Annotated in this window: 33 protein-coding genes; 22 read left to right on the forward strand and 11 right to left on the reverse strand. The window is 25.6% G+C overall.

Going from position 1 to position 42,715, the window contains the following annotated elements; all coding sequences use genetic code 11:
* The 21 genes from ACRCYC_RS01765 to ACRCYC_RS01865 form a co-directional block, all read left to right on the forward strand.
* Positions 1 to 4,510 (forward strand): hypothetical protein (locus tag ACRCYC_RS01765; protein ID WP_438532726.1); only part of this gene is annotated, 4,510 nt, incomplete at its 5' end.
* Positions 4,511 to 5,068, forward strand: coding sequence for a hypothetical protein (locus ACRCYC_RS01770; protein WP_438532727.1), 558 nt, complete (start codon positions 4,511 to 4,513; stop codon positions 5,066 to 5,068).
* Positions 5,061 to 5,408 carry a hypothetical protein gene (locus tag ACRCYC_RS01775; protein WP_330112623.1) on the forward strand — a complete coding sequence of 116 codons (348 nt, stop codon included), beginning with the start codon at positions 5,061 to 5,063 and terminating at the stop codon, positions 5,406 to 5,408. The genes ACRCYC_RS01770 and ACRCYC_RS01775 overlap by 8 nt, the downstream gene beginning before the upstream one ends.
* Positions 5,409 to 5,656: 248 nt before the next feature.
* Entirely contained in the window at positions 5,657 to 6,826 is a 1,170-nt protein-coding gene (locus tag ACRCYC_RS01780; protein ID WP_330112622.1) for a hypothetical protein, read from the forward strand.
* A complete protein-coding gene (locus ACRCYC_RS01785; RefSeq protein ID WP_438532728.1) occupies positions 6,826 to 8,454 on the forward strand; it encodes a hypothetical protein in 1,629 nt (542 codons plus the stop codon). Before ACRCYC_RS01780 ends, ACRCYC_RS01785 begins: the two co-directional genes overlap by 1 nt.
* Before the next feature lie 3 nt (positions 8,455 to 8,457).
* Entirely contained in the window at positions 8,458 to 16,860 is an 8,403-nt protein-coding gene (locus ACRCYC_RS01790) for a hypothetical protein (RefSeq protein WP_438532729.1), read from the forward strand.
* Positions 16,861 to 16,907: 47 nt separating this feature from the next.
* On the forward strand, positions 16,908 to 18,719 hold the full coding sequence (locus ACRCYC_RS01795) for a hypothetical protein (protein WP_438532730.1): 1,812 nt from the start codon (positions 16,908 to 16,910) through the stop codon (positions 18,717 to 18,719).
* On the forward strand, positions 18,707 to 19,423 hold the full coding sequence (locus ACRCYC_RS01800) for a hypothetical protein (RefSeq protein ID WP_438532731.1): 717 nt from the start codon (positions 18,707 to 18,709) through the stop codon (positions 19,421 to 19,423). The genes ACRCYC_RS01795 and ACRCYC_RS01800 overlap by 13 nt, the downstream gene beginning before the upstream one ends.
* Positions 19,424 to 19,494: 71 nt before the next feature.
* Positions 19,495 to 20,892 (forward strand): hypothetical protein, encoded by a 1,398-nt coding sequence (locus tag ACRCYC_RS01805; protein ID WP_438532732.1) that lies wholly within the window; start codon positions 19,495 to 19,497, stop codon positions 20,890 to 20,892.
* The gene (locus tag ACRCYC_RS01810) at positions 20,892 to 21,953 is read left to right on the forward strand and encodes a hypothetical protein (RefSeq protein ID WP_438532733.1); all 1,062 of its coding nucleotides are present in this window, start codon (positions 20,892 to 20,894) and stop codon (positions 21,951 to 21,953) included. Before ACRCYC_RS01805 ends, ACRCYC_RS01810 begins: the two co-directional genes overlap by 1 nt.
* 1 nt (position 21,954) lies before the next feature.
* A complete protein-coding gene (locus tag ACRCYC_RS01815; protein WP_438532734.1) occupies positions 21,955 to 25,476 on the forward strand; it encodes a hypothetical protein in 3,522 nt (1,173 codons plus the stop codon).
* Between the two features lie 13 nt (positions 25,477 to 25,489).
* Positions 25,490 to 27,451: a hypothetical protein gene (locus ACRCYC_RS01820; protein ID WP_330112613.1), complete on the forward strand. Its 1,962-nt coding sequence runs from the start codon at positions 25,490 to 25,492 to the stop codon at positions 27,449 to 27,451.
* Positions 27,452 to 27,627: 176 nt separating this feature from the next.
* Positions 27,628 to 28,452, forward strand: coding sequence for a hypothetical protein (locus ACRCYC_RS01825; protein ID WP_330112612.1), 825 nt, complete (start codon positions 27,628 to 27,630; stop codon positions 28,450 to 28,452).
* A 16-nt stretch (positions 28,453 to 28,468) separates the two neighbouring features.
* A complete protein-coding gene (locus ACRCYC_RS01830) occupies positions 28,469 to 29,107 on the forward strand; it encodes a hypothetical protein (RefSeq protein ID WP_330112611.1) in 639 nt (212 codons plus the stop codon).
* 59 nt (positions 29,108 to 29,166) lie between these two features.
* Positions 29,167 to 30,219 carry a hypothetical protein gene (locus ACRCYC_RS01835; protein WP_438532735.1) on the forward strand — a complete coding sequence of 351 codons (1,053 nt, stop codon included), beginning with the start codon at positions 29,167 to 29,169 and terminating at the stop codon, positions 30,217 to 30,219.
* Between the two features lie 71 nt (positions 30,220 to 30,290).
* Positions 30,291 to 32,480 (forward strand): tail fiber domain-containing protein, encoded by a 2,190-nt coding sequence (locus tag ACRCYC_RS01840; RefSeq protein ID WP_438532736.1) that lies wholly within the window; start codon positions 30,291 to 30,293, stop codon positions 32,478 to 32,480.
* A 3-nt stretch (positions 32,481 to 32,483) separates the two neighbouring features.
* Positions 32,484 to 33,050, forward strand: a complete 567-nt coding sequence (locus tag ACRCYC_RS01845) for a hypothetical protein (RefSeq protein WP_438532737.1) — start codon at positions 32,484 to 32,486, stop codon at positions 33,048 to 33,050.
* A gap of 11 nt (positions 33,051 to 33,061) precedes the next feature.
* Complete coding sequence (locus ACRCYC_RS01850) at positions 33,062 to 33,589, forward strand: hypothetical protein (protein ID WP_438532738.1); 528 nt, start codon at positions 33,062 to 33,064, stop codon at positions 33,587 to 33,589.
* A gap of 12 nt (positions 33,590 to 33,601) precedes the next feature.
* Positions 33,602 to 33,736, forward strand: coding sequence for a hypothetical protein (locus ACRCYC_RS01855; RefSeq protein ID WP_330112607.1), 135 nt, complete (start codon positions 33,602 to 33,604; stop codon positions 33,734 to 33,736).
* A 2-nt stretch (positions 33,737 to 33,738) separates the two neighbouring features.
* The gene (locus tag ACRCYC_RS01860; protein WP_330112606.1) at positions 33,739 to 34,224 is read left to right on the forward strand and encodes a hypothetical protein; all 486 of its coding nucleotides are present in this window, start codon (positions 33,739 to 33,741) and stop codon (positions 34,222 to 34,224) included.
* 177 nt (positions 34,225 to 34,401) lie between these two features.
* On the forward strand, positions 34,402 to 34,893 hold the full coding sequence (locus tag ACRCYC_RS01865) for a YkgJ family cysteine cluster protein (protein ID WP_438532739.1): 492 nt from the start codon (positions 34,402 to 34,404) through the stop codon (positions 34,891 to 34,893).
* Positions 34,894 to 34,929: 36 nt separating this feature from the next.
* On the opposite strand, the gene ACRCYC_RS01870 is transcribed toward ACRCYC_RS01865, so the two are convergent.
* Genes ACRCYC_RS01870 through ACRCYC_RS01885 form a run of 4 tightly spaced genes read right to left on the reverse strand, consistent with a single transcriptional unit; the run spans position 34,930 to position 38,047 of the window.
* Positions 34,930 to 36,450 (reverse strand): SPFH domain-containing protein, encoded by a 1,521-nt coding sequence (locus ACRCYC_RS01870; RefSeq protein ID WP_438532740.1) that lies wholly within the window; start codon positions 36,448 to 36,450, stop codon positions 34,930 to 34,932.
* Between the two features lie 10 nt (positions 36,451 to 36,460).
* Complete coding sequence (locus ACRCYC_RS01875) at positions 36,461 to 36,859, reverse strand: hypothetical protein (RefSeq protein ID WP_330112603.1); 399 nt, start codon at positions 36,857 to 36,859, stop codon at positions 36,461 to 36,463.
* An 11-nt stretch (positions 36,860 to 36,870) separates the two neighbouring features.
* Positions 36,871 to 37,692, reverse strand: coding sequence for a hypothetical protein (locus tag ACRCYC_RS01880; protein ID WP_330112602.1), 822 nt, complete (start codon positions 37,690 to 37,692; stop codon positions 36,871 to 36,873).
* Entirely contained in the window at positions 37,679 to 38,047 is a 369-nt protein-coding gene (locus tag ACRCYC_RS01885; protein ID WP_330112601.1) for a hypothetical protein, read from the reverse strand. The genes ACRCYC_RS01880 and ACRCYC_RS01885 overlap by 14 nt, the downstream gene beginning before the upstream one ends.
* 116 nt (positions 38,048 to 38,163) lie before the next feature.
* Here ACRCYC_RS01885 and ACRCYC_RS01890 point away from each other — a divergent pair, with 116 nt between their 5' ends.
* Positions 38,164 to 38,844: a hypothetical protein gene (locus tag ACRCYC_RS01890; RefSeq protein WP_330112600.1), complete on the forward strand. Its 681-nt coding sequence runs from the start codon at positions 38,164 to 38,166 to the stop codon at positions 38,842 to 38,844.
* Positions 38,845 to 39,140: 296 nt separating this feature from the next.
* On the opposite strand, the gene ACRCYC_RS01895 is transcribed toward ACRCYC_RS01890, so the two are convergent.
* From ACRCYC_RS01895 to ACRCYC_RS01925, 7 genes are all read right to left on the reverse strand, one after another.
* The gene (locus tag ACRCYC_RS01895; RefSeq protein WP_330112599.1) at positions 39,141 to 39,950 is read right to left on the reverse strand and encodes a hypothetical protein; all 810 of its coding nucleotides are present in this window, start codon (positions 39,948 to 39,950) and stop codon (positions 39,141 to 39,143) included.
* Positions 39,951 to 39,954: 4 nt separating this feature from the next.
* Positions 39,955 to 40,512 carry a hypothetical protein gene (locus tag ACRCYC_RS01900; protein ID WP_330112598.1) on the reverse strand — a complete coding sequence of 186 codons (558 nt, stop codon included), beginning with the start codon at positions 40,510 to 40,512 and terminating at the stop codon, positions 39,955 to 39,957.
* 64 nt (positions 40,513 to 40,576) lie between these two features.
* On the reverse strand, positions 40,577 to 40,939 hold the full coding sequence (locus ACRCYC_RS01905; RefSeq protein ID WP_438532742.1) for a hypothetical protein: 363 nt from the start codon (positions 40,937 to 40,939) through the stop codon (positions 40,577 to 40,579).
* On the reverse strand, positions 40,936 to 41,295 hold the full coding sequence (locus ACRCYC_RS01910; protein WP_438532743.1) for a hypothetical protein: 360 nt from the start codon (positions 41,293 to 41,295) through the stop codon (positions 40,936 to 40,938). Before ACRCYC_RS01910 ends, ACRCYC_RS01905 begins: the two co-directional genes overlap by 4 nt.
* Positions 41,296 to 41,297: 2 nt before the next feature.
* Positions 41,298 to 41,699, reverse strand: coding sequence for a hypothetical protein (locus ACRCYC_RS01915; protein ID WP_438532744.1), 402 nt, complete (start codon positions 41,697 to 41,699; stop codon positions 41,298 to 41,300).
* A 7-nt stretch (positions 41,700 to 41,706) separates the two neighbouring features.
* Positions 41,707 to 42,075 carry a hypothetical protein gene (locus ACRCYC_RS01920; RefSeq protein ID WP_438532745.1) on the reverse strand — a complete coding sequence of 123 codons (369 nt, stop codon included), beginning with the start codon at positions 42,073 to 42,075 and terminating at the stop codon, positions 41,707 to 41,709.
* Positions 42,076 to 42,141: 66 nt separating this feature from the next.
* Entirely contained in the window at positions 42,142 to 42,597 is a 456-nt protein-coding gene (locus ACRCYC_RS01925) for a hypothetical protein (RefSeq protein ID WP_438532746.1), read from the reverse strand.
* Between the last annotated feature and the right edge of the window lie 118 nt (positions 42,598 to 42,715).

Consider the following 42,715-nt stretch of genomic DNA (forward strand, 5'->3'; position numbering starts at 1 on the left):
ACTAATAGATAAATCAATAAATTTAGTATTTAGAAAAACTAGAGAGATAATAACTAGCGAAGAATTTAAGCATAAAGCTATAACTTTTTATGGTATGAATTTATTTAATGGAGATATATTGGCCGATCATTATTCTACTATATCAAAAAGCGTTGAAGGTAGCATAAGTAAAATACTTGAAAGATATGACAAAGTATATGATAAAAATTCTGAAACTGTAGATTCTAATTATTCAAGAATAATAACATCTATTTTTAAATTATGTGTGATGGGAAATTCAAACATAAATAATACTAATAAAAATAACTTCGGAACAGATGGATTGCACTCTACAATAAATGCTTCATTTACAAATGAATTTAATATAGAGCTTCAAAGCTTTTTAATATCATATTGTATATCAAGTTTATATATACCAAATTTAGCTTTTGAGAAAGCTGATTTAGGATTGGTATTACGAGAGAGTGCTCATTCGTTAATAGGACCTATATCAATTTCAGCAATAGCATTGCAAGAGGAGTTGAATAGATTATTATTACAGAAAGTTATAACTAGCGAAAATGAAATTAGTATAGATAAAGAAAAAATAATGAAAATAGAAGATATAAAAAGAAATATAAATGAACTTTTTGGAGAGGGATATTTTGATAAATTATTAAATTTTTCATCTGCTTTTAAAAGAGTTAATGGTCAAAATAAAGATTTTCAAAGCATATATGGAATAAAAATATTTTCTGATTATGAAACTCCATTAGATTTCTTTGATAATATAATTAAAAGTACAACTGTATCTAAAAAAACTTCCGAGAGTATTAATAGAATACTTGAAAAAACTAATATTAAACAAGATGATTATGGGAAATATGGTAAAGATATTTTAGAAGATAAAAGTGTAAAAGAAATTATAGATAATTTAGATGAAAATCAAAAGAGCATATATAACGAAACTATAAATGCAAAGATACCAGGAAACTCTAATCCAGCATATTTTATGAGTAAAATGTTAATAGGGCAAACAAAAATGTATAGATCGTTTAAAGAAATAACAAGAATAATATCTTCCGATTACAGAAATATGATGCCAGACTTTGAAGTCTTGTTAATAGATGAAAGCAAAGTTGAACAAGCTTTATACGAATCATCTTATAGAAATATTTCTGATTATTTTGATATTTCAAATATCTATCATATATCAATCAAAAAAGATGATACTACAAATATTAAGAATGCTATTATAAAAATAGCGAACACAAGACCTTACTATGTTGATGCTAATTCGTATTTTAAAGAAATTGGTTTTATGAATGATGATATAAGTGATACTGTGCTTTATAACAAGAAATTTGTAACAAATAGACCTGAAATTAGAGAAGGAATGGTTATAAATATATCTTTAGACAAAAATAATGATTATTATGATTTTACAGGAAGAATAAATTCTGTAGACATAAATTCAGGAGAAGTAACTATTTCATGTGTTAGTTTTGCATCAGAATTATTTAATAATATTACTGACGTTAATAATTATAAAAAATCTGGAAAACTTGGAAAAATAAGTTTTAATAGTTTTGTTAGTGAGGTGTCTAGTAAATTTGATAATGCTAAAGAAATAGCAGCTTCAAAGACTTATAGAGATCCGAATTCTAACTTAATTCCTAAGGATGAAATAGCTGTTAATCTAAATGACAAAAGAGAGTTTAATGTCGCTGGAACAAATGCCATTTTATATACAGCATTAGGAGATGTATTGTCGAGTGTTAATCATTTAAATTGTTCTTACAATCAACTTATATTCAATGAAAAAACATTATCTAAAACAGAAAAATATTTAAGAAATTTTAATTTTAGAGATGTGATAAAAAACTTTATTTCAGGTAAAGAAATAGCAAAAAACACACCAAATAGAATAGCTGAAAATATAACAAATACAGATAGAGATATTTGTTTTTATGGTATATCAGTAAAAGATGTGGATTTCTATGAAAATTCAAATCCATATGGAACTATAAGTACTAATAAAAAAACTGTATTTAATACATCTTCATTTATAATAGGTGATGAGATGGAAAATATTGGTAGCGATATATTTGCTTACCAACGAAAAAATGCGAGTTTATATGATATTTTAAATGATATAACACTAAGATCTCCTGGAACATTTTGGGAAGTTTATGAGAGTGGTAATTTTGCTACATTATTTTTTGGCAGAAATAATTATCAGTTGAAAAGGAAAAATAAAACATCATCATTAAATATCGAAGAAATTAACTCTATTTTTAAATATTTATTAGATACTATTGAAATTAATGGAGAACATGGACCAGAAAGTTATTATGTTTTCTACAACACTTTAAGAAGTGCAGCTAAAATATATGATAATACAATAGATTCTGAAGATGAATATATACAGAAATTAGAAAAATTTACAGAAAATATATCAATACTAGAGTATGATGATATATCAAACAAAGTTTATGCTATTGCTGGATTTAATTTAATTAGTTGTAATATTCAAGTAAATAAGACTTGTCCTAATGTTATTAAATTTGAATATGATTCTACTTTATCTAGAAAAATAAAAGAATGGTTCAAGTTTACAGATGGAAAAAGTATAGAACTTAAATTATTTGAGAATATTCCTGAAAGTGAAAAAAGAGTAAAGTATGTAGATTATAAGCAAATACCTTGTGTTCATACTCCTAAACAAGCCTATGAGGTAGCGCAATCAATAATGCATAACGAATTAAGGAATTATTATAGTGGAAAAATAGTTATGCTATATAATTCTAATATTAGAAAAAATACAGAAGTAACTATAATGGATACTAGAAATAAAATATTTGGAACGGTAGTAGTAAAAGACTATCAACACATTTTAGATTCTGAGATGGGATTAGTAACAATAATAACTCCTGGAATGAAGACTAGAAGCACCTCATTAATGAGTGATATTTATTTGTGCGGTATTTGGCAAAAAATAAATTATGCATTACTTAGAGATGAATTTATAAGTAACGTTAAGTATAAAGAGGAATTAGTTGGTAACATTACTGCTAAATCTTTAAAGGATAATTTTTTAGAGGCTATGAAACATTTAGAAGATATACCAATTATCATGAACAATGTTGGATATGATTTTGATGTTAATAGCTCTAATGAAAATGATAACTCTTATGAAGCTGAAGTAAGAGGGACTAGAAATGCTAGTGAGTTGCCTTTTAAAATATATCCATTGATTAAAAATGGAATACCCATAATGCCAGATTCGACTATTTTTGGAAGTGCATCAACTCCATTTTACTGGATAACAAATATAATGTTATCTTTTAGATATAAGTTTGTAGATTCTATTCTAAAAGAAGAAGCTAGAAATTTTATATTAGAAAATGTAAAGGATGCTTTTTCAGATAAGTTTAATTTATCAGATTATAAAGGAATTGAAAGGATTATAAAATTATTTAGTGCATTTGATAATCCAAATTTTATGAACGAAATAATGAGAGAAGATTATGAAGAACTACTATCAAAAGGAATTGAAGATAATACCTTGATTAAGTATGATGGTGATTTAGCAGCAAAACTTTGCTATGGTTTTCTTAACTGTGCAAAGTTAAATAAGCTTGAAACTGAAAGAATAAAAAGAATAGCTAAAATAATGTTTCACTTCGAAATTGTTAATTTAGTTGAGTTAGATGGCAGAGATATTTTAGACCCTAAATCTAAATCTGATTTTAGTTTTGATATTGTTAATGATTTAAAAGAACAATTGGAATATTTTTCCAAGTTATATAATAAGCCTATAAAGGAATGGACTATAATTTGTAAAGATAGATTGATAGATGGTGAACCTTATAAAATTGATGAAAATAACTGGTATGATGATATAGGAGCTGTTATAGTAAATCTTCCTGAAAAATTAGCTTTGAAAGCATTTACAAATAAAGGAACAATTAAATATAGTGCTTCTGTAGGTGTTGAAGGTAAAGAAAAAACTTCTGTTAGAAGAGGTTTGAGATACACACATAATTTAATAGATTCAAAAGGTAATTATAACTATGGAAAATCTAGTTCTGATATATGTGTTATTCATAATTATTATGGAGGAACTATTGATAGTTACGAACTTAGAAAGAGAATGTTAGATGATTTAATAAATAAATTTTTTGATAATACTAATAGAGAAAAAATTATATTTGGAGATTTCAACTTACATTTAAGAACAGGACTTAATATATATACTGAAGCTAATAACAAAAATGAAAACTATGATATACCAAACTATACTCCACTTATTTATAAAGGATATACAACTGCTGGTAAAAAATTATATGACAATATTGTTGTTGATAATCTATCAATTGGAGGATTGAGTACAGTATTTAGATATTTTAACTCATCATCTGAAGAGTATTTTAAGACTGGAAGTGAATTGTTTGTATCGGATCACTTTCCAATATTCTTAGTTATTAATGATAACTATAAAAAAGATGTATTTAAAGGAGTAATATAAATGAGAGAAAGTAAAATGATAAAAAATATAAGTTTTGATAATTTTTTATATGGTGGCTTAATATATCATCATAAAGATGTTGTTGATATAGATGAAAGAAATAGAATTTTAGAAGAAACGATATCAGCTTCAGAAGGAAATGCTACAGATAACAATGTCTCCATAGATAATCTATACATGTTAAAAGAACAATTGGAGTTTATAAAAAATTCTCAATCATTAACGGCAACAGCAATGCAGAAGACATTAGATATAATAAATACAGATAATAAAAGCAAGCATCCTTTGGATAAGGTATATAATAGTGAATCTAAAGAAGAAAACGTTTTTGTAGGTGATAACATACAAATAATATCAGGAGATATAATAATATTTTTAAATCATAACGGTATGCTAGGAGACATTTATAATCATAAAATTCCTAATCAAAAATTGTGTATATCATATGAGTATGATGTGAATTTGGATATTTATGTCGGTAGGGTTTTTGACCAAAAGTTATTAGAAGATTTTAAGGAATACTCTAATAAACTAAAAGAGGTGTATAATAATGCCTAATTTTTTAAAAAATGATTATGAAATAAATAAACCAAAAAGAATAAATGCCGATGAAGTTATTAGTAAAAAAGTTTCAGATACAAATTTTTTTAGTAATTTTGGAACTCCTTTTACTACGAGTACAAGTTCTGCATCTGGAATAACAGAAAGTGTAATCACTCCTGGGATAAGATTTTTAAACTTTGCTTGTTCGATAATGAAACTGTATAAAAACTTACAATATAATTACAATGCAATAGAGCAAAAATTAAAGAAAGTAGAAAGTATACTAAATTCGTACAATAAAGGGGAGTTCAAACATATAAGAAAAAATATAGTGAAAAAAAGTTCTAAATTCTGAATTTGTGATAAGTATATTAAGTTAGATAAATACTTTGAAATATTAACATTTCAACTAAAAAACATTGTTGACTTATAAAAATAAATATGTTATTATTTCAACATACGGATGTAAAAAAAGTTGAATACTGCTGTAGAAGGGGTTTTATGGCAAACAAAAAAAGACGAGTTTTAAAAGCTCGTCTTTTTTTATTTTTTGTATTTTTAATTTAAAATTAAAATATCACAAAAATACAAGAGAGGTACTAAATGATAATTAATTATTCAGAAGAAAAATATATGGAATTATTAGTAGAGCATTTGAATTTATTGGGATATGATACATCTAATAAATCTAACATAATTGATGTTATAAAATGTTTAGCTAAAGTGGATAAAAAAAATATTGATAAAAAAAATAAAATATTAAACTCATTGAATTTCGAAAATAGAACAGGAGAAGAACTTGATGAAATTTTAAATTTTTTTGGTTTAAAAAGATTTAAAAATTATAGCGATATAAATAAAAGTTGTTTAATCTATAACTATGGAAAAATAGATATTTTATTAAAAGAAAATACAGTTATAAAGTATAAAAATGGAAAATTTTTGAATTCTATTGAACAAAAAATAAAAAGTGGATCAGAAAATACAATCCACTTTCAAGTTTCAAATTCAACTCTTTCTGACAATTATGATTTTTTAATTTTAGGAGATTTTAAAATAGCTTTAAATGGTATAGAAGTTCACGAGGTAAATGATTTAGAGAATAAAATAAAATACCTTGAGGAAAATTTAGGTTTTTTAAAGTTTAATGATACAGAAACTAAGGAATCAGATATAGAATTTTTTAATAGAGCTAGTTCTGTATTACAAACTTATGGAGATAGTAATATAAGAAAAATTAAAAATTATATAAAAGGAATAGAAGGAGTTTCAGATGTTGTAGTAAACGAAGAATACGATAATATAAAAGTAGTCATAATTCCAGTTAATTTAGTGTCTTTAGATAAGATTTTAGATCAATCAAAAGAAGCTGTAGAGTACTTTGCTACTTCACATATAGAGATTATTAAACCTTCTGTAATGGAAATAGAAATTGATGGGATATATAGTCAATTATTAGAATGGTTTTCAAATGATAAGGAAATTGATTTAAAGAAGATTATATCAGAATTAGAAATACAATTAACGTATTATCTAAAAGAATTATATTTTTCAAATAATAAAAAAATAAGTAGGGATGTAATAGAGTTTATAATTAATAAATATTTTACAGATAATAAAATACAGTTTTCTTTAAATGAAAGAAAATTAAATGTTAATTTTTTTGTATTTTCATCAAATGATTATGAGCATCCTATAGTTGTTGGAGAACTATTACCTAGAAATTCAAAAGAATTATTAGCTGATATTTGTATAATGCGTGGTGTTAAATAATGTCTACTATAACTGCTAATAAAGGATTATATAAAATAAATAAAAATTTTAATTCTGAAATAAAAAAAATATTTGGAGAATATTTTAAAAGTAGATTGTACGAAAAGCTTGAATTAAAAAGGATAAAAGAAAATGTATTTTTTAAAGAAATTAATACAGATTTGTTATATGTTTCTGATGAAACTATTATTGATAGCTTAATAAAAGCTGGATATGATGAGACTGATTATCAAAACTATACATCTACAGTGCATAATTCTATTGAATTTATAAAAGATTTAGAGGAATCAAAATTTGTAAGTTATGACAATAGTATTGTTTTAAATGGAAGAAAAGTTATTGTAAATAAAAATAAAAATAAGATTTCATTGATTTATGAAGATAGATACGAATTATTATTGTTTGGAGAATATGAGGCTAAGGTTATAAATAATTTTGTAATAAATTCAGAAGGATTTATTTATATGGTAATAACTGATAATAATTCTGATAAATATTTTATAAGATCACATTTAAGTTTAGAGTTTTTTAGGTATAACTCTTCTCATAACTGTATGACTAAATTGGAAGAAATAGAGTGTTTATTTAAAGAGAAAATAAATGAAAATATTAAAGAGATAATTTTTGATGATGATAATGGAGTAAACTTTATTTCTGATAATTTAAGTATAAAAAGGATTGAATTTGGAAGAAAATATTTTTTTAGAAAAGATGAAAATGTATTCTTTAATAAAAATAATTTTGTTCCAAATGTAGAACTACAAATAATCCAAGTTGAACACTTGCATTTGTATGACTGGATATCTTTCCTTGGATTAAATAACTTTGTTAATGATAAAGGGTTAAAGTTAAATAGTGAATTTATTGAAAAATTTAAAAATATAATAAGATTCAAATTTGACGATACGTTAAATGGTGCATTAAACTATTATGATTTTTATGATGAAAAAGATTATAAGGTAGATTTCTTTCAAGATGGCATAGAGGTTGTTGGTAACTTCAAATATGGATACTTTGAAAAGGGAGATTACACGCTAAATATAAAGGTAATAAATAAAAAATATAATGGAGAGTTTGAAGTTATATTAGACCTTATAAGAGATAATAAAAATCTAAAGAGGTTGGTATGTACAACAGTAGATAGAGTTATTTATTTTTCTAATTTAAAATTTAATTTTGTTTCATTTGATTATTTAGATAATATTGTAACTTTGAAAATAAATATTAAAGATGATTATTCTGTAAAAAGCACTAGGAGCTATGTTGGAATTAATTCTGAAATTAAAATAACTGATTTTGATAGGCTTATAAAATTAGATCAAGTTTTAAGGAACGAGAATATAAACAAAAAACAGCTAATAGATGTTGAGTTCATAGATAATTTTCTAATAATAAAAAATTATGCTAAAAATAGTTCTGAGAGAATGTTTGAGTCAGATTTTAAAATTAGATTAATTGAAGATGATGGAACTCCTACTGTTCTTTGGAAACAGATAAAAGATAAGGATTATTTTATAAACTTTAATAACTATTGTGTTAAGAAAGTAATAAAACCAACTAGAAAAATAAAGCCTTTATTAAAAAGTAGTTCAATTAATTTTAAATTGGATTTAAAAAAAGGAGAGTAAAAAGTGAAACAAGATGAAAAAAACGTTTTAGACAGCTGTGCTATAGTTGGGTATGATAGTGGAAATATTCTATTTAAACAAGAAAATGGAATTTACTTTAGAGAGCCTATTCGTACAACTATAAGCAATGGTAGGAAAGTAAACAATATACTTAAATGGATTTTAAACAACAAAGAAACTAATTATAGTTTGGTTGCTGATGTAAGCAATTATTTAGAGGATTTTGATTCCACATATGAAAATAGGACGTTTTTTACAAGAGAGCATTTTTCTTTAACAGGAGGAGATGATTCGATAAGTGTAAATGGTAATTATATGGGTGGAACATCAGGAGTTAAGTATAATGTAAAGACTATAAACTGGTTTAAGTTGGAAATAAAAGACGTTGTTGGTTCAAGTGGAGACGTAACTATAATTGTCGAGTGTTGTGTTGATAATGTAAATTGGATTGAATTTGGTTCTGTAAGATTTAATGCTATGCAAGGTATAGATTTAGGAGGAAGTGGAGCGGATAAGACTCATACTTTTAACAATACTATTGAGTGTCCTAACAGGAACTTTAAGTATAGATTTAGATTTACTGGTAATGGTCATATAAGTTGTAAAGAAGGTGATCCTTGGTGGTTTAGTTCTGGAGGTGTATTTGTATTAGATGAAAAGTACATTCCGAATGAAGATATAGAATATAATGTTGGAGTAAAATCTATAACAGATTCACATATAGAGTTCACAAGAACGCTAGCTCATAAAAATGGATTTTACGGAGAAACTAGCATTTCTAAAAGAAATCAAAAACAACATATAAAACTTTATTTAGTTTATTCTGGTAATACTAAATATGTTTTACTTGATGAAGTTTATACAGATACATTTGTGGATAACTTGTATTTTGGACAAATAGAGGAAAGTAAGTTTTTATTAACAAAAAAGAGTGATTTAGAGATACCGAAGTTTTCTTTAAACTCCAAAATAAAGCAATTGCTTTATACAAAGAATGATATTTATATAAATAAAAATATATTATCTAGGGGTACAAAATTATCTGATTTTGGATTTAAAATATCTAGCAATTCATCTTTATTTGATAGTTCTTGTAATAAATTAACTGAAGATATAAACAATTCTAAATTGAAGCTTAATGTTAAGAAAGATATTAGATTTGATAATTTTATTAGTGGCATAGAAAATGAAATTGATGTAGATTTTTTAGATAATAACAATAATCTCATATTTGCATCTAAAGTATTTTTGGACTCAACAAATAAAATTAGTGATGGAATTATAGTAGATAAAATAAAGAAAAGTAAAACTAGATATAAGGGTAGTTTAATTATATATGATTCGTATAATGAAGAATTATTAAACTTAGTCGATTCTTTATCATCTTGTTCTAAGACTCCTCAAACAGTTTTTCTATTCTGTACTAGCAGCAATAATTCTAATGAGTTAGATTGTGTTATAGATAAAAATACAATAGGCTTCTCAGCGTTTAAAGACAATGTTATTGATAAAGTAAAAAAACAAAATGGATTTTTATTTCAAAATATTAATTTAGCTATTGATAAAGTTGGTGAAATTGTATCTAGAAAATTATCTGAAGACACTATGAATACAGTAAATAACTTAGTAGGATTCAATGTATATAACTTTACAAATTTGAGTACAAGTGATTATATGAATGACTATGGATATTATACAAATGAATTTAAAAATGGGTTTAATGTTAATAATCCTCAAATAACATTTATAGGTCAATCTACTAATAATTCATTAGATGGAATAACTCAATTTGATATTTCAAAACCTTTTGAATTTGAAGCTAACTTAAATAAAATAGAAACTAATTTAACTTCTGATATGTTAAACGAAAAGAGGTTATTTCCAGGAGTCGATAAGCCGTACTATAGCGTTTCCATAGTACATAATGAGAATGTTTTATATTCTTATATAGTCGGTAGAGATAATGTAGAGATGATTGATAACGATAACAAAAATAAAAAATATTCTATCTTTGTTGAAAACAAAAAGGTTAAGGTTAAATATAATGAAAATTTAACTGAAAAAGATAGAGGAAAGAATAATGTGTTTATAGTTATTAAGAAAAATGATTGTATTATAAATTCTTATAAAGCTGAATTTTTAGTTGATTATGCAGAGCCTATTGTAGATAGATTTGAACTTAATGTTTCAGATATAGTAGAAGAAACTAATTATCAAGGTAAAAATGAATTGGTTTATTCTAAAGATAATTTCTTTAAAGTTAGCATGAACCTAAGTGCTAATTATGAATTTAGAAAAGGAGAATATCAATTAGAACTTAGATATTCAAAAAATAAAAATTATAAAATAATAAGGCCACTTGAGGGATATTATCAATCTAAAATATATAATATTCATTTGGACGAGTTATCAAACGAATCAGCTCCAGATGAGAAAATAAAATTTGGTGATTGGGAATGTATGCTTGTTAGAAATAGATATAGTTATTCTATAAAAAATTCAACTCATAATATTCCTTTGGAAATAGATAATGCTTTAAGTATAAATGCAGTTCCTATGGAACCAGACTTTGATGATTTTCAAAACAATGGTTTACAACAAGGTAAAGATGTATATATAACGTTGAAATTAATAAATTCTGATTATTATAAAAAAATAAAAGATATTATAACTTTTGTTAAAGAAGTTAGATTTTTATCAAATAATGTTGATTTTACATCTAAACAAGGATATTTCACTTATTTAGATGAAAATAAGCTAGGTTCTGATAATTCTTTATCATTTATAACAGCACACCAAAATTCGTTAACTCTAGATAATAGGAACGAAATGAGATGGTTTATAAGTGGTACTTCTGAAAATGAATCAAATAGATTTCTTAATAGCATAGCTAACTTAGATTCTGGATCTAAGAAACCTAAAAATATAAAAATAAATTTAGTTTTATTTACAGGTGAAATAATAGAAACACAAACTGTAACTATAGGACACGCAGGAAAAGTTGCTGCTCCAATTTTATTAGGAACTTCAGAGCATTTAGATAAGCTTAAAATGTTAGAAGCTAAAAAGAATGGAGTAACAGTAGATCAATTGACTCAAGAACAGTTGATAGCTATTGATGAGTTATGGAAACAGTTGGGTACATATAACTACAATAACCAACATATAATAAATGGAGTTAAAACATTTGCTTTTTATTCTAATTTAATGGAAATGAAATTTGATTTTGGAATAGCTGAGTATTATACAATATCGCAAGCCAACAATAATACAGAGATGTTGCCAGTTACAAAAGATGGAGTTGTTAGATATATAATAAACCAAGATGGAATAGATGAAAACGGAAAAGGTATTTTAACAATAAAAGGATATGTTAAGTTAGCAGATGGTACTATAAACTCTTCTAATGAAGTTGTAATAACTTTTTATAGAAAAAGATTTCCTTCAATGGTTACTACAGGTGATGATTATACAAAATATGTATTTTATGAAAAAGATTCAAGTGACTATTACGCATTGAAAACTGTTATACAATCAGAGTTGAGATTAGAAAATCTTAATGGAACTTATGACTCATCAAGAATAGATCATATAAAAGTTGAACTTGTAGATGTTGATAAAAGAACTGTTATTGCTGAGGGACCAATAGTTAAATTTTATGATGGGTTTGTTCCTCAAAGATTTATATTCGATACGGGTTTAACTGATGATGATTTAAATAAACTAAATCCTGAAGAGAGATTCCCAATAGAGAATACAAAGGAATATATAGAACTTGAAAAAATATTAAATGATAAAATATTTAAAGATGGAAGACACCTAGGGCAAATATTTTATTTGAGATTTAAAGCAGTAGAATCTATCAAAGATGCTTATGATGTCGTTAAAGATATAAATGGTAAGGAGAGCTTTTATCCAATAATTTTTACTGAGAAATTAGAAGAATTAAAGATAATCCCTTCAAATGGAATAATAGTTATAGATAATGATAATAATCAAGATTTATATACTTATAAAAATAAAGTTGCTTTTATGTTAGAAAGTAACAATGCTGAATACTTTATGTATAGAACTGATAGAGCTGCAAGTTTTCAAAAAGTTTATCCTAAGAGTGTAGGATACTCGAAGCTACTAAAAATAGTTGTATCAACTTATGATGTAGGAAATCACTTCCTAGAAGTAAAACAGAAGGCTGAAGGTGAACCAGAATCTAATGTTTATTCAGTTATTGTTGAAAAAATAAAGCCGACATCACCACCTAAAATATCAGGTGATGATTTAATAGATGAAAATGCAAAATGGTTATTACATCCAGTAGATAATGCTCTAAAGATAAAAACTAGCATAATAACAGGAGATTCTGAACATTCTCAAGTTGTTTCTAGTGCAATGCCTTATGAAGTTTACATTCAACCAGATAAGAATCTAGATATAGGTTATCACGCAGTTAAAGCGATAGCAGTTGATAAAATAAACAATGAAAGTGAACCAACATATTTTTTAACAAAAAAGATAGGACGTCCAATAGCGTCAAATGTTATAGGAACTGAAAAAACTTCAGATAATGTAATATCTTGGGAATGGGAATCTCAACATTTTGATGGTGTTAAAGAATATTTAGTTGAAATAAATGGAATTGAAAAAACTATAGTTCCAGTAAATAGGTATGGAACAACTGAATATTATATGAGATTTTTCCAAGGTAAAGAGTTAAGTGATGGAACATACGAAATAAGAGTATGGGCTGTAAATGAACTTGGTAACAAAAATTACATGAGTTCAGATTTTATAACTAAAAAAGGAAGCAAAATAAAAGAATTATCTGTTGAAATGTATAAATTTAAAGATAATTATACCAATAGACTAGAAGCTAAGATAGTTACCGAAGATAAAGCTATAAAAGAGTTTGAATATGATATTCTTAGAAATGATAACGGTAAAATAACTTCTGTAACAGGAACTATGAAGACTAATCAAAAGATTTTACCTTTTATAATGGAAAATGGAGAGAAAGTTATTTTAGATGATGGTACATACTATTTAGCTGTTAGAGCTATAAACTATATAGATGAAAAAACTGACTATGTTAGAATACCATTCATATTCAAGAAAACTCCTCCAGATAAACCATACATATATTTTCAAAGGTTGTTAAAAAGAACAATACCACTTGTATTTGTTAAACCTTCTACTGAGATACCTATTCTAGCAATAGAAATAAAAATAGGAGATAAACCTTTTGAAAAAGTTAGAAATAACGTATGGAGACCTAATTACAATTTACCTTTAGGAATAAATAATATCCTTATTAAAGTTACTGATTATGCAGGAAATCAATCTGAATTTTCAGACTTTATAGAGATAACAAATAAAGGTGTTAATATGTTCCAGGAAGATTTTGTAGTTGATATGAGTAATCCAGTATTAACATTTGATTTTAATTTACCTGAAATGATAGTTTATGGCCATACTAATTTTTTAGTAGAAAATGAACAACTTGGTGTTTCAGTTGTAGTTGATGTTAGCAATGCAAATAATATAGAGATACCTCTAACTTATTCTAACGATAAGATTCTGCCACCAGATGGTGTATATCCATTTGTTATAAAGTTATATGATTCAGATTCTAAAGAATATTCTTATATAGGTGATGTGTTTTATGTAACTATAGATAGCTACGAACCTATAAAACCTTATTTTTTGAATAGTGGGTATTCAAATATAGAATATAATAAGTTTTATACACAGAATAGGAATCCTAAATGGTTATGGCAAACTAGACAAAATATAGATGAATTAAAAGAATTTATTGTTAATTTATATGAGTTTTCTAACAATGAGAATACTTATGTAGATTATGGTACTGGACAGTTTAAGGATTATTCAACTAAGTTGATAGGACAATTTCAAGTTCCAGGAGATTTAGCAGATGGATCTTATAAACTTACTGCAAAAGTTATTGGAAAGAACGGTCTTGAAAGTGCTAATGAAGAGTTTACATTTGTTGTTAAAAATAGTTTTCCTGCACCACCACGTTTCGATTTAAACAATCCAATAAATAGAAAATATGAAAATAGAAATAAAAATGTTATGTGGAAGTGGGAAGATACTAATAGTAATTGGGACGAATTCGTCTCTTATAAAGTCAAAATAAATGATGAGGAATTTACTGAAGAATTTTCAGCATCAAAAACATATTATGAAGAAAAAAGAATTTTAAAAGATGGACCTAATAAAATAATGGTTATAGGAAAGGATAAGGCAGGTAACTGGTCAACGGCAAATGAAACTACTGCTGGAATGCTTGGAGCTAATTATTTATCTAATACAAAGATGATAGATACATCAAATCCAATACCTCTAACAGATAAAGATATAAAGGTACTTATAAAAGATTCTTCTACTTTTGAAATTTTCTTTGAAAGAAAAAAAGCAGATAATGAATATTATATGTTCGAATTAATATCTCCGAATTCAGATGGAAATGATATAAAGTTTGTAGTTGGAAATACATTAGATAAAACATTTACTGAAGAAATATATTTTAGAGAAGAAAAGGTTATTCCAGGGTTAGAAATTGGAGAATTAAATGGAAAGCTAGGTTATTGTGAAATAAAAGATAACTCAGATACAGAAGATGATAAGAGTTTATACTTTACAAACCTATTACCTAATACATATACATTTGTTGTTAGCACTATAGATTATGCAGGAAATAGTTCTCAAATTTATACGAAAGTAATTGAATTGAAAGATTTAACTAGAATAAAACCAGTATTTGTATATCCAAAAGAAACGTACACAAATAATAATACAATAATATTCCAATGGATATTAACTGCTGATAATATAAAAAATTGGGAATATCAATTAACAACTCCATATAATTCGAGTGTTGCTGATTTAGTTAATCCTAGTAAATGGAGAAGTTTAAATGAGAATAGCTTCAAGTTGAATAATATACCTAAAGTTGTAGCAGGTAATGATGCAGATGGAGAATATACATTCTATGTTAGAGCTGTATTTGATGAAACAGTAGATGAGGCTGGTACAGGTCAAATAGTAAATAAAAAATCTGATATCTCGTCAATAACTGTCGTTCTTGATAGAAAAATACCAGGAGGAATAATTTTTACAAATAAACAATTCACTACTGATAATTCTGTATTGAGATGGACTTGGGACTACACTTCATCTGGAGATATAGCTAGTGGAACATATGTTACATTTAATCCGAATTTACCAATTACAGAATGGGAAAAAATAGAAAATAAAAAAGAGTATGAATCGTATCAAGAAAGAGAAGATGGTGTTTACACTTTATATGCTAAGACTTTTGATTTAGCTGGGAATATAAATAACACTATATACGAAAGTACAATAGTGTTGGATAGAATACCGCCGTTTAAACCTATTATAAATGGTGGAAGCAATATATTTACAAATATAATTCCAACAATTTCTTGGGAAAATGATTTAAATTATTTTAGATATGCTTGGCTAGTTATGACGATTGAAGAGTTCAATGCTTTTAAATCTGTTTATGATAGACTTGTTAATAATGAAAACTATACATTAACTAATCATGATTGGAAATTTATTTTTTCTAAATCAGATATTGATAAAAATAATGTAAATGAAAGTATAATTGAATTAGAAAGTCTATTTAGGAAAAATGAGTTTTTAATTGAAAATACAGTAACCATAAATAAGACTATATCTAAAAATGGAATATCAGAGGAAGGAAGCTATGTATTTATTCTAAGCGGATTTGATCCAAGTAATAACTGGTCAGAAGAGTTTGAATACCAATTTATAACTTACGACATAACTGCTCCTGATGTTACTCTAATGAGATTTATAGAGCCTACATATGTAATAACTGATGAAAGACGTCCTAGATGGGTATGGGAAGTTCCTTATGATGTAACTAGATGTGAATATGTATTAGAAAAAAATGGATATTCGGATGGTAGTATTGTAGGAAGTATAACCAAAGCAGCAGATGATGGAATATCTAATATTACTTATGAATTTAGACCTCAGTTCAATTTAACTTCTGGTAATTACAGATTGGTTGTCAATTGTTATGATTCTTCTAATAACTACGTTCAGATTAATAAATCAATTACATTAGAGACTGATAGTTCTTCACTTGAAAAAGAATTCCAAGATATTATTTTACCTGGACAAAATAATAGAATAAGAATTCAGAAAAATAAATACTCAGATACATATATTATAGTTGATATAGATATAGATAAAAATTCAACATTAAGCTATAGACTTATAGATAAAAATTCAAATAACAAAGAGTTTTTAATTTATGAAATAGGTAAAACTGAGCTTCAGATGAACTTAGAATATGAATTTAATATATTAACGTATAATATAGAAATTAATTAAAACAATTGTGGCAGGAGAAATCCTGCCACTTTAACAAAGGAGAGATTATGTTAAATAACTATAGTTTATATAATAATAAAAATCCAGAACTTATTATTAATGAACCTGGGATTCTTGTCTATGATAATAGGAATAACTTTGTTTTGAAATTTGAAGTTAATTATAATAGCTTTTCTCAAGATCAGTTATCAAAAGTTATAAAATCTTTATACAAAGAATTTGCTGATGCTACTAATACTTCTAGCTTAGTTAATTCTGATTTTGTTGAGGGGTCTTTTATAACACTAATTGAAAATAACAATAAATATTATAAAAATATAAAAACAGAAAGTTCTAACTTAAATTTTAAATTTATAAAATATTCGTTAAGATTTTTCAAAGATAGTGCAGAAGTTTTATATTTGGATTTTACACACTCTAAATCTACAATACCATTAAAGATGAGTGATGGAGATTATGAAATAGAAGTTGAGATAAAGAATATAGATAACGAGGTTGTATTAAGTAACAGGATAACTTTAATTTTAAAAACTAATTACTATTCAATGAGTGATAATAAGAGTGGTGTTAATAAAATATTATTTGATAAAAATGAGGGAGATTTTAGTCTTGAAATTTCTCCTAAATCAAATAAGCACTATTGTTTTTCTATTACTGATATTAAAAGTAATAATGAAAACATATTCTATTTTAACTATTATAATAAAAATGATAATGTTCCAGCTACAGCAGGTAAGATAGGCTCAGAAATAAGAATATTGAATGACACTCAAATAGAAGAGTATGAGAAGAACCCTGAGCTTGTAGGAGATATAGTTGGTGAATTTATTTTTAATATAAGAGAAATACTAACTACAACAAATAATAATAACAGCATTGGTAGGATAAGAATACCAACTATGAAAGAAAAAGTTGTTGATAATATGATGCCTTACTATAATTTGAAATGTGATGTTTCTAATAATTATGAAACTACTATCAAACTGAACGATAAACTACTGATAACGGATCAATTTAAAAATGAACCATTATTTTATAATTTTATAGTAGATGATGATATAAAAGATTTTTTAATAGTAAATGATGAGGATAAAATAATTGAAAATTATAAGATAAAGCAATTATCAAAAGGGTTAAATTTAGTTTACTTTTCTCCAAAAAGAGGTGAAAAATATTATTATAAAAATGGCGATAACCCTTATTATTTGATAGAAAGTAAAAAAACATATGAGCCTTATTATTATTCGATTATAGCTAGTAACAACATATCATTTGATGAAGGAACGTATTTTGACAATATCATTTTAAAATCTAGCATAAGAGATGATAGCGTTGATTTAACAATAGTATATGAAGATTGGAGTAAAAAAGAAATAAAAGATGTTAAAATTTTGAAAACTGATATAGTTCCAATTTTTTTACCAGATTATAGAATAAAAATTGATAAAAATATTAGAAGTATCAAAATTAGCAATTGTGAAAATCTAGAGATTGTAAATTTTATTAGTAATTGTAAGATTGTAAGAGATAATTTGGTTTATTATAAAGACAGTGTTAAAGATTTTGTTTATTATGCTGAGGAAGTTGAAACTATAGATATTAACAATATTGATGATGTTGAATTTTTAAATATGATTATAGGAGAGAGATATGCTTTTAATGATGGTAAGATTATAAAATGTATAGATGGACCTATAACACTAACTAGAATACTAAATAGTGATGTCGTATTTACTGACACTGATGAGTACATGGATGAAAAAGGATTAATGAAATTATCTCCTATGATTGTATGTAAGTCTAATGAATTTTATAATAGTAATTTTAAAAGAGCAGGTGCAATTGTATGGGAAAAATAACTTTTAAAAACATAATTGATGAAATTGAAAATAACAATTCAATTTATAATGATGAGATAAAAAAAATAGATAAAGTTCAAAAACAAATTGCTGATGTTGGGATGTTTAGATTTTCTGAATTGGAAGCACAGAATAAAGCAATAGAGAAAATGTTCAATGAGTTTAATATGGATGTAAATTCAAACTCTTATATTTTTAAAAATTCTGATAATGATCCAAAAGTTAAAACATTAGAATTTCTCTCTCCTATACAAATTAAAAATGCTATTTTATTTGTTAAGGATTTTATATTTAATTCACCAGTAAGATTTAAAACAATTTTCCATACTATAGATAATAGTTTTATAGAACTTCATATGTTGCCATATGATTTTAGAGCTGATTATATAGAAGAGATAAAATTTATGAATTATCAAGATAAATCTCTATTCAAAGCTATGAATAATGAAAAATTTGAGTATTATGATATTGTAAATGGAGATGTTGGGATTCTTTATAAAAAGGTAGATACAGATTACACTGATTTTGTTGACCAAGAAGGGTATATAAACTTCAAGACTAATCACAGAAAGGATAAAGTTTTGTGTAGATACACTCCTATAAGCAATGAGTTTATAAAGACAATAGATAATAAAATCACTTCAGTAACATTGATTCTTGATAAACAAATAGATAATGAAATTAAATTGAATATTTCTATTTAAAAGAGCTTTTAATAAGCTCTTTTTTTACTTTCTTTTACAGTTACATTAAAATTAACTTTAGAGGTGGTTTTGTGAAAGTTGGAAAGATAATATATTTCATAGATTCTATAAAACTTCTTTTCGATAGAAACGATATATTAAATAAAGAAATACTTGAAAAATTGAATAGTTACAAAAGGGAATTAAACAATTTTCATAATATTTCAAGCAAGGTTTATGATGAAAATAAAACTAATATAAATGATTTTAAAACTATATTTAATTCTATATATAATAGTGAGTTTAAATCAATAAAAGAAACCTTTGAAAATAATAGTCGTATTTTTTATAACAACGGTTTTAAGTTAGATGTTGAGAAGCAAATGCTTATGTTTGAAGCAAAAGAAAATATTGAGGTTAACTATGAGTATTATAGACAAAATAAAAATTCAATTATATTTTTCTTTAAAGATCCAGTAGATGTTAATTTGATGAAATTAATATCTAAAGATGAAAATGGTTTTAATATAGAGCCAAAAGAAATAATAGTTGAAAACTCTTTAGGTAAAACATATTTTCTTGAAGACTTCAGCAGATTCTTTGCAACAAACATTGAACTAGATGTTCAAACTTATATAAGTAATCTAAAGACTGTAACAAGTGTAGAATTTGTATTTGATTCTATACCTAGTTCCCATTTGTCTACGTATAAGTTTTTCAAAGTGGTTTATAAAGATGAAAATGAAGTTATATTGAATTTTAAGAAGATTTTTAATGACAATAAAATAGTAAAACTAAAAAGAAACATTTCTGATAAATCAAAAGTTCTTAGGTATTCTATAAGTTTTGATAATGGTGTTTCTTTTAATGAATTTGATTGGAAAAATTCAGAATTAAATGGATTAGATGTAGAAGATGATATAAAAATAATTTCTATTCCAGAAGAAAGCAATTCTGATTTGTTCATAAAAATTATAGCTGCTAAAGATTCTAAGAGTGTTAATAATCAAAAGGTTGTTGGAACTAAAAAATATAATAGTACGATAATGTCTAGTGATTATGTAGAAGATAATATGTACGAATATATATTAGATAATCATGGCGGAGTTATAGATAAGAATTCTATTAAAGTTTATTTATCAAATAAATTTGGAACTATTATATCTAGTTATAATAATAATATCGTTGATACATTTTCTGAACCTGGAAAAGTTAGTATATCTTCTGGATTTATAAATACTGAAAAAGAGTCTATAAGTGATGATGATATATTTTTTCTTTGTGATTTTGATGATCTAAATTCTTTAAAAGCTATAAAAAATGAGATTGGTTTTTTTAGAAATGATTCTTTATATTTACCTAGTCTTTTTGCTAATGAAGAAATAAATTTTAGAGTTTTATATGATGTTAATTTCTATGAGAATGATACAAGTATAACTTCATACACGCCTTTTATATTTGATTTTGATATTATGGCTGGTGATAGTTAATGAAATTTGAAAAATATATAAGAGTTAAGAATGAACAAAAGGATTTTCTTGTTGGTACATCAAGTTCAAATATTATTATTAAAAATATTGTTGAAAAAATATTTAAAATAGAAAATGGAAATATAATTATTGGCAATGATGCTATTGAATTGGAAAGATTGTATCTAAATAAAGTTAATCTTGATGAAAATATTATTTGTAGTGTGGAAAAAGAGATTAGTTTATTACATAAAAAAATCCAGTTAATGGTTAAGAATAAGGAAGAACAATTAGAATTTATAGACAACAAAATTAAAGAGATTAAAGAAGCAATAGACTATGCAATAGGACTAAGAAATAAATCTGTATATGACGTTATAGGAGTTATTAATAATAGTTTTTCAAACATAATAACAAAGAATATTATATTTTCTGATAATTTAAATACATTTAATGGGAAATATTCATTTTTAAGTGGAGAGAGAACTATATTAGAAAATAATAGTTATGAAATAATAGAGCATTCAGCAAATTATAAGTTGGAGATAAAACTAAAAAATAGAAACTTCATAAATTATATTATGTTTAACGATTCTTTAAAAACAATAGATACGTTTAAAGTTCAATTTCTTGATTCTAATACAACAGTTAAAGAGATAAAAGAGGTAGATATAAATATATCCCCACTTATTACAGCAAATATTAGTTGTAACAGAGTTGTTATTGAAGGTGTTGGAGCTAGAGAAATAGTATCTAATTTTAAAATATGTGTTGGTAAGAATAACTATAATTATAATAGAGCAATATCGGTATATGAATGTGATTTCTCTAATAATAAGTTATCAGAAAATTTCTTATTTAAATGTAATGATGATATAAAGATTTTCTTGTATCCTAAAAAAGAATTTATTTTAGATGAATCTTTAACATATCAAGAATTTAAAGAAAAATATTATCTAATAGAAAACATAGTTAGAACAGATGTATCTAGTGTTGTAAATCTTCAGGATAATTACATAATATGTTTCTTAGAAACTAATAACGATATTTTACAAGAATTAAAAATTTATGGAGTTGATTAATTTGCCTAAAAAGATTTTAGATATAGAAAAAATAGGAGAAAAGGGTAAGCTTGAAGTTTCTTATTTGAAATTAATTTTAAAAGAACTTTTATATGATATAAAGCTCGAATCTGAAAAAACAGATGATTTTAAACTGGATATTTCAATAATGCTTGGATTACTTAATGATAAAGGCATTATTTCAAAGGAAGAGTACGAAGAACTTAAAGACAAAATAAGTTCTATAGTTGGGGATAATTCTAATGTTGATTCCTCTCTTGGAGATAGTGGATTATCTGATGAAGTGAAAGAAGAGATAATAAGAAAATCTTCATTTAAAGGTTTTTTTAAGACGTACGAAGGATTAATTGCACAACATCCAAACGAAAAATGTAAGCATGGAGATTTTGCATATGTAAAAGATTTTGAAGCTGGAAGATATGATATTAATGCAATAACTGAATATATTTATGATATTAAATTTTCTAAATGGATGGTAGCTAGTGATGAAACTGTTTTAAGAAACTTTAGACCAAGAGTAGAGAATTCTAATAACAGAAATGTAGAACCTCTTGATAAAGATATAATAATGTACAATCAAGCTATTAAAAGATGGTTTTCTGTAACTTTAGAGGAAGCTGATATAGCTAGAAATTCAGTGATGTTATCTCATATAAGTGATAGAGTAATTATAGAAAAAGATGATAGCTCTATAAATCAAGAAGCTAAGATAAATGATGGAAGAATAATGGTCCTTTCTGATGAAAATTCAAATCCATTGAGACACCCTTCTCATATAAGTAATTTAGATGTTAGTAAAATTGTTAATCAAATAAATGATGATTATTATAAAACTATAGTTTTAAATACATTTTTAGATCAATTAGGAGTTGAGAGGATAGAAGTAGATTCCAATGACGTTGATTTGTATGGTAATGATATTCAAAAGAATATCACTAATAAAACATTAAGAATGATTTTATCTAAAATTTATGAAGGATTTGATAGAACATTTAATATAGCTATTGATGAAAATACAAAGAGAATTATTAATGTAAATGATATAGAACATAATAAATATATAACTAGAACCATTAGGACTTATGATGTTGATAAGTTGATATCTAGAATAAATGATGATTATTATAATTCTTTTGAAAATAAAGATTTTACAGATAAAGCATACAGTGAATTATTAATAACTACTATTAATGAGTTTTCTTCTATTTTAAAGCTACCAGAAGGAGATTTAGAGGGTATAATAACAAGATTAGGTAATTTGTATGCAGGTGATGTCATAAGCGATTTAAACGAAGAATACAAAGAATATGAGAATAATAAAAATGTTTCTGTAGAAATTATGAGAAAGATTATCAAGACATTAAATTACTTACAAATATCTAAAGATATTTTGAGAGATGAACTTCTTGAGAGAGATAACATAATAAATGGAGATAAAAATTATACTGGAAATATAGACTTCAGTGGTATTACATCTTATATAAAATCTAATTCAAAGTTTGTTGAATTTTTAAATATACTTGGAGAAACCATAAATAATCACAAAAAAATAACATTTGGAAATACTTCAGGTGAGACTATAAACAATAATAGAAATGTTATATATACTAATGAAACTGGTAAAACAGAAAATAATCATTTCAATATAAATTTTACAAATGAAAATGGAATAATGGATATAAAATCTAAAAATATAAATTTATCAAATGAAGATTTGGAACTTAGCATAAAAGGTATTACTAGATTTTTAGGTGATGCACATTTCTTTGGAAATATGTATATTTCTGATAGTTCTAAAATAGTTGAAGTTAATGCTGAAAAAGTTACATACAAAGATAATATTTTGGAATTAAACAATGGAGAAAAAGGAGCTGGAGTAACATTTGGAAAATCTGGTATGTATGTTGATAGAGGTCAATCTAAAGACTACTTTTTTGGATTTGATGAAATAAGGGACGAATTCGTCACAGGATTTGTAAATGATGAGTCTAATGAATCTATAGCTAATATCAATCCAGTTTTAAACAGAAGCAATTCAGAAATGTTGGAAAATTTAAAACCTTTCGTTTGGGATGAACAAAACAAAAGAGCTATAACAAGTTCTAATATTGATTTAGATATAAATGGCTGTATAAATTTTAAGATAACTGTCCCGAATCACTCATTTAAACTATTGGATGTCGTTAGATTTCAAGATACAGATTTAGTTTTATCTAATTGTAATTCTTTAGATGAATCTATAGTTGTTGGTATTGTATCAAAAATTAAAGGTGATGATGTTTATGTAGCAACTAGCGGAATAATACCTTTAGTTATAAAAGGCATTAGTAGTGGAACTGTTTTATTTCTACAACCAGATGGAAGTTTAGGAATTGATAATTCTCATTTGATTTCAAAAGAAGTTGCTATCCAAAGTGAAAATGGAATAATAATAAATATTCAAAAGTCAGCAGAATTAAATAATTCTTATACTTCGTATCAAACAAATCATAACCTTAAAAAATTTGATGCTGTTATTATGGATGATAATGGATTTTTAATAAAAGCAAGCAGTGAATTTATAGAAACAGCAGAAGTTTTCGGAATAGTTTCAAAAGTTACTCAATATTCTGTACAAGTTGTAACATCAGGATTTATAGAAGGAGAATTAGTTAGTCCTATTGGATCAACTTTATTTTTACAACATGATGGAGGAATTTCCAATCAGAAAGATTCTAATATTGAAAAAGCTATTGGAACTAAAGTTAATTTAGGAATTTATGTAAACATAAAACTAGGAGTTAAAAAGATTGGAATTAAGGATAAACAAATTGTTACTGAAAAGCATAATGAAACAAATAGTCTTGTTGAAATAAAAAGTAATTATAAATTTAAGACAGGAGATTTATTAACACTAGAAGAAAGTGGTAAATATAATAGTTTTGACAATGTTAAAAACTCACCAATCGGAATAGTTGTTAAAGCGTATATAAATAAGAATGGTGAAAATAAATATTTAATTAGTACATCTAATTTTATTTCTTATAATGAAATTTCAATGGAAACATTTATAAATGAATATGGTTTTGATATTTTACCAGGAGATACACTTTATTATGGCCACTCTTTTAATACAAAATCTGGAGAATATACTTTAGGAAGATTCTCTGACAATGGATTTTTCTTTAACTTTAATAAAAAAGAAATTAAGAAAGATAATATTGTTAAACAAAATAAAGAGTTTATAGCTTTGCTTCCTAATAAATATTACAGAATAAAAACTGAAAGTTTGTCTATGAATACTATTCAAGTATTTCACTCTGATACAAAAGGTTTTGCTAAGATAGATTTAATAAACAACAATTCACTTAATAATAAATTTTTATTTGCTAAGTTGATATATGGAACTCACTTAGTAAGATTATTTAATCATTGTGGTGAATTTATAATAAGTCCAAACAATAACGAGATTCTTATATATAGCGAATTAGAATTAGTTGAAACTAATTTCAGTGACGATTTTATAAGTATTACTCTTGAATAAGGTGGTTAAACAAATGAACAGAAATAATTCTACGGTAGAATTACTAACTCCAGAAGAAATAATCAAAGTATTATCAGAAAAAATAAATAAATCTGATATTACAGATAATTATATTTTAGACCCTTTAGATTATAAAAAAGTATTGTCTCAACCTGGAGCTAAAAAGTTATTTGATGATATAAATAGTTTGAAAATAAATATAGATGATATAACTCACGAATTCAATCCTGAAGTTGGAGAAATTCTCAAAGTATTATCTCAAAAGGGTGCTAAAGAGTTATATGATGATATAAACGTTAATAAGATTGATTTTAAAGATTTGACGAATGAATATAACTTAGATTCTCCTTCCAATAAAAAAGCATTATCTCAAGATGGAGCAAATTTACTTTATAAAAAAGTATGTGAAAAAATAACTACTGATGCTGTATCTGTAACTGATATAACAAATGAGTTTGAAAATGTTGAAGTACCTTCAGAAACTAAAGTGTTATCTCAAAAAGGTGCTGTTGATTTGTTTAACGAAGCAGCTCTTAAAAGAGATATAGTTGATGATTATGAAAATGATTTAGATAATGAAAGTGCAACTGAAGAAGAATTAAAAAATAAAGTTTTTTCATGGAAAGGTGCTAGAAGTTTATTTAGATATTTAAATAATAATTTTGTATCTAAGTATGGATCTGCAATACTTGGTAATTTAACTTTTCCGATAAACAATGTTAAAAATGGTATTGGAATAAATTTCTTTTCCAAAGACCATGGATTTAAAATATATGCTGAAAATGATTTAAAAGAAAAGACTTTAAAAATAAGTTCTAATAAAACTGATTTATTAAAACTATTTCATGAAAGAATGGAAATTACAAAGAATAGTATTTTCAAAAGAAATATAGGCGTTAACTCTGTTGATGAACCTAAATATAATATGACTATAGAAAATAAAAATGGAATACATATAGAAAATGGTAATATGGTTTTTTATCTAAATGATTTACCTATTATGCATGTATCAGAAGAAGGATTGTACGTATTTAATTCTGTTGTTTCTACAGAGAACAAACCAGTTAATGCAGTTTCAATAGATGTGCATCAGGTAGAACATGGATTCCACAATCAACTTGTATGTTATTTTGAAGGAAAATGGAAAATAGCTGATTTGAAAAAAGAGCATACTGCAGATGGGTGGGCTACTAGAATAGATGATGATAACTTTAGAGTTTTCTTTTCTGGGCTAGTTGAATTAGATGACACTATAAGAGATGATGAAGGAAATAAGTTACAAATAGGTGAATATTATTTTGTATCTCAAGATGTTAATGGAGCTTTAATGAGAACAAGATGTTTAGATGGGGTTGAACAAATAGCTCTAAAAACTGTAGCTGTAAATAATAAATTAAAAGGACAATTATTATTAACTGACGAGGCTAATTTTAATTTATTAACTAACTTTAATATAGATGATAATGGTAATGTTTCTACAGTTGAAACATTATATAAACTTATAGAAACTGTTGATACAATGAAAGGCGATATTTTACACATGGGACATAGAATAGAAGAACTCGAAGGAGTTGTTACAGACTATGACAGATTATATGAAAATAACTTTGTTGAAGAAACTTATAAAAATCATCCTTTCTTGTTTAATGCAGTACATAACGCTGGTGAAGTTTGGGAGATGGCTAATTTATCATTAGAAAGAATTGCTGATGCTGTAGCCATAAAGAAAGATAACGAGACATACATATTAGTAACTAAAGGAACTATAGAAATTCCAGCAGGAGCTTTGGATGATGAAGGTAAAGAATTTATTTCTGGCGAGTATTACTATGTATCTCATAATGTTGTTGGTGGATTCTCAAGATATAAAAGCCAAGAACTTGATGTTGATCAATTGGCATTTAAAGTTATAAAGCATAAAAATAAGATGAAAGCTATCATATTAATAAACGAGGAGGCTAATTTAGATTATTAAAATTAAAACTTTCCGTCGTGACGGAAAGAATAAAAAGTGACGAATTCGTCACTTTTTTTTATTTATATTATTCAAGTGGCATTAAAATGACAAAATTACAAATTTTGATAAAATTTAGTCTATTCTGTAATCCAAAATTTTCTAAGTTTATGCACAAAAGGCAGGTGATATTTAAATTGGCAAAATCAAGAATTACTAAATTGGATTTCGTAAAGCAACATGACATACATTTTTACCAGGCTACTGGTGCGAATAGTATAGTGTTGACTTCATCTAACTCTAATTTGTGTTCAGCTTACAAGAAAGGAATGATAATTTACTTTATAGCTAATGCTACAAATACAGGAGCTATAAATATAAGTATCGACTCACTTCCTATAAAAAATGCCACAAAATTTGATGGTACACCATTTGTAGGTGGAGAAATTCTATTAGGATCACCATATATGTGGATATATAACGGTGAAGAATTTATGTTGTTAGGTAGTGAAGTTTCTGAAATTCAAGGTAATATAACTGACCTTGTAAATGAAATTTCTTCAATAAAAACTAATATAACAACATTAGAAGAAAATCTAACTACTAAAGTTGGTAATATCGAATTTAATGAATTATTAAGTAGATTTGAAATAACTACATCTGAATTAGATTCTAAAATAAATGATGTTAAAACTAATTTAGAAGAACTTAACAATACTACTAAAACTGATTTATTAGCTGTAATAGAAACTTTAAAAGCAAAAATAACGGATGCTTTTGAACAAGTTGGAGTTGATACAACTACTAAAATAAATGCAGTAGAAGAAAAACTAAAAAACAATATTTCAGATAGTATAAATACTGCTGAAATTAAAATTGTGCTTGGAGAAAATTTTGACCCAACTGGTATTGAAGAATATCAAGAGAATACAGAATATACAGATGGTACTATGATTAAATATGAAGGAGAATATGCTGTAGTTTATTCTGATGAAATTATTTTAACTGGTATCAAATACTAAATTTAAGGAGAAAAATATGTCACAACAATTAAAAAAAATCACACTTTTATCGAACGCTTTAGATGTTAAAGAATTAAGAAAAGCACTTGCTGCAATTGATCTTAAAAATGCAACAAAAGAAGAATTAGCAGCAGTTCAAACGCAAGTAAATCAAATTATTCAAACATTAACTGTTGATGATACTTCTTTAGATACTCTACAAGAAATTATCACATTCATCAAAGCTAACAAAACTTTATTAGATAACTTAGCTATTGATAACATCTTAGGATTAAGAACTGCTTTAGATGCAAAAGCTGAAACTACTGCATTAACTGCTTTAGAAACAAATATTAGAGAAGAGTTAACAACTTTAGAAAATGATTTTACAGCAGCAATAAACACTGTGAATGCTAATATTGAAAAAGTAAAAACTGATTTATCTGGTGTTATGACTGCAGATAAAAATGAGCTAAAGACATCTATCACAAAAGAAACTACTGATAGAACTGCGGCTAATTCTGAAATTGTATTCGGATCTAAAACTAAACCAGAGTCTATACCTACATATGATGAGACTTCTCACGTAATTGGAGATATTGTTGTAGATGCTGAAGGGAATCTTTGTATTGTTGAAGATGCACCAGCAAGTCAATCTAAATTTCCATTAAAATAATTTTTATAGGTGTGTGTTAATTAACACACACCTTTTTAATAAACCATAGAGGTGAGTGTATGAAATTAACAAAAATTTCTTTACTAAGTTTATCTAAAAAAATAGTTGAATTTGTTAAAGAATTTAATGTTTTCAAAAGTGATAATGACAAAAAAATAATTAAAATAAATTCTGATATAGAACTGTTAAATCAAAAACTAATTGTTAATGATTCAGAATTCTCTACTTTAGAAAAAATAGTTAAATTTGTAAAAACGCTATCTGCAAAAATTTTAAATATTGAGAATACTGTAATTCCAGAAATAAATAACAAAATAGATTCAAAGGCAACGAAAGTAGAAGTAGAAAATATAAAGTCTTTAGCAACAAAAAACGAACAAGAAATTCAAACTTTAGCACTTGATAAGGTTGATAAAACAAACTTCAGCTCTTTAGAATCGAAAGTTTCTTCTTTAGAAGGGATAACAAGTAATATTTCAGATAGTAAAGTTGATAAAAATGAGTTGTTAAACTATTACAATAAAAATGAAACTATTGGAAAAATAGCAGAAGAATTAGAGAAAATTGTTGCTTCTGCACCTGGAACTTTAGACACGTTAAAAGAGTTAGCTGATGCGATTAATAATGACCCTAACTTTGCTAATAACATAGCTGTAGAACTTACTAAAAAAGCATCTAAAGAAGAATTAGCAATATTAGAAAGAGTTTTGAATTCTAATTCTGAAGAAATAGCGATAATAAAAGGACAAAAGTTTTTAACTATAGAAAAAGTTAATCATGGATTTGTTTTTGAGCCTGTTTTTTACACTCCAGAAGGATGGGTAAAAGTAGATGTAAGTAAAGAACAAACAGCAGAAGGAATAGCTATAAAAGTAGATGATAATAAATTTAATGTTTTTTTTGATGGCATAATCAACATACCTTCAGGATACAAAGATGATAGTGGAGATGAATTATCAAATGGCGAAATTTATTCTGTATCAAAAATAGGTGTTGGATTAGTTACTAAGAATATTTATAGCGAAGGAATAGTTCAATCGTTATATAAAGTTATAACAGAAAATGGAGTTAAAAAAGCATTTATTATACTAGATGTTCCGTTCATGTTATAGTTTTTTTAAGGTTATCGCTTATATTGGTGATAACCTTTTTATTAAAGTAAATAAGGAGATGAAAACTATTTATGTCTAAATATAGAACGATAATAAATATGAGTCCTAGTTTTATAAAAGTTATGCCGTTCAAATGTACAGGTACAAATTTATTAAAATTAGAATCATATACAAATAGATTTACCAATGTTCATGAAGGCTTAGTTTGTATTTTTAAAGCTGAAAATACTAATACTGGTCCTATAAGAGTAAAACTTTCTGATTTAACAAATGAATTGAAATTACTGGATGTTAATGGAAATGAAATCCCCGCTGGATTCATAAAAAGTAATATGTATTTACAAGCTAGTTATGATGGTACAAATTTAGTTTTACATAATGGTAATTCAAATATAAGTTTAGAAGCTGGATCAAATATTGTAATCGATAAAAAACCAGATGGAACGGTTGTTGTAAGTGCTGTAAATACTAATACTTGGAGACCAATTACTGATAGTCTAGAAGCCAATGATAGTAATACTTCATCTAGTGCAAAAGTAGCTAAAATATTAAATGATAAAATTTTGGCAATAACAACTATAGTTAATGATAATAAACTTTTACAAGATAACATAGCAGATACAGTTATTGAAGTATTGACTGAAATCGATAATTTAAAATTAATTGATAGTGAATTAACAAAGAAAATAACTGAAGTAAATGGAAAAGCTGATGCTAACATAAGAGAAATCACATCAATAAAATCTGAATTAGGAAACAAAGCTAATTCTAATCATGGGCATAGTGCTGCAACAAGTTCAACAGATGGATTTATGTCAAAAGGAGACAAATCAAAATTAGATGGAATAGCTACAGGAGCAAATAATTATGTGCACCCGAATGATGGAAATACAAGGCACGTTACTGATACAGAAAAAACTAAATGGAATGGGAAAGCAGAAGGGAGTCATGGGCATAGTACTGCAACGAGTTCAACAGATGGGTTTATGTCAAAAGGAGACAAATCAAAATTAGATGGAATAGCTGTAGGAGCAAATAATTATACTCATCCTGGCTCAGGAAGTAATCCACATGGTACAACAAAAGGAGATTTAGGAATTGGTAATGTTACAAATGTTGCATTGAATTGGGCATGGGGTACTGCGAATCCGACTCATATCTGGGGTTCACAAGGAGATTCAGGTCAAAGTTTTGTTTATAATGGAAGTCAATTAAAATATTTTATAGGTCTTAATAATGTTAACAACTGGGGTGCTTCAAGTTCTATAGGAGCAAATTCTACAACAGAATATGCAACAACAAATATGGTTGCTCAAGTAAGGAATGAAAAACTTACAAATCCAGGATATGGAGGAGTTCACGAGTTAGGAAGATATTTAGATTTACATTTAAGCGGATCTGGAGCTGATTATGATGCTAGAATTTGGACTGATGGTGGTCAAAAAGTGTGTATGTCAGGTGTTTTATCTATATCTGGTAGAGCAATGATTGATGCATCTAAATTTAGTGGTGGAACTGGTCAACAACCAGCTGTTTCATTAGCCATCGGTGACAATGATACTGGATTTAATTGGGAAGGAGATGGAAGTTTATCATATTGGGCTAATAACAGTAGGAGATTTTACTTAAATAATGTATGGCATACTGGAAACTTTGATCCAAATTCTAAAGCTAATGTTAATCATTCACATGGTTATATGTCTGATGGAGGATCATATGGAACTATAAAATTAAGTAATTGGATTAGAACTACTGGCAATACGGGATGGTACTCAGAAAGTTATGGTGGAGGATGGTATATGACAGATTCTACATGGATAAGAACTTATAATAACAAACCTATTCATGTTGCTGGAAACGATATAACATGCACAAATAATATAATTGCTTATTACTCTGATGAAAGATTAAAGAAAAATTTCAAAGAAATAAATGGAGCTTTAAATATGATTATGAGCATTAATCCTTATTATTATGAACAAAATGAATTTGCAAAAGAATTGGGTTACAATGAAGAAGGTAAAATTCAAATAGGGTTTAAAGCTCAAGAAATTGAAAAAATATTACCACAAATTATTCAAGAAGCACCAGTCAATCATAGAAATGATCTTTCTGATGACATTAGAAATAAAATAGGCGACATTCCAATAAAAACGATAGATTATGCCAAAATAACTCCTTTATTATGGAGAGCTATACAAGAACAACAAAAACAAATTGAGAAACTGGAAAATCTTTTAATTTTAAAAGGAGTGATCTAAAAAATGGAAAATAAATTTTTTTATTTGAGTAAAAAATATGCCAAAAATAACGGGATATGGATTTATGAAGAGTCAGAAACTAGAATTGATAATTACATAGAAAAATATGGTAAAGATGTTGGTGAATATGAGGGAACATCAATACCTAATTGTCCTTGGTATGATGAGATATCTGATTCTATTATAGAAATGCCTATATATATTCAAGTTCAGAAAGGTATAAAAAAATTATTACCAGGAGAGTATATTAATGATGATAATGAGTTAATATATATTCCAAAACCTGATTTCATAATAAATGGATATTGGGATAATAAAGAAAATAAGTGGAATGAAAATTATTCTAAGGAAGAACTTTTAGAATATTATTTAAATAAAAAGATTGTTTTTTTCAATAGTGAAGTGGAGGCAGTTCAACAAATCATGTTTATGAAAAACAATGGATTATTATCTTCAGAAGATAATATTGATGATTTGATATTATATTTAAATAACATTAATCCGCATAGTATTAAAACTATATCAAAAGAAGTGATTAGGCCAATTATATTAGAAAAATATAAGTTATAGGAGATATAGAGATGAATAAAAACATAAATAAAGCAACTCCAACAGGAACAATAGGGCTATATGATGTTAGAAGTGAATTAGGTAGAGGTGGGCAAATATCATTAAATGACTCTGATGTGAGAAAGCTTGCAGGAAGAACTGGTGGGCAAATTGCTATGAGTGATTTAAGAGGTAAGAGTAATCAAATTACTTATACATTAGATGTTAGACAATGGCCAGGAGAAACAGCATGGGGCTTTAGAAATGGAACTATGGGTAATTTATCTCCAAGAAATATAGAAGGAAGTGGATTGACATTATCAGAAGTTAGAGCTACAAATTTATTTGGAAATTCAATTTTTTCAATAGCCTTAAATGGATCTAAGTTTACGAACAAAGTTGGAATAGTAGTTGATACTTTATCAGAATATATTTTCGTGTGGAGTGCAAGTCAAGGCGCATATGGTGATCAAAATTCAAGTATAACAACAAGCCTATTGAATTATTTTAAGAGTAAAAATGGCGGAGCTGTGAAAGTTAAATTTAGATGGTTTAATTAAGGAGATTAAATTATGAGAAAAATCGAAAGTTTACTATTTGGAATATGGAAAGGGTTAAAAATAGTTTTATTAATAAATGGAAAAAATGACAAATTAACAAAAATGAATAAAATAGAAGAACAACTAAAAAAAACAAAGGAGAAATAATTATGAAAAAAATATTTATGTTATTGTTTATGTTTTCTTTATTTGGATTGTCAAAGGCTGATGTTTTCATGAAAGAAGATTTTGTAAATTTAAGTATTGGAATAGAAACGACAAAGGGATTTTCATTTCCTGTTACAGTTGAATATGGAAAAAAAATTGAGATAAACAGAAGTGTATCAGAAATAAATTTAGTTGTTGGAAATCAAATTAAATTTATGGATGAACAAAATGACTATTCGAATTTTTATACAGGAGTAGGAATTCCTTTTTATTTAAAACATAAAATAGAAGAGTTGCCTAATCATGTTATGCCTGTATTTAGAATAGGATTATCTAGTGATTTAGATTCTAAAAGTAATGGCTTATATATAGCTAGTGGTCTTAGATTTGGTGATGAAAAATATTTAGAAATTCTATTCGAAGGAGAGGATTCTAAATATAGAAATTCTCTTGGTATTGGTTATAAATTTAATGAAATAAAATTTTAAAAAAGAGGAATGATCCTCTTTTTTTTATGTTATAATGTGAATTATCTAATATATGGTTGAAAATAAATTATGTTGTTAGCTATATTGATGACATAGAATATTATATATTTTGAATAAATATATTTATAAAGAAATTAGAGTATACAGTTTAAAATTAAAATAACTGGAGTGTGTATAATGGTAAGGAAATTAAAGAAATCTAACAATGTTGAAATGTTAAAAAAAGCAGAATCAGACATGAAGATAATTAATGAAATGAATGGAATTGAAATTCTTTCAGATGAAAATGGAAATTGTAATAATTGCAATCACTGCTGCAGTATAGTAACACTGATATCAAAAGATGAATTAGAAATTTTGGCTAGTAAACTTACAAATGAGATAATAAATGATTTTGTAGATAGAATAAATAAAGATGGAATAAAACATGTTAGTTTTTGTCCATATAGTTATCCAGAAAAAGGATGTGTAATATATAAAGATAGACCTAAAACGTGTGTATCATATCATTGTAATCCTGAAAAAATGAATTTTGAGTTAGCTATTAGATTTACAAAAAAAATGGAATCACAAGGTGGAGGAGTGCCATTATTTGAGATTTTTCATAAGAAAAATCCGTATTTATACGTTAAAATAAAAACGAATCTTAGAGAATTGAGAATAATATAAACTAATAAAAAAAGGCACTCAAAAGAATGCCTTTTTTTATTGATTTTCAATTTCTACTTCAGTTTCATTTTTAAATAAAGTTATGTTTTCTTCAGGTTTTATAGTTAAAGGTTTTAATTCTGCAAATACTTGTTGCTCTTTGTTATTACCTGTTAGATTAATTTCTGGGAAGTTAAGACCTCTAGCTAAATCATTAGCCATTTTAATCATAGGAATACTAGATACAAGATTATTTACAGTAGATCCTATTTCACCACCAATAGCACCTCTATTATCTTCATTACCATTAGTTATAACATTAATACTATCAATAGTAATATTATTCATAGCATCTACATAATGTTCAGTTAATTTAGGAAGAGTTTCCATTAATTTAATTTTTAAAGCTCCATCAACTCCATATATTTCAACTAATCTTTTTTCTATATCTACTCTTTTAGAGAAAGGTAAAGTTTCAGCAGACGCATTAGCTTCAGCTTCTAGCTTTATAGCTTTAGCATTAGCCTCAGCTATAATTAAAGTCTTATCAGCTGTAACTTTAGCTATTTCTAGTTCGTTTTCTGCTGTTAATTTGTTAGCCTCGTTTTCTATAGTTATTGAAGTGATTTCTTCAATTCTTTTTTCTTCTAAAGATAAAGAGTATTCTTTTTTTATTGTTACTATTTTTTCATCTGTTATTTCTTGTTTACTTTTTTCATCACTTAACTCTATTTCTTTTTTAGAATTTATATTATTTAATTCTATTTTCTTTTCAGTTTCTATTTTGATATTTGATTTTTTAAGAGATGTATTATATTCAAGTTCAGCTATTTCAGCTATTTCTTTTTGTTCTGCTGCTGATTCGTCGATTTTATATTCAACAACTTGTTTAGTTTTTTCTGAATTTGTTTTAGCTATAGAAACTTCTTTTTCTTTTGTAGAGTTGGCGATAGCTGTAGCTGAATTTTTTTCTTGTTCAGCTATAGATATTTCAGAGCCAGATCTAGCAGCAGCACTAGCTTTTTTACCTAATTGTTCTACTATTCCATCAAGGTCTTTTATCATTTTAATATTGAAATTCATTAAATCTAAACCAAACTTACTTAATTCAATTTCAGTAGATTCAGAAACTTTTTCCATTAATTTTTTTCTATTTTCTAATAAGTCTTCAAAATTCATTTCAGAAACTATTGATCTTAATTGTCCTGTTAAAATTTCTTTAACTAATGCTACTGTATTTTCTTGTTTAAAGTTAAGTAATCTTTCAGTAGCTACTTTTCTTTCTTTTTCTTCTTTGGATACAGCAAATGTAGCATCAGCTTCAACTTCTATTCTTATTTTATCCTTAGTTGCAACTCCTGAATCTTCATCAAGTGCTATGTCTAAGTTGTGTGGGTTAAGACTCATAAGTTTATGACTTTGTAAGAATGGAATAACAAATAGTCCCTTACCTTCTAAAACCTTTGTTCCACCTATTCCATACCTAACAAGCAAACTATCTGACGGGCATTTCTTGTATGTGCTTAAAACAAGTCCTGTAGCTACTGTTGCTGTTGCTCCTAAAATTAATCTTATCATTTATTTCCTCCTAAATTCTTTTTGAAATATTCCCAGATACACTATTTGCATTTCCTATTATTGATTTGCAATTTATATTACCTGAAACTGTTGTTGCAGAATAAACATCACCTTTAATAAACATTTCACCGCTTGTATTTTTTAAGTAGTTAACGTTTCCATCAACTTTAATTTCGTTGCATCTATCTACATCAATTTTTTCTACCAATCCATAAACAGCAACGTTAATTACTTTTTCATCTTTATTTTCATGTTTAAGTTTCTTACCGTTTATAAAAATATTTCCATTATTTATTTGTAAACTTTCTATATCGTTATCTATTCTTATAATATTTCCATTTATTTTAATGATACCTTTTTGTTTTTTCTTGTACTTTTTGAAAAACTTCGTTATCACCTTTAGAATCATTTTTATCACCTTTAACTTTTTTGAGACGAATTCGTCTCTTTTAATTTTTCTTTAATTTTATTCATTCTGGAACAAGCATATGAATTTAATCTTTTGTATAAAGGTTTATTTTCAAAAAAGAATCCATATAAATCTTTAGAAATAAAACTATTAAATATAGTTTGTTCTAATGAAAATAAATCCATGTAAGAAGTTACTGTGTTAAGTTTGGTGTTAATTGTATTTATATACTCTTCTTTTATAGTTATATTTGAATTGGTAGTTACATATACACTATCAGCTAAGATATTCCAATGGTTCTCTATTTCTTCTTTTTTGTAGTGATGAAGTAATTGTTTTTTTAATTCATTTATATGTCTTCCATTTTTTATATAATATATAACTAAATCAAATAATGTTTTATTTAAATTAGGAATAAGACTGGTAAAATAACAATCTATTTCTTTTACATTATTATTTGATAGTATATTTAATAATTTTAATGAAGCTTTTAAATTTCTTTCGATTGCAAATTCATCAAAATATATCTTTTCTCCAAAGTTTCTTCTAGGTCTTAAAGCACTTTCAAAACTAAGAATAGCAACATCAATTATTCCTATCTTTGTTTTTAATTTTAAGTGGCTTAAAGATTTTTTTATAACTTCATCAACATAAAAATTACAGCAAATTATATCGGCTATATTTTCTCTATTAACAGTTATAATGCTAATTTTATTTTTTTTATTTTTAATAGCATAAGTTAAAGCTTCATTAACTAAATTATGACTCTTTCCACTTCTCCTTGAACTATGAATTAGATTTAATGATATTTCTTTTGAGTTATTTCTTTTCAATTTTTTTTCCTTTTTTATTGCTCTTTAATACAGATAGAACACCTTCTAAATTCATAAGTATTAACAATTCTCCAGTTTCATCATTTTTCCAATAGTCTTTACCAGAATAAATATTAACCATAGCTAATTTATTTTCTAAGAACATTCTCATTTCTTCTGGTAAACTTCTACTAACCTTAACTATTTTAGCTTTAGTTATACTTGGAGCATCTTCATCATCAAAGTAAACCCCTTTGCTATTTTTAGAATTTTTTTTAGCTATTATTTTAGGATCAAGCATATGAACTAAAATAGTTCCACAAAGTAAATCATCTATTTCCTGAACTTTTATAGATGCTTCTCTAGACATAAACATATTAAAAACCTCCGTATATAATTTAATTAATAAAAAAATTATATTAAATAAAATCAAATTTTTCAAAATCGTGATTAAGAGTATAATTTTATAATGGCAGTTTATTAGGAGATGATATGGAAAAGAAATACATAGAATTTGGAATAACAGGAATATTGTTAGGAACTACAGTTCATTTTTTGAAAAATTACTTTACTAATAAAATAAATTCAGCTAAACAATCAGATGATATTAAAACTGATGGAGAAAAAGTTAAATTAAATCAAAATAAAGAACTATTTGATTTATTCAAACAATCTTATAGAAAGCAAGAGGATAAAATTTCCAAGTTTGAAGTTGAGTTAATAGAAATGAAAAAGATGATAGCCGATAATTCTTATATGGGAAGTGATGATTATAGACTATTCATAAAAACTTATTTATCATTAATGTTCCACAATATCGAAAATGAACTTAGGCTTATTGTTGAGAGAAATAATATAAATGAAACTACATTAGATTTGACGAATAAAAAGATAATAAATTTTATTGAAAGATTAACTAATGATAGTTTAACTTCTATTGATAAAATTCATTTCTATAGAAATGTAATAATTAAAACAACGAGCCTTATATCTGGGCAAAAAGAATATATAATTTCTGTTTACTCAGGACCTTTTGAAGAATATACCAAGTCTACTAAAGATTCAGTTGCCAAAAAAGATGAGGCTTTAAAGAATATAAGTGAAATTACTAAATATTTATCAAATAAATTAATAGCTAGTTTTCAAGATATAATGAAGACCGAAATATATTAAAAATAGAAACTGCCATAGTATCATTATATTTTCTAATTTTTGGTGGGTGGGTGGGAAATTCCATCCGCTAAAAAAATAAAAAAAAAGAGCACACATGCGATATAGGTTTCCCTAAATCCAACTTGCTCTTTTTTTAATTGACGTAAAAAAATAAAATAAGTTTCTAAATTTTTATAAGAAACGAAAGTTTTATAAGTGATAAACTTTATTACGGTATATCTCACTTATAGAATTTAAAAATCAATACTCTCAAAACATATATATTATAATAACATAATGTTTAATAATTTACAAATTTATAATAATTCACGTAAATTGAATACAAAGTTATGAATATTTCTTTTATCATTTGTTTTATAAGTAACTTCTCCAGAATTATTTTTAGTAATTACACTAATAAAATTTTGTTCGACTAATTCGCTTCTAGAAAAAGAACCTCCTCCTAAAATAAATTCAACATCAAAACCTATTTTATTATTTTTCTTTTTAATTATTTTTTCTAATTCTTTTAAATCGAAAATATTTTTATTCATATGAGTTTTGAAATTTCCTATAAAAATATATTTTTTTACAGAATTTTCTTCTAACCATTTGATTTCTTGGACACCATGTATAAATCCCTCGTCATATTTTTCCAAAGATGTTTTTTGAGTAACCCAACTAGCTATAACTAAGTCTGGTTTATATTTTTCTATAGACTCTAAATCTGTTAGTTTTTCAATATTTTTATTAATATAGTTTAATGGATAATGGTTATTCAATTCATAATATGCTTTTATAGATGGTGTTAATTGAATCATAGAATCAGTTCCTCTTATTCCAATTATTTTATTTAAGTATCCGTTACCAGCTCCTATTTCTATTGGATTTTTATAATTTGATATTTCTTCTTTTAAAAAAAGTTCTAACTCTTTTGTAGGATAACAATATAGTCCTTCTGATAAACTATGAGCTTTAAAGATTTCGAAACCAATAGCTCCATATTTTTTTATAAAATTTAAAATTTCTGATGTATTTGGTGAATCTCCTTTAATATATTTATTTACTGTTAAATTTTTTAACTCCTCATATTGTGGTAATTTTTTTAAAGTTTCTATTATATTCATTATTCTATTCTCTTTCTATTAAAGTTTCATTCTCTAAAATATCAAGAAATTTAGGAAAAACACTTCTATTATCGTATCCTAGAGATTTAACGTATATTCTACTATCTGGGCTTAAATTATGTGATTGATATTTCATATAATCAGAAGCATCCTTATAATTTAAAAAGATAGCTTTTTCTTCCCAATTTAGACATTGATATGTTGTACGGCTGTACATAAGATTTTCTGACTCTTTAGACGTTTCAAGAATATCTTTGACCTCTTCTAAGTCCATTGCATCTTTTAATGAGTCATTTAAACAATCGCTTAAATCAAAATCTTTTTTCAATGTTCCATTATGTATTTGTTTTAAAGTGTATCCTTCAAAAGAGTTGTAAGGTATTAATAATGCCTTATCTGCATCTTCTGGCAAACAATCTATATAATTACAATCTTCTACTATATAAATAGGATTTCTAGTGCCTGATGTTTTCTTTTGTAATTTATCTGATATTCTTTCTTTTTCTAAATGTTCTAAAATATCTAATAACTTTTTATTTATTTTTATATTAATCATTTCCATTATAAACTCCTTGTAACAAATGCTGTAGCAAATATAACTACAATTATTAATATTATTAATTTTATTAAAACCATAAAAATTCCTTTGAATATAAAATTGGAGAATTTGAAATTATTACCCAAGATGCTGCTTTATATCTATTAAAAATAGCTTGTGGAGTATCGTTATCTAGCTCCATAGTCTCAAATTCTTTATTTATATCTTTATTTTTACTAGCAAAATGTTTTAATAAATCTACTTCTTTTTTAGTTTCTTCATTTAATATAGTCCGATCTATTTTATATAAAATAATTTTAAATTCATCTAAAGTTTTTGGATTTTTGTTTATCATAAATTCATATGTTTTAGGAAAGAAATCTTGCAAAATATTCATAGTTATATAAATTGCTTCTTCGTTGCTAGTTTTATTGAAATCTATTGTTTTCATTCTATAATCTCCTTTTTTTCAATTTCTTTAGGAACTTGTATTATAACTTCTGTGAACTTAGTATCTAGAATATCCTCAAAAGTTTTTTGAATATAATCTAGTTTATTTTTTACAAAGAAATTGTTTTTTCCACCGATAGTACAAGTGAAGACAAGAGATAATGCATTAAAATTTTCAAAAGGTTGTGTTGTTACCATGATAGATTGAAGGACACCGCCGAAACCTTCTTTGTACATATTTTTAAATTTTTTATCGATAAGATTATTTATTTTTTCTATGCCATTATCTGTTAATTTTTTTTGGGACATAGAAAATTCTATAAATTCATATCCTTTTATATTTGTTGTTACTAACATAATTATTTCTGCTCCATATATTCTAAAATGTCTTTTTCTTCATTAAGTAGTTTTAATTTTTCTATTATTTCTTCTACTTTTTCTGGAATTAATCCAGGTTTTAACGTATTTGGTATTAGAGAGTTTTCTTTAATCAAAGCTACTTCCCAATAATTTTTAGAACAAAGATATCCTAATCCATTACCGCTTATACAGCTAAGATTTATAGAATCTGTTATCTTGAAAACTATTTGTCTAACTACTTTTTTTGTATCTTTGGAAATAAAAAAAGTTTTATATTTTTTTATAATTAAAGATTCGTTGTATGGATATTTAAGTTTTATTTTTTTAAAATTAAATATATTGTTAATTTTTCTTATTTTTGGTGAATGTTTTCTTTTTCTCTTTTTATTAAATGCTTTCATTTTACACCTATTTATTATCCTTGTACTTTATAATATCTGTTTTACCACAATTGCCACATTTTTTTACAAGTGTAATTTTTTTTAGATTTTCAAGTGGATCTGTTTTTTTTAGTAACTCCAACAAAATTTCTTTGTCTAGTATAGCTCTATTTATCCCATTACATTTAACCTTTAATTTATCTCCGTAAGAGATTAAAGTTGGGTAATAAATGGAATCATTTCTAGCTATAACATAAGCTTCTCCAAAATAAAATTGATTATGTATTTTATTGAAATCTATTTCACTGCAAGCTGTAGCGAAAATTCCTTCACCTTTATTTTGTATAAATGTTTCTTCAGAATAAGGCAAAGTGATTTTAAAAAAATTATTTGTCATAAGACACCTCCGAAATAAATTACCTATATATAACAAATTATATATAAGTAATTTGTTATTTGCAAATTACCGAATTTTATTCAGGAATATTTCTATATCTTCATGTGTTGCTAAAGAAAATCCATCGCATTTTAAAAATTCTTCGTATAAAAAAGCTAAAGTTTCTTTTAAATTTCCAGTATACTTATGATAATTGTATAAAGTTTTATAAACTTCTATTTTAAAGCTATTTTCAAAAATATAATCTTTTGATAGTGAAAGCATATTTATTTCGAAATTTTCATATTCATTTTTTATAGATTCTGAAATTGTGTATATTTTATTTTTTTTTGTTTTTAAATCTTGTATTTCATATGTAGTTGGTGTTAATCCATTTTCTTTTATAAAATCTTTAAAACCAATTAATCTTCTATCTATATCATTGAATGTTTCTCCTCTATTTTTGAAAAAAATTCCATCAATCTCAGAAAAATCATGAGTATTGTGTGGTGTATCAAAAAAAACTACAAATCCTTCTTTCATTTTTAGTCCTCCTAATTTTTTAATCGTTTAAATCAATTTTAATGTATTTAATATTTTTAATGTTTAAGTCTAAGTTATATTACTTTATAATCATTTATAAATATAAATTAATCGTATT

It is taken from the genome of Paraclostridium sp. (assembly GCF_051657365.1).
Classification (GTDB): domain Bacteria; phylum Bacillota; class Clostridia; order Peptostreptococcales; family Peptostreptococcaceae; genus Paraclostridium.

Excerpts from the sequence above, each read along its gene's own strand:
- ACRCYC_RS01770 (WP_438532727.1), top strand. The coding sequence starts at position 4,511 with ATGAGAGAAAGTAAAATGATAAAAAATATAAGTTTTGATAATTTTTTA.
- ACRCYC_RS01775 (WP_330112623.1), top strand. The coding sequence starts at position 5,061 with ATGCCTAATTTTTTAAAAAATGATTATGAAATAAATAAACCAAAAAGA.
- ACRCYC_RS01780 (WP_330112622.1), top strand. The coding sequence starts at position 5,657 with ATGATAATTAATTATTCAGAAGAAAAATATATGGAATTATTAGTAGAG.
- ACRCYC_RS01785 (WP_438532728.1), top strand. The coding sequence starts at position 6,826 with ATGTCTACTATAACTGCTAATAAAGGATTATATAAAATAAATAAAAAT.
- ACRCYC_RS01795 (WP_438532730.1), top strand. The coding sequence starts at position 16,908 with ATGTTAAATAACTATAGTTTATATAATAATAAAAATCCAGAACTTATT.
- ACRCYC_RS01800 (WP_438532731.1), top strand. The coding sequence starts at position 18,707 with ATGGGAAAAATAACTTTTAAAAACATAATTGATGAAATTGAAAATAAC.
- ACRCYC_RS01810 (WP_438532733.1), top strand. The coding sequence starts at position 20,892 with ATGAAATTTGAAAAATATATAAGAGTTAAGAATGAACAAAAGGATTTT.
- ACRCYC_RS01820 (WP_330112613.1), top strand. The coding sequence starts at position 25,490 with ATGAACAGAAATAATTCTACGGTAGAATTACTAACTCCAGAAGAAATA.
- ACRCYC_RS01830 (WP_330112611.1), top strand. The coding sequence starts at position 28,469 with ATGTCACAACAATTAAAAAAAATCACACTTTTATCGAACGCTTTAGAT.
- ACRCYC_RS01835 (WP_438532735.1), top strand. The coding sequence starts at position 29,167 with ATGAAATTAACAAAAATTTCTTTACTAAGTTTATCTAAAAAAATAGTT.
- ACRCYC_RS01840 (WP_438532736.1), top strand. The coding sequence starts at position 30,291 with ATGTCTAAATATAGAACGATAATAAATATGAGTCCTAGTTTTATAAAA.
- ACRCYC_RS01845 (WP_438532737.1), top strand. The coding sequence starts at position 32,484 with ATGGAAAATAAATTTTTTTATTTGAGTAAAAAATATGCCAAAAATAAC.
- ACRCYC_RS01850 (WP_438532738.1), top strand. The coding sequence starts at position 33,062 with ATGAATAAAAACATAAATAAAGCAACTCCAACAGGAACAATAGGGCTA.
- ACRCYC_RS01855 (WP_330112607.1), top strand. The coding sequence starts at position 33,602 with ATGAGAAAAATCGAAAGTTTACTATTTGGAATATGGAAAGGGTTAAAA.
- ACRCYC_RS01860 (WP_330112606.1), top strand. The coding sequence starts at position 33,739 with ATGAAAAAAATATTTATGTTATTGTTTATGTTTTCTTTATTTGGATTG.
- ACRCYC_RS01865 (WP_438532739.1), top strand. The coding sequence starts at position 34,402 with ATGGTAAGGAAATTAAAGAAATCTAACAATGTTGAAATGTTAAAAAAA.
- ACRCYC_RS01870 (WP_438532740.1), bottom strand. The coding sequence starts at position 36,450 with ATGATAAGATTAATTTTAGGAGCAACAGCAACAGTAGCTACAGGACTT.
- ACRCYC_RS01875 (WP_330112603.1), bottom strand. The coding sequence starts at position 36,859 with ATGATTCTAAAGGTGATAACGAAGTTTTTCAAAAAGTACAAGAAAAAA.
- ACRCYC_RS01885 (WP_330112601.1), bottom strand. The coding sequence starts at position 38,047 with ATGTTTATGTCTAGAGAAGCATCTATAAAAGTTCAGGAAATAGATGAT.
- ACRCYC_RS01890 (WP_330112600.1), top strand. The coding sequence starts at position 38,164 with ATGGAAAAGAAATACATAGAATTTGGAATAACAGGAATATTGTTAGGA.
- ACRCYC_RS01895 (WP_330112599.1), bottom strand. The coding sequence starts at position 39,950 with ATGAATATAATAGAAACTTTAAAAAAATTACCACAATATGAGGAGTTA.
- ACRCYC_RS01900 (WP_330112598.1), bottom strand. The coding sequence starts at position 40,512 with ATGGAAATGATTAATATAAAAATAAATAAAAAGTTATTAGATATTTTA.
- ACRCYC_RS01905 (WP_438532742.1), bottom strand. The coding sequence starts at position 40,939 with ATGAAAACAATAGATTTCAATAAAACTAGCAACGAAGAAGCAATTTAT.
- ACRCYC_RS01910 (WP_438532743.1), bottom strand. The coding sequence starts at position 41,295 with ATGTTAGTAACAACAAATATAAAAGGATATGAATTTATAGAATTTTCT.
- ACRCYC_RS01915 (WP_438532744.1), bottom strand. The coding sequence starts at position 41,699 with ATGAAAGCATTTAATAAAAAGAGAAAAAGAAAACATTCACCAAAAATA.
- ACRCYC_RS01920 (WP_438532745.1), bottom strand. The coding sequence starts at position 42,075 with ATGACAAATAATTTTTTTAAAATCACTTTGCCTTATTCTGAAGAAACA.
- ACRCYC_RS01925 (WP_438532746.1), bottom strand. The coding sequence starts at position 42,597 with ATGAAAGAAGGATTTGTAGTTTTTTTTGATACACCACACAATACTCAT.